The 57,028-nt window shown below is 62.6% G+C and carries 50 protein-coding genes, 1 tRNA gene and 2 pseudogenes (2 of these 53 cut by a window edge); 40 read left to right on the forward strand and 13 right to left on the reverse strand.

What is annotated here, in order from left to right; all coding sequences use genetic code 11:
- Positions 1-916 carry the 3' portion of a malonyl-CoA synthase gene (locus B0E41_RS11560; protein ID WP_077331295.1) on the forward strand. 626 nt of this gene lie to the left of the window's left edge, so the window shows 916 of its 1,542 coding nt (coding positions 627-1,542); the start codon falls outside the window, past its left edge; the stop codon is at positions 914-916.
- A gap of 152 nt (positions 917-1,068) precedes the next feature.
- Here the strand turns inward: B0E41_RS11560 and B0E41_RS11565 are convergent, their stop codons facing one another.
- Positions 1,069-1,512 (reverse strand): universal stress protein, encoded by a 444-nt coding sequence (locus tag B0E41_RS11565; protein WP_077331377.1) that lies wholly within the window; start codon positions 1,510-1,512, stop codon positions 1,069-1,071.
- Positions 1,513-1,623: 111 nt separating this feature from the next.
- On the opposite strand from B0E41_RS11565, the gene B0E41_RS11570 reads away from it, so the two are divergent.
- The 9 genes and pseudogenes from B0E41_RS11570 (at position 1,624) to B0E41_RS11610 (ending at position 9,823) form a co-directional block, all read left to right on the forward strand.
- Positions 1,624-4,035, forward strand: a complete 2,412-nt coding sequence (locus tag B0E41_RS11570) for a cation-translocating P-type ATPase (protein ID WP_253194794.1) — start codon at positions 1,624-1,626, stop codon at positions 4,033-4,035.
- 39 nt (positions 4,036-4,074) lie between these two features.
- Positions 4,075-4,212 (forward strand): cbb3-type cytochrome oxidase assembly protein CcoS, encoded by a 138-nt coding sequence (gene ccoS / locus B0E41_RS11575; protein ID WP_077331297.1) that lies wholly within the window; start codon positions 4,075-4,077, stop codon positions 4,210-4,212.
- Positions 4,213-4,279: 67 nt separating this feature from the next.
- Positions 4,280-5,725 carry a cytochrome-c oxidase, cbb3-type subunit I gene (ccoN, locus tag B0E41_RS11580; RefSeq protein WP_077331298.1) on the forward strand — a complete coding sequence of 482 codons (1,446 nt, stop codon included), beginning with the start codon at positions 4,280-4,282 and terminating at the stop codon, positions 5,723-5,725.
- A gap of 12 nt (positions 5,726-5,737) precedes the next feature.
- Positions 5,738-6,352 (forward strand): annotated as a pseudogene (gene ccoO / locus B0E41_RS11585) (cytochrome-c oxidase, cbb3-type subunit II); the annotation flags it as partial.
- A 161-nt stretch (positions 6,353-6,513) separates the two neighbouring features.
- The gene (locus B0E41_RS11590) at positions 6,514-6,651 is read left to right on the forward strand and encodes a cbb3-type cytochrome c oxidase subunit 3 (protein WP_077331300.1); all 138 of its coding nucleotides are present in this window, start codon (positions 6,514-6,516) and stop codon (positions 6,649-6,651) included.
- Between the two features lie 26 nt (positions 6,652-6,677).
- Entirely contained in the window at positions 6,678-7,586 is a 909-nt protein-coding gene (gene ccoP / locus B0E41_RS11595) for a cytochrome-c oxidase, cbb3-type subunit III (protein ID WP_077331301.1), read from the forward strand.
- A 104-nt stretch (positions 7,587-7,690) separates the two neighbouring features.
- Entirely contained in the window at positions 7,691-9,118 is a 1,428-nt protein-coding gene (gene ccoG / locus B0E41_RS11600) for a cytochrome c oxidase accessory protein CcoG (protein WP_077331302.1), read from the forward strand.
- Between the two features lie 33 nt (positions 9,119-9,151).
- Positions 9,152-9,454: a nitrogen fixation protein FixH gene (locus tag B0E41_RS11605; protein WP_143433791.1), complete on the forward strand. Its 303-nt coding sequence runs from the start codon at positions 9,152-9,154 to the stop codon at positions 9,452-9,454.
- A gap of 75 nt (positions 9,455-9,529) precedes the next feature.
- Positions 9,530-9,823 carry a hypothetical protein gene (locus tag B0E41_RS11610; protein ID WP_077331304.1) on the forward strand — a complete coding sequence of 98 codons (294 nt, stop codon included), beginning with the start codon at positions 9,530-9,532 and terminating at the stop codon, positions 9,821-9,823.
- 66 nt (positions 9,824-9,889) lie between these two features.
- Here the strand turns inward: B0E41_RS11610 and fnr are convergent, their stop codons facing one another.
- Positions 9,890-10,609, reverse strand: coding sequence for a fumarate/nitrate reduction transcriptional regulator Fnr (gene fnr, locus B0E41_RS11615; protein WP_077331305.1), 720 nt, complete (start codon positions 10,607-10,609; stop codon positions 9,890-9,892).
- A gap of 178 nt (positions 10,610-10,787) precedes the next feature.
- Here fnr and hemN point away from each other — a divergent pair, with 178 nt between their 5' ends.
- Positions 10,788-12,167, forward strand: a complete 1,380-nt coding sequence (gene hemN, locus B0E41_RS11620; protein WP_077331306.1) for an oxygen-independent coproporphyrinogen III oxidase — start codon at positions 10,788-10,790, stop codon at positions 12,165-12,167.
- A 130-nt stretch (positions 12,168-12,297) separates the two neighbouring features.
- Positions 12,298-12,957 carry a sulfite exporter TauE/SafE family protein gene (locus tag B0E41_RS11625; RefSeq protein ID WP_363351079.1) on the forward strand — a complete coding sequence of 220 codons (660 nt, stop codon included), beginning with the start codon at positions 12,298-12,300 and terminating at the stop codon, positions 12,955-12,957.
- Here B0E41_RS11625 and B0E41_RS11630 read toward each other — a convergent pair.
- A pseudogene (locus B0E41_RS11630) lies at positions 12,958-13,823 on the reverse strand (DMT family transporter).
- Between the two features lie 444 nt (positions 13,824-14,267).
- Between B0E41_RS11630 and aceA the strand changes: the two are divergent.
- From aceA to B0E41_RS11685, 11 genes are all read left to right on the forward strand, one after another.
- On the forward strand, positions 14,268-15,599 hold the full coding sequence (gene aceA, locus B0E41_RS11635) for an isocitrate lyase (protein ID WP_077331308.1): 1,332 nt from the start codon (positions 14,268-14,270) through the stop codon (positions 15,597-15,599).
- A gap of 257 nt (positions 15,600-15,856) precedes the next feature.
- On the forward strand, positions 15,857-16,252 hold the full coding sequence (locus tag B0E41_RS11640) for a DUF4189 domain-containing protein (protein ID WP_171984736.1): 396 nt from the start codon (positions 15,857-15,859) through the stop codon (positions 16,250-16,252).
- Between the two features lie 214 nt (positions 16,253-16,466).
- Positions 16,467-18,374 carry a threonine--tRNA ligase gene (thrS, locus tag B0E41_RS11645; RefSeq protein ID WP_077331310.1) on the forward strand — a complete coding sequence of 636 codons (1,908 nt, stop codon included), beginning with the start codon at positions 16,467-16,469 and terminating at the stop codon, positions 18,372-18,374.
- Positions 18,375-18,486: 112 nt separating this feature from the next.
- Entirely contained in the window at positions 18,487-19,095 is a 609-nt protein-coding gene (gene infC, locus B0E41_RS11650) for a translation initiation factor IF-3 (protein ID WP_077331378.1), read from the forward strand.
- A 182-nt stretch (positions 19,096-19,277) separates the two neighbouring features.
- Positions 19,278-19,481 carry a 50S ribosomal protein L35 gene (gene rpmI, locus B0E41_RS11655; protein ID WP_066151481.1) on the forward strand — a complete coding sequence of 68 codons (204 nt, stop codon included), beginning with the start codon at positions 19,278-19,280 and terminating at the stop codon, positions 19,479-19,481.
- A gap of 24 nt (positions 19,482-19,505) precedes the next feature.
- Positions 19,506-19,865, forward strand: coding sequence for a 50S ribosomal protein L20 (gene rplT / locus B0E41_RS11660; RefSeq protein WP_066151478.1), 360 nt, complete (start codon positions 19,506-19,508; stop codon positions 19,863-19,865).
- A gap of 126 nt (positions 19,866-19,991) precedes the next feature.
- Positions 19,992-21,044, forward strand: a complete 1,053-nt coding sequence (gene pheS, locus B0E41_RS11665) for a phenylalanine--tRNA ligase subunit alpha (RefSeq protein WP_077331311.1) — start codon at positions 19,992-19,994, stop codon at positions 21,042-21,044.
- Between the two features lie 18 nt (positions 21,045-21,062).
- Entirely contained in the window at positions 21,063-23,489 is a 2,427-nt protein-coding gene (gene pheT, locus B0E41_RS11670; RefSeq protein ID WP_077331312.1) for a phenylalanine--tRNA ligase subunit beta, read from the forward strand.
- Positions 23,490-23,527: 38 nt separating this feature from the next.
- A complete protein-coding gene (locus tag B0E41_RS11675) occupies positions 23,528-23,854 on the forward strand; it encodes an integration host factor subunit alpha (RefSeq protein WP_077331313.1) in 327 nt (108 codons plus the stop codon).
- Between the two features lie 201 nt (positions 23,855-24,055).
- Positions 24,056-24,508 (forward strand): MerR family transcriptional regulator, encoded by a 453-nt coding sequence (locus B0E41_RS11680; protein WP_077331379.1) that lies wholly within the window; start codon positions 24,056-24,058, stop codon positions 24,506-24,508.
- A gap of 35 nt (positions 24,509-24,543) precedes the next feature.
- Positions 24,544-24,620 (forward strand) — tRNA-Pro (locus B0E41_RS11685).
- Positions 24,621-24,717: 97 nt separating this feature from the next.
- Here B0E41_RS11685 and B0E41_RS11690 read toward each other — a convergent pair.
- The 6 genes from B0E41_RS11690 to B0E41_RS11715 all read right to left on the reverse strand — a co-directional run bounded on the left by B0E41_RS11690 (position 24,718) and on the right by B0E41_RS11715 (position 30,587).
- Complete coding sequence (locus B0E41_RS11690; RefSeq protein ID WP_077331314.1) at positions 24,718-25,272, reverse strand: NUDIX hydrolase; 555 nt, start codon at positions 25,270-25,272, stop codon at positions 24,718-24,720.
- An 81-nt stretch (positions 25,273-25,353) separates the two neighbouring features.
- Positions 25,354-26,448, reverse strand: a complete 1,095-nt coding sequence (locus B0E41_RS11695; protein WP_077331315.1) for a TRAP transporter substrate-binding protein — start codon at positions 26,446-26,448, stop codon at positions 25,354-25,356.
- Between the two features lie 201 nt (positions 26,449-26,649).
- On the reverse strand, positions 26,650-27,345 hold the full coding sequence (locus B0E41_RS11700) for a fumarylacetoacetate hydrolase family protein (protein ID WP_077331316.1): 696 nt from the start codon (positions 27,343-27,345) through the stop codon (positions 26,650-26,652).
- A 37-nt stretch (positions 27,346-27,382) separates the two neighbouring features.
- The gene (locus B0E41_RS11705) at positions 27,383-27,706 is read right to left on the reverse strand and encodes a 2Fe-2S iron-sulfur cluster-binding protein (protein ID WP_077331317.1); all 324 of its coding nucleotides are present in this window, start codon (positions 27,704-27,706) and stop codon (positions 27,383-27,385) included.
- 20 nt (positions 27,707-27,726) lie between these two features.
- Complete coding sequence (locus tag B0E41_RS11710) at positions 27,727-29,205, reverse strand: glutamine synthetase family protein (protein ID WP_077331318.1); 1,479 nt, start codon at positions 29,203-29,205, stop codon at positions 27,727-27,729.
- Complete coding sequence (locus B0E41_RS11715) at positions 29,202-30,587, reverse strand: aromatic ring-hydroxylating dioxygenase subunit alpha (protein WP_077331319.1); 1,386 nt, start codon at positions 30,585-30,587, stop codon at positions 29,202-29,204. Before B0E41_RS11715 ends, B0E41_RS11710 begins: the two co-directional genes overlap by 4 nt.
- A gap of 123 nt (positions 30,588-30,710) precedes the next feature.
- Between B0E41_RS11715 and B0E41_RS11720 the strand changes: the two genes are divergently transcribed.
- The 5 genes from B0E41_RS11720 to pgeF all read left to right on the forward strand — a co-directional run bounded on the left by B0E41_RS11720 (position 30,711) and on the right by pgeF (position 35,395).
- On the forward strand, positions 30,711-32,285 hold the full coding sequence (locus B0E41_RS11720) for a thymidine phosphorylase family protein (protein ID WP_077331320.1): 1,575 nt from the start codon (positions 30,711-30,713) through the stop codon (positions 32,283-32,285).
- Positions 32,285-33,208 (forward strand): ribose-phosphate diphosphokinase, encoded by a 924-nt coding sequence (locus tag B0E41_RS11725; protein ID WP_077331321.1) that lies wholly within the window; start codon positions 32,285-32,287, stop codon positions 33,206-33,208. Before B0E41_RS11720 ends, B0E41_RS11725 begins: the two co-directional genes overlap by 1 nt.
- Positions 33,209-33,483: 275 nt before the next feature.
- Positions 33,484-33,837, forward strand: coding sequence for a hypothetical protein (locus B0E41_RS11730; RefSeq protein WP_077331322.1), 354 nt, complete (start codon positions 33,484-33,486; stop codon positions 33,835-33,837).
- 89 nt (positions 33,838-33,926) lie between these two features.
- The gene (gene maiA / locus B0E41_RS11735; RefSeq protein WP_077331323.1) at positions 33,927-34,568 is read left to right on the forward strand and encodes a maleylacetoacetate isomerase; all 642 of its coding nucleotides are present in this window, start codon (positions 33,927-33,929) and stop codon (positions 34,566-34,568) included.
- A 5-nt stretch (positions 34,569-34,573) separates the two neighbouring features.
- Positions 34,574-35,395, forward strand: a complete 822-nt coding sequence (gene pgeF, locus B0E41_RS11740) for a peptidoglycan editing factor PgeF (protein ID WP_077331380.1) — start codon at positions 34,574-34,576, stop codon at positions 35,393-35,395.
- Here pgeF and B0E41_RS27570 read toward each other — a convergent pair.
- Positions 35,315-35,638: a hypothetical protein gene (locus B0E41_RS27570; protein ID WP_077331324.1), complete on the reverse strand. Its 324-nt coding sequence runs from the start codon at positions 35,636-35,638 to the stop codon at positions 35,315-35,317. The two genes, pgeF and B0E41_RS27570, sit on opposite strands and share 81 nt — an antisense overlap.
- Positions 35,639-35,991: 353 nt before the next feature.
- Here B0E41_RS27570 and phaC point away from each other — a divergent pair, with 353 nt between their 5' ends.
- The 8 genes from phaC (at position 35,992) to B0E41_RS11785 (ending at position 47,352) form a co-directional block, all read left to right on the forward strand.
- Entirely contained in the window at positions 35,992-37,611 is a 1,620-nt protein-coding gene (gene phaC / locus B0E41_RS11750; RefSeq protein WP_253194804.1) for a class I poly(R)-hydroxyalkanoic acid synthase, read from the forward strand.
- Positions 37,612-37,652: 41 nt separating this feature from the next.
- Positions 37,653-38,831, forward strand: coding sequence for an acetyl-CoA C-acetyltransferase (locus tag B0E41_RS11755; protein WP_077331325.1), 1,179 nt, complete (start codon positions 37,653-37,655; stop codon positions 38,829-38,831).
- Between the two features lie 150 nt (positions 38,832-38,981).
- Positions 38,982-39,719 carry an acetoacetyl-CoA reductase gene (phbB, locus tag B0E41_RS11760; protein WP_077331326.1) on the forward strand — a complete coding sequence of 246 codons (738 nt, stop codon included), beginning with the start codon at positions 38,982-38,984 and terminating at the stop codon, positions 39,717-39,719.
- A 321-nt stretch (positions 39,720-40,040) separates the two neighbouring features.
- A complete protein-coding gene (locus tag B0E41_RS27115) occupies positions 40,041-41,105 on the forward strand; it encodes an outer membrane beta-barrel protein (RefSeq protein ID WP_171984737.1) in 1,065 nt (354 codons plus the stop codon).
- Between the two features lie 171 nt (positions 41,106-41,276).
- Positions 41,277-42,323 carry a tRNA dihydrouridine(20/20a) synthase DusA gene (gene dusA / locus B0E41_RS11770; RefSeq protein WP_077331327.1) on the forward strand — a complete coding sequence of 349 codons (1,047 nt, stop codon included), beginning with the start codon at positions 41,277-41,279 and terminating at the stop codon, positions 42,321-42,323.
- A 193-nt stretch (positions 42,324-42,516) separates the two neighbouring features.
- A complete protein-coding gene (locus tag B0E41_RS11775; RefSeq protein ID WP_077331328.1) occupies positions 42,517-44,439 on the forward strand; it encodes a PrkA family serine protein kinase in 1,923 nt (640 codons plus the stop codon).
- Between the two features lie 43 nt (positions 44,440-44,482).
- On the forward strand, positions 44,483-45,757 hold the full coding sequence (locus B0E41_RS11780) for a YeaH/YhbH family protein (RefSeq protein WP_077331329.1): 1,275 nt from the start codon (positions 44,483-44,485) through the stop codon (positions 45,755-45,757).
- On the forward strand, positions 45,754-47,352 hold the full coding sequence (locus tag B0E41_RS11785; RefSeq protein WP_077331330.1) for a SpoVR family protein: 1,599 nt from the start codon (positions 45,754-45,756) through the stop codon (positions 47,350-47,352). Before B0E41_RS11780 ends, B0E41_RS11785 begins: the two co-directional genes overlap by 4 nt.
- Here the strand turns inward: B0E41_RS11785 and B0E41_RS11790 are convergent.
- The 3 genes from B0E41_RS11790 to B0E41_RS11800 form a co-directional block, all read right to left on the reverse strand.
- Positions 47,339-48,628, reverse strand: coding sequence for an FAD/NAD(P)-binding oxidoreductase (locus B0E41_RS11790; RefSeq protein WP_077331331.1), 1,290 nt, complete (start codon positions 48,626-48,628; stop codon positions 47,339-47,341). The two genes, B0E41_RS11785 and B0E41_RS11790, sit on opposite strands and share 14 nt — an antisense overlap.
- 109 nt (positions 48,629-48,737) lie before the next feature.
- Positions 48,738-49,628, reverse strand: coding sequence for a Dyp-type peroxidase (locus B0E41_RS11795; protein ID WP_077331332.1), 891 nt, complete (start codon positions 49,626-49,628; stop codon positions 48,738-48,740).
- 105 nt (positions 49,629-49,733) lie between these two features.
- Positions 49,734-50,369, reverse strand: a complete 636-nt coding sequence (locus B0E41_RS11800) for a GntR family transcriptional regulator (RefSeq protein ID WP_077331333.1) — start codon at positions 50,367-50,369, stop codon at positions 49,734-49,736.
- Positions 50,370-50,509: 140 nt separating this feature from the next.
- Here B0E41_RS11800 and scpA point away from each other — a divergent pair, with 140 nt between their 5' ends.
- From scpA to B0E41_RS11820, 4 genes are all read left to right on the forward strand, one after another.
- Complete coding sequence (gene scpA / locus B0E41_RS11805) at positions 50,510-52,666, forward strand: methylmalonyl-CoA mutase (protein WP_077331334.1); 2,157 nt, start codon at positions 50,510-50,512, stop codon at positions 52,664-52,666.
- Positions 52,663-53,667, forward strand: coding sequence for a methylmalonyl Co-A mutase-associated GTPase MeaB (meaB, locus tag B0E41_RS11810; RefSeq protein ID WP_077331335.1), 1,005 nt, complete (start codon positions 52,663-52,665; stop codon positions 53,665-53,667). The genes scpA and meaB overlap by 4 nt, the downstream gene beginning before the upstream one ends.
- 29 nt (positions 53,668-53,696) lie before the next feature.
- Positions 53,697-55,229 carry an acyl-CoA carboxylase subunit beta gene (locus tag B0E41_RS11815; protein WP_077331336.1) on the forward strand — a complete coding sequence of 511 codons (1,533 nt, stop codon included), beginning with the start codon at positions 53,697-53,699 and terminating at the stop codon, positions 55,227-55,229.
- Positions 55,230-55,548: 319 nt separating this feature from the next.
- On the forward strand, positions 55,549-57,028 hold the 5' portion of the coding sequence (locus B0E41_RS11820) for an acetyl/propionyl/methylcrotonyl-CoA carboxylase subunit alpha (RefSeq protein ID WP_077331337.1). It continues 569 nt past the right edge of the window; the window shows 1,480 of its 2,049 coding nt (coding positions 1-1,480); its start codon is at positions 55,549-55,551; its stop codon lies beyond the right edge, outside the window.

Genomic DNA, 57,028 nt, shown 5'->3' on the forward strand with positions numbered 1-57,028 from the left:
TCACGTGCACGGCCTGTTCGTCGCCATCCATGGGGCGCTGATCAACGGCAGCAAGATGATCTGGTTCTCGAAGTTCGACCCGAAGCGGGTGATCGCCAGGTTCGCCGAGGCCACGGTGTTCATGGGCGTGCCCACGCTGTATGTGCGCATGCTGGCCGAGCCCACGCTCACGCCGGCGCAGGCCAGCCACATGCGTCTCTTCATTGCGGGCTCGGCGCCGCTGCTGATCGAGACCTTCACCGAGTGGCAGGGCCGCACCGGGCACACCATCCTGGAGCGTTACGGCATGAGCGAAACGGTCATGCTCACCTCCAACCCCTGCGGCGAAGACCCGCGTTACCCGGGGCAGACCGAGCGGCGTGGTGGCACCGTGGGTTTCCCGCTGCCGGGGGTGGAGCTGAGGGTGATGGGGGATGGCGATCAGCCGGTGCCACAGGGCGAGATCGGGGGCATCCAGGTGCGTGGGCCCAACGTGTTCAAGGGCTACTGGCGCATGCCGGAGAAAACGGCCGAAGAGTTCACCGCCGACGGCTTCTTCAAGACCGGCGATGTAGGCCGCGTGGACGAACGGGGCTACGTCACCATCGTTGGCCGCAGCAAAGACCTGATCATCTCCGGCGGCTACAACGTCTACCCGGCCGAGATCGAGGGCTACATCAACGACATGCCTGGCGTGGCCGAGAGCGCGCTGGTGGGAGTGCCGCACCCGGACTTCGGCGAGGTTGGCATCGCGGTGATCATCGCCAAACCCGGCGCCGCCGTGGACCCGGACCAAGTGATCGCCGCACTCAAGTCCCAACTCGCCAACTTCAAGATCCCCAAGCGCTGCTTCGTGGTGAGCGCGTTGCCGCGCAACACCATGGGCAAGGTCCAAAAGAACCTGCTGCGCGAGCAGTACAAGACGTCTTTCGCATGAAAGAAAAAAAACGCGCTGCGGAGTGACATCCGGAGCGCGTGCACAAAACCCAGAACGTGGCGGAACCGGCTTCGCCGGGCCGCTCGCGTTGCCCCTTGGGGGGTGACGCCGAAGGCGGCGCGGGGGGAGCCCAGTACCTGCGGCGCAGGGGGTTACCTGAGTACGAGCACCGGAATGTGCGAGTGCGTGAGAACCTGTTGCGTCTCACTGCCCAGCAGCAGGCGCTTGATGCCTTTGCGACCGTGCGAGGCCATCACGATCAGGTCCACCTTGTTGCGCTTGGCCGCCGCGATGATGGCCTCTGCGATCAGGTCGGACTTCACCGTCACCGGCTTGACCTTCACCTCCAGCTTCTGGCCTGCGGCCTTCACCGCATTGACGGCTTCCATGGCATCGTCGTTCCATTGCTTCTCGATGCGGGCCACTTCAGCTGCCGCCAAAGCCACGCCACCTTCAAAGTAAGTCTGTGGGTAGCGGGGCACCACTTTCAGAGCGATCACTTCGGCACCAGTGATGTCGGCCAGGGCAATGGCGTGTTCGACCGCCATGCTAGAGAGTTTGGAGCCGTCAGTGGCCACCAGAATGCGCTTGTACATGGTTTTCTCCTGTTGGTTGTTGCTGAACAAGTATTAGGCTACGCAATGACCGCCTTTGGGTGATTGACTTAAATCAACCGCATGGACTCCGACCTGAATTACCCTCGCGACATGAATGAGGCTGTCATCGCGCCCCCTGTGGGAACAATGCTGGGGCGCTCCCTGCCTGAGCCTGTTGCGGTCGGCGGGGCGGGTGCCGTGGCCGATCTGTTCGGCGCCCATCGGGGCCCGCTGACGGTGACCGACGATTTCCTGGTGCTGGACGATCCTTTGGAGCAGCAGGAGTTCACCGAATTTTCAGAAAATGAAGGTCGGAGGGTCGCGGAATCGGTGCTCATGGTGCAGGGCATGTACTGCGCCGCCTGCGCCGACACGGTGGAATGCGCCTTGCAGAACCTGCCAGGCGTGCAGTTCGCCCAGGTGCATGCCGCCACCCGCCGCCTCACCCTGCGCTGGGACCCTTCGCAGACCCGCATCTCCAGCCTGGCGCAGGTTGTGGGGCAAACCGGATACCGGTTGCTGCCCTTGCAGCAGGCCCTTTCGATCAGTGAGCGGTTGAAGGAAACCCGGCAGGCACTGTGGCGCTTGTTTGTGGCGGGCTTCTGCGCGATGCAGGTGATGATGTATGCGTTTCCGGCCTACGTGACCGTGCCGGGCGAGATCCCCGCCGATATCCATCAACTGCTCCGCTGGGCGAGCTGGATTCTGAGCGTGCCGGTGGTCTTCTTCGCCAGCGGGCCATTCTTCCGGGGCGCCTGGCGCGATCTTCGGCTGGGCCGCGTGGGCATGGACACGCCGGTGTCCATCGGCATCCTTGTGGCTTTTCTGGCGAGTTCCGCGGCCACGTTCGATCCGACCGGTCCCTGGGGGGAAGAGGTCTGGTTTGACTCGCTCACGATGTTCGTGTTTTTCCTGCTGGGTGGCCGCTACCTGGAGCTCAAGGCGCGCGACCGCACCGCCGGGGCGCTGGACGCGCTGATGAACCGCCTGCCTGAGGTGTGTGATCGGCAGAAGAGCGCGGACGCCTTCGAGACCGTGTCGGTGCGACGGCTGGTCGTGGGCGACGTGGTCCGCGTGCAGGCCGGTCAGGCTTTCCCCGGCGATGGTGATTTGTTGAGCGCGTCGGCCACGGTCGATGAAGCCCTGCTCACGGGCGAATCCCGTCCCGTGACCCGCCACGCGGGTGACCCGGTGGTGGCCGGCAGCTTCAACCTGGCCGGACCGGTCTTGCTGAAAGTGAACCGGCTGGGCCGCGACACGCGGTTTGCGCAGATCGTGGCGCTCATGGAGAAGGCATCAACCGAAAGGCCCCGGCTGGCCGTGTTGGCCGACCGCATCGCTGCGCCGTTCCTCGCGCTGGTGCTGGCGGCGGCAGCCCTGGCGTTCTGGTACTGGTGGCAGATCGATCACACCAAGGCCTTGGCGGTCGCGGTGGCGGTGTTGATCGTGACCTGCCCGTGCGCCTTGTCGCTGGCCACGCCCGCGGCCATGCTGAGCGCCGCCGGCGCGCTGGCGCGGCGCGGCATCCTGGTGCGACGCCTGCAGGCGTTCGAGAACCTGGCGGGCATCAATGCCGTGGTGTTTGACAAGACCGGCACGCTGACCCACGACCGCCTCGAGCTGCGCGGCATGACCCTACTTGATGGCAGCGACCGCGATCAGGCCTTGGCACTGGCGGCGGCGCTGGCGGCGGGTTCATTGCACCCGGTGTCGCGCGCCATCGCCGAAGCGGCGCGCAATGCCGGGCTCCAGCTGCCTGCGACGGCCGATGTGATCGAAGTGGCCGGGCAGGGCATGCGTGGCAGGGTGGGCGGTGGCGATGCGCGGCTGGGGTCTGCTGTGTTTTGCGGTCTGGATGCCGGCCATGGGTCGCAGGCCACCACGGGCGGTTCGAGGGTTCACCTGACCGATGCCCATGGCTGGCTGGCGAGCTTCGATTTGCAAGAGGGCTTGAGGGACGACGCACAGGCCGCCGTGGCCGCGTTGCGCAGCATGGGCCTGGCCACTTGGCTGTTGTCCGGCGACCGCGAGAGCGCGGCATGGGAGGTGGCACGGGCGGTGGGCGTGGAGCATGTGATCGCTGGCGCTTCGCCCGAGCAGAAGCTGGCCGAGGTGGTGGCCTTGCAGGCGCGCGGCGTTCGCCTGGCGATGGTGGGAGACGGTCTGAACGATGGCCCGGTGCTGGCCCGGGCCGACACCTCGTTCGCGTTGGGACATGCCGCACCGCTGGCCCAGGCGCAGTCGGACTATGTCATTCAAGGAGGCAAGGTCATGGACGTGGTGTTGACGCTCAGGCAAGCGCGCTCCACGATGCGCATCGTGCGGCAGAACCTCGCCTGGGCCGCCATTTACAACCTGATCAGTGTGCCGATGGCGCTGGTCGGCTGGATGCCTCCCTGGCTGGCGGGCCTGGGCATGGCAGGAAGCTCGCTGCTGGTGATTGCCAATGCCCTTCGACTGACCCGCGACGCGGGGTCGGTGCCCGAAGCCCTTTCACGCGATGAGGTGGCTGCAACCACCTGATCGGATCAGGCCGCCGATTGTTTTTCTGAGGTATTTCCCATGGACGTTCTGTATTTGCTGATACCCGTGTCGGTGGTGCTGGTTTTCATCATCATCGGCATCTTCTGGTGGGCACTCAACGCAGGCCAGTTTGACAACATCGAGCGAGAGGGCGAGCGTGTTCTGAGAGGTGATTGACTTAAGTCAAGGCGCCCGCCGGGTTGCATGAAGACACTTGACCAGTGGCATTAATGAGGAGTTCTGTATGTCCGTGACATCAAAGACCAGCCAGCCGGCGGTCTACAACGACAGTGTGATTCGATGGTTTTCTGTCGCGTCCGTAATTTACGGCGTGGTGGGCATGTTGGTGGGCGTGATCATCGCGGCCCAACTGACGTGGCCCGAGCTCAATATGGGTATTGAGTTTCTGACCTACGGGCGCTTGCGTCCGCTGCACACCAACGCGGTGATCTTTGCGTTTGGTGGGTCGGTCCTTTTCGCCACCAGCTATTACGTGGTGCAAAGAACCTGTCACACGCCCTTGTTCTCGAACAAGCTGGCCTGGTTCACGTTCATTGGTTACAACTTGGTCCTGGTGCTGGCCGTGATCACCTTGCCGCTGGGCTTGACCAGTGGCAAGGAGTACGCCGAGCTGGAGTGGCCGATCGATCTGTTGCTGACCGTGGTGTGGGTGGCCTATGCCATCAACTTCTTCGGCACCGTCGGCATCCGCAAGGTCAAGCACATCTATGTCGCCAACTGGTTCTTCGGCGCCTACATCATCGCCGTGGCCCTGCTGCACATCGTCAACAGCGCTGCGATTCCGGTGAGCCTGACCAAGTCGTACTCGGCGTACGCGGGTGTTCAGGACGCCATGGTGCAGTGGTGGTACGGCCACAACGCCGTGGGCTTCTTCCTGACGGCCGCCTTCCTGGGCATGATGTATTACTTCATCCCCAAGCAGGCCGAGCGTCCGGTTTACTCCTACCGCCTGTCCATCGTCCATTTCTGGGCGCTGATCTTCACCTACATGTGGGCGGGTCCTCACCACCTGCACTACACCGCGCTGCCTGACTGGACCCAGTCCGTTGGCATGGTGTTCTCGCTGATCCTTCTGGCGCCCAGCTGGGGCGGCATGATCAACGGCATCATGACCCTCTCGGGTGCCTGGCACAAACTGCGTGACGACCCCATCCTGCGCTTCCTGATCGTGTCCCTGTCGTTCTACGGCATGTCCACGTTCGAAGGTCCGATGATGTCCATCAAGACCGTCAATGCCCTGTCTCACTACACCGACTGGACCGTGGGCCACGTGCACTCGGGTGCCCTGGGCTGGGTGGGTCTGGTGTCCATGGGTTCGCTGTACTACCTGATTCCTCGCCTGTTCGGCCAGAAGAAGATGTACTCGGTGCCCGCCATTGAGATGCACTTCTGGTTGGCCACCATCGGCATCGTGTTGTACATCGCCGCGATGTGGATTGCCGGTGTGATGCAGGGTCTGATGTGGCGTTCGGTCAACCCCGACGGCAGCCTGACCTACACCTTCGTCGAGTCCGTCAAGGCGACCTTCCCCTTCTACGTGATCCGCTTGTTGGGTGGCTTGCTGTACCTCAGTGGCATGTTGATCATGCTTTGGAACACCATCAAGACAGCGCTGCAAGGTCGCATCGTGAATGTGCCTGTGCTCGCGGTCAACCCAGCCCACGCCTGAGGAACCACAAAAATGTCAACCGAACACAAACTCGAAGGCCACGCCCGGATCGAGACCAACAACTTTCTCATGATCGTGTTGATCACGCTCGTGCTGACGGTGGGCGGCTTGGTGGAAATCGTTCCCTTGTTTTTCCAGAAGTCCACAACCCAGCCGATTGAAGGTCTGAAGCCCTATACACCGCTTCAAATTGCCGGGCGTGACGTCTACGTGAAAGAAGGTTGCTACAACTGCCACTCGCAGATGATCCGCCCCTTCCAGGCGGAAACCCTGCGCTACGGTCCTTACTCGGTGGCCGGTGAATACGTGTACGACCATCCCTTCCAGTGGGGTTCCAAGCGCACGGGTCCTGACCTTCATCGCGTCGGCGGCCGCTACAGCGACGAATGGCACCGCATCCACCTGAACAACCCGCGTGATCTGGTGCCCGAGTCCAACATGCCGGCCTACCCGTGGTTGTCGCAGAAAGCCGTGGACGAGAACGGTCTGCCCAAGCGCATGGAAGTGCTTCGCACTCTGGGCGCTCCTTACTCGGACGCAGAGATCGCCAAATCGGTCGAAGACGTCAAGGGCAAGACCGAGTTGGATGCGCTGGTGGCTTACCTGCAGGTTCTGGGGACCGCACGCGCTGCGGCCAAGCCAGCTGCGGCTCCTGCCGCGTCCGCTGCAGCAGCACCGGTGGCTGCCGTGGAAGCTGCTCCTGCGGCTCCCGTCGCTGTGGCTCCCGCCGCAGATGCCAAGACCGCAGCCCCTGCGACCGACGGCAAGACCCAATAAAGGAGGCGTCCATGGACATCAACGACATGCGCAGCATCGTCACCGTGGTCAGCTTCCTGGCCTTCGTGGGGATCGTGGTCTGGGCCTGGTCCAAACGGAATCAAGCCAGTTTTGACGAAGCGGCCCGGCTGCCTCTCCAAGACGACTGATTCGCAGAACCAACAAGAGAAACATCATGAGCGACTTTACAAGCGATTTCTGGCATCTTTGGGTGGGTGGGCTGACGTTGGTCAGCATCATTGCCTGCCTGATCCTGCTCTGGATCAGCGGCACCACCAAAGCCGCGACCCATGGCGACAACACCACCGGCCATGTGTGGGACGGTGACCTCAGAGAGATGAACAACCCATTGCCGAAATGGTGGGTGTACCTGTTCATCATCACGGTGATCTTCGCGTTGGCGTATGGCGCCCTGTACCCCATGTTTGGCAAGTTCCAAGGCGTGCTCGGGTGGTCTTCACAAGGGCAGCATCAAACCGAAGTCGACAAGGTTGAAGCGGCGATTGCGCCAATCTACGCCAAGTTCAACGGCATGAAGCCTGAGGATCTCGCGGGCGATGCCGCTGCGATGGCCATTGGCGAGCGCTTGTTCATGAACAACTGCGCCCAGTGCCATGGGTCTGACGCACGCGGCGCGAAGGGTTTCCCCAACCTGACCGACGGCGACTGGCTGCACGGCGGCGCTCCAGACGTCATCAAGACCACGCTCACCGACGGCCGCATCGGCGTGATGCCCCCCATGGCCGCGGCAGTCGGCACGCCCGAAGAAGTGCGCGACGTGGCTCATTACGTGCTCAGCCTCTCTGGCAGCCCGAACGATGCGGTGCGCGCTTCTCAAGGCAAGGCCAAGTTCGCTGCCTGTGCGGCCTGTCACGGACAAGACGGCAAAGGTACCCAGGCGCTGGGTGCGCCCAACCTGACCGATGGCATCTGGCTGCACGGCTGGGGCGAAGAGGCCATCGTGCGCGCCGTGAACAATGGCTTTACCAACCAGATGCCTGCTCAGGCCGGCAAGCTGAACGAGAGTCAGATCACGGTGCTGGCCTCGTACGTCTGGGGCATGTCCAACAAGCCAGCGAAGTGATTCGCGCTTGATCGAGAAGGGGGCGCCGAAAGGCGGCCCCTTCTGGCGTTTCTTACCTATATAGGCATCTCGTGAGCTCCGCTTCTACCGACGCCAACAAACCCATGGTCCCAGTGTCTGCTGCCAGCCCCCAAGGAGGTGTAGCAGAAGACGAGGAGATGGTGTCCCTTTATGCCTCGCGGCAGAAGATCTATCCCCGATCGGTTTCGGGGCTGTTCTCCAAGTGGCGCTGGCTCACCGTCTGGATCACCCAGATCGTGTTTTACGGTCTTCCGTGGCTGGAGTGGAACGCACGACAGGCGGTGCTCTTCGATCTCGAAGCGCGCCGTTTTTACATATTTGGACTGGTGCTCTACCCGCAGGACTTCATCTACCTGACGGGTTTGCTGGTCATCTCGGCGCTGGCCCTGTTCCTGTTCACGGCCGTGGCTGGCCGCCTGTGGTGCGGCTATGCGTGCCCCCAGACGGTGTACACCGAGGTGTTCCTCTGGATAGAAAAAAGGGTTGAGGGCGACCGGTCCGCACGCATGCGACTGGACCAGGCCGATCTGTCCGCGCAGAAGTTCGGCAAAAAATGGCTCAAACACGCGCTCTGGATTCTGTTTGCCCTCTGGACGGGTTTTACGTTCGTCGGGTACTTCACGCCCATTCGTGAGCTGGCAGCCGTTTCCCTGGCTGCATCCCTCGGGCCGTGGCAGACCTTCTGGATCTTCTTCTACGGCTTCGCGACCTATGGCAATGCGGGCTTCATGCGCGAGCAGGTGTGCAAGTACATGTGTCCCTACGCGCGCTTCCAGAGCGCGATGTTCGACAAGGACACGATGATCGTCACCTACGACGAAAAGCGGGGCGAACCGAGGGGTCCACGTTCCAGGAAAGCCGACCCCAAGGCGCTGGGCCTGGGCGCCTGTGTGGATTGCACGCTGTGCGTTCAGGTCTGCCCGACCGGCATCGACATTCGCAAGGGCCTTCAATACGAGTGCATCGGGTGCGGTGCCTGTATTGATGTGTGTGATGAGGTGATGGACAAGGTGGGCTATCCGCGTGGGCTGGTGAAGTACGCGACACAGAATGGCATGGCCAACGGCTGGACGACGGCAGAAATGGTCAAGCGGGGACTGCGCCCGCGCGTGCTCATTTACACCGGCATCCTGATGGCGATCACGACCGCCGTCATGGTGAGTCTGTACTTGCGCACCCCGCTCAAGGTGGACGTGATCCGGGACCGGGGCGCGCTGGCCCGCATGGTGGAGCAAGGGCGCATCGAGAACGTGTTCAGGCTGCAGGTGATGAACGCGACCGAGTCCAAACAGCGCTACGTGATCAGTGTCTCTGGTCTACCGGGCATCACCATCGCCTCTGAGACCGAGGTGGAGGTGTTGCCCACCGAGGTGAGGTCTGCCGTGATTCGGGTGCAGGTGCCCCCAGACGCTGCGTCCTCTGGTTCGCACCCCATTCAATTTGACATTCGGTCAACAGGGGAAGATGTGTCGCAGGTGGAAGAAAAAGCCGCGTTCCTCATTCCTCGATAAAGTGAACCCCTCCATTCGAAACCGACCATCAACATGAACACCAGCACCGCCCACCCTTCGCAGCCGTCTCAGCCCGTCCCCTGGTGGAAAGTGCCTCACATGTGGATGGTGGTGGGCGGCCCTCTTGTGGTGGTCGTGGCGGCCATCGTTACAGCAGTGATCGCGATCAAAGGCGCTGATCCCGTGCTCAACAAGGCCGATTTCGAACGTGATCTGAAGGCGGCGCATGCCCTGGAAGGACAGGCCAAAGCCAAGGTGCTGGAAACCTTGCAGCCTGCTCAGCAGGCGCGCAATCATGTGGCCTCACCTCTGGTGGCGGAGCCCCCGGTCAAATAACGGAATCAGGTCGGGGCGTTGTTTGCTCCGACACCCTTGACCTGACTGTCACACAACCCACGAGGAGACAAGAACATGTGGTCACAACGCTGGATGTGGATTGCCTGGCCAGCTTTTCTGTTGGCTGGCATTTTGGAAATGATCGTTTTCGCGATGGTGGATCCGGGTGACCTGCACTGGTTTGGCAACCCATTGGGCCTTTCCCGTCAAGCCATTTACACCCTGGCGTTCTTTGTGTTCTGGGGCGTCACCATGGCGTCCAGTGCGCTGACTACGCTGTTGGCGATGTCCCCCTTCGAGGTCAACCGATGCCCCGTTCCTGAGGCAGAGCGACCCAAGGACTGCGCACAAAACGGCGCCTGTCGCTGACATCGAAAAGCTCAAAAGAAAACCCCGCCGGACAACTCCGGCGGGGTTTTCTTTTGAACGGCGGAATCAGCGGCAGGTTTGCGGGTTCACGATCAACTTGAGCGCTTCGGTGTCTTTGATGTGCACGTAGCGCTGTTTGACTTCAATGATGCCTTCCTCGACGAACTTGGAGAAAGTGCGGCTCACGGTTTCCAGCTTCATGCCGAGGTAGCTGCCAATCTCTTCGCGCGTCATGCGCAGGACCAACTCGGATTGAGAGAATCCACGGGCATGCAGACGCTGCACCAGATTGAGCAGGAACGCAGCCAGGCGTTCTTCTGCGCGCATGCTGCCCAGCAACAGCATCACGCTGTGATCGCGAACGATTTCGCGGCTCATGATCTTGTGCACATGGTGCTGCAGGGTCGTGAACTCCCGGGAGAGCTCCTCAACCTGATCAAACGGCATGATGCAGACTTCGGCATCTTCCAGCGCGACGGCGTCACAGGAGTGGCGGTCACTCACGATGCCGTCAAGGCCGATGATTTCGCCCGTCATCTGGAAGCCGGTGACCTGGTCCCGGCCATCGGCGGTGGTCACGCAGGTTTTGAAGAAACCCGATCGGACGGCGTAGAGGGAGGTGAATTTGTCCCCGGTGTTGAACAAGGCGGAGCCCCGTTTGACACGCCGGCGGGCCGAAATGACGTTGTCAAGCTTGTCCATCTCGTCGGGGTTCAAGCCCATGGGTAGGCACAACTCCCGCAAATTGCAGCTGGAACAGGCGACTTTGATGCTTTGAATGTCCATAAATATCCCGCAATTGGGGCGAAGCTTAACGCATGGGTGGCGCCGGTGTCGATGTAAACCATTCGTGTCGCTGGTTGTCAGTCAGCAGAAACCCTAGGCTGTCATGCCCCCTTGATCTTGATCAAGGGCTCGGGACAGCGCTTGGGGCACATTCCCCATCTGCATTGGAGAATTGCCTGTGAGTCACGCCATTTCCGACGAATTGCTCAAGCGGTTCGATATCCCTGGACCGCGCTATACCTCGTACCCGACGGCTGATCGGTTTGTTGAGGCATTCACCGAGTCCGACTACGTGCAGGCCCTGGAGCAGCGTCGAGCGGGTTCGATGGCTTTGCCGCTGTCGCTTTATGTGCATGTGCCGTTTTGCGAGTCGGTGTGTTACTACTGCGCCTGCAACAAGGTGATCACCAAGCACCACGAGAAGGCGGCTGAGTACCTGCGTTACCTGTCCCGTGAAGTGGAGCTGCAGGTGGCCCATTTTGGCAAGGGGCACAGCGTGTCGCAACTGCACCTGGGTGGCGGCACGCCCACATTCCTGTCGGATGGCGAGCTCGAAGACCTGATGGCGATGATTCGCCGCAACTTCACGCTGGTGCCCGGCGGAGAGTATTCGATTGAAGTGGACCCCCGCACAGTGACAGGCCAGCGCTTGCAGACCTTGGCGCGCCTGGGTTTCAATCGTTTGAGCTTTGGCGTGCAGGACTTCGATCCCGCGGTGCAGAAGGCCGTGCACCGTGTCCAGCCAGCCGAACAGGTGTTTGAACTGGTGGAGACCGCCCGCAAAATCGGCTTCGAGTCGGTGAATGTGGACCTGATCTACGGCCTGCCGCTGCAAACCCCTGAGTCGTTTGCTCGCACGCTGGCGCAGGTCAACCAACTGCGCCCGGACCGCATTGCACTGTACGCCTATGCCCATCTTCCTTCGCGCTTCAAACCGCAGCGCCGAATCGTCGCGGCGGAATTGCCCAGCCCCGGGGACAAGCTGTCCATGCTCTCAGCTTCGCTGGATGCGTTGAGCGAAGCAGGCTATGTGTATGTCGGAATGGACCACTTTGCGCTTCCGACCGATGCGCTGGCGGTGGCCAAGCGGCAGGGGCGCCTGCACCGCAACTTCCAGGGCTACAGCACGCAGCCCGACTGCGACCTCATTGCTTTGGGTGTGTCGGCCATCGGACGCATTGGCGCCACCTACAGCCAGAACGCCAAGACACTCGAAGAGTATTACGACGCCCTGGACCAGGGTCGTTTGCCGATCATTCGTGGCCTCGCTCTCACGCGTGACGACCTGTTGCGCAGGTCCGTCATCATGTCCTTGATGTGTCAGGGGCAGTTGCAGTATGAGTCGATCAACCTGGGTCATCTCATCGACTGCAGGACGTACTTTGTGCGAGAACTTGAGTTGTTGGCCAGCTTCGCCGAGCAAGGGCTGGTGAGCATTGATGAATCGGGTGTGCAGGTGACGGCCACGGGCTGGTACCTGGTGCGCGCCATTGCGATGGTGTTTGATAAAAACCTGCAAGTGGATCAGGACCGGGCTCGGTTCTCCAAGATCATCTGAGGTGAAATGGTCGTCTGGTGCAGACGTTCATGCAGGCAAGAACTGCCAGGCGCAGGGCATGGGTGAGGCTTGTGGGGGCATCCGATGTCTCGTTCCACCTGCCTGCTAGAGTTCTCTAATGCAGACTTCCATGGCGATCACTGCCCTGTTCATGGGGCTGGCCGGTGGCCCGCACTGTGTGGCCATGTGCGGGGCTGCGTGCGCGGGTATCAGCCGCGCCGCTGGCGAGCACAGCACGCAGGCGCTTTGGTCGTTTCAGGTCAGTCGCATGCTGGGCTACGCGCTCTTTGGTGCGTTCGCCGCTGGGTCGGTGCAAGGGCTGGCTTGGTTGGGCACCAACACCGCCGTCATTCGTCCGGTCTGGACGATGTTCCATGTGGCGGCGCTGTTCCTGGGTGCCGTGCTGATCTGGCAAGCAAGGCAACCCGCTTGGCTGGAAGGTCTGGGGCAAAGCGTCTGGCGCAAAGCGCGCCCCGTGCTCGGCCAACTGGGCAACAAGGCCCCGGTGGTGCTGGGTGTGGCTTGGGCCTTGATGCCTTGCGGCTTGCTGTACTCGGCGTTGCTGGTTGCCTCGCTCTCGGCCAACGCGATGGAAGGCGCGCTCATCATGGCGCTGTTTTCGGCGGGCACTTCAATCTCCTTGACCGCCGGGCCCTGGCTCTTGCTGCGTTTGCGCGGCGGCCGTTCTGGCGCCTGGGGCATTCGCCTGGCGGGAATGGCGCTGGCGGCCACTTCGGGCTGGGCGCTCTGGATGGGCATCACCAACCCCACCGGGCTGTGGTGTGCCTGATCAGGGTTTTCGGCTGGGAAGGGTGGCAAGCACCAGGCCCAGAAGGGCGATGCCAAACGCCAAAAGCTGTATGGGCGCGAGCTGTTCGCCCATGAACAACACGCCGATGGTTGCGGCGCTGACGGGCAGCATGATGGAGAACACCCCGGCCCTCGATGCGGGGACGCTCTTCAGCCCGGTCATCCACAGCCACACCGTCCAGACGCTGGCGGCCAGAGCGTAAAACACCAGCAATCCCCCACGGCGCCGAAATCGAAGCGCCACGCGGCCCAGATGCCCAGCGGCGTGACGAGCACAAAGCCCCACAGATTGATGATGGCCGAGATGCGTTTCGGGCCGAGGCCTTCTGTGAGTCGTTTGCCGATCACCACATAGGCCGCTTCGCACACGACGGCGGCAAACACCAACAGGTTGCCCCACACCTGCAGATCCAGACCCAGCGGTCCCGGTGACCCTGCGGCATGGATGTGGGCGTCTTTTTGCAATGAGAACAGCCCAATACCGATGGCTGCACAGGCGATGCCACCCCAGGTGCGTTTACCGATGCGCTCATTGAGGAACACCCGGCTCAACACCGCGACCACAGCAGGTATGGACGACATCACCACACCTGCCGCCACCGCAGTCGTCAGACTGACGCCGAACAACATGCAAATGGAAAAGAGGAAGTTACCCAGGAAGGATTCGAGAAAGAGCAGGCGCCGGGTGTGCGGGCTCCAGGTGGGTTCGTTGGACGGCTTGCGCAGCCAGCTGACCATGGCCAAGCCACCAATCCCAAAACGAAGCCAGGCCAGTAAAAACACAGGTAGGACCGCGACCAGCGGTTTTGACAGTGCAATGTAGCTGCCGACCAGTGACATGCTCATGGCCAAACTTACATAGGCCAGCCACCGCGAGCCAAGCAGGGGCGCGTTGTTCGAATCAATTATGGGTGGGCATCATGCCTGACGAGATTGAACTGAATCCTGGCACCGTGTAGGTGAGTCTTCGGGTGGTTTCGAACGCTGGAAGGTCGTGTCACAAGGACTGGCCAATCTCGCTGAATGCATTCTTTCGTTATGAGAGAGCAAGTTTTCATAATATAAAAATGCATAATGTTGCATCGCAAGATATTTTCTCAATATAAGAATTTAAATTTCATGTGGAGAAATTAATTGAAAATAACATTGATATTAAACAGTTTATTTTTTGTCTTGTATAAGACATAAGAGATTTTAAAAGTCTTCTATAAGACTTAAAGTAGACACATCAGCATCCCGTTCGCATGCGGGCGCTGCCGACCCCTTCCTTCAACCTCATGGAGAGTTCAAATGCCCCAGTCCCTCACCGAACAACTCAGCCGCCAACAACAGATCGACGCCCTGGAAAAAGACTGGGCCACCAACCCACGCTGGAAAGGTGTGAAGCGCGGCTACTCCGCCGCCGACGTCGTGCGCCTGCGTGGCAGCATGCAGATCGAGCACACGCTGGCCAAGCGCGGTGCCGAAAAGCTGTGGGACAAGGTCAACGGCGGCGCCAAAAAGGGTTATGTCAACGCTTTCGGCGCCATCACTGCTGGCCAAGCCATGCAGCAGGCCAAGGCCGGTCTGGAGGCGGTGTATCTGTCGGGCTGGCAAGTCGCCGCCGACGGCAACACCAGCGAGACCATGTACCCCGACCAGTCGCTGTACGCATATGACTCGGTGCCCACCATGGTGCGCCGCATCAACAACACGTTCAAGCGCGCTGACGAGATCCAGTGGGGCCGTGGCATCGAGCCAGGTTCCAAGGACTTTGTGGACTACTTCCTGCCCATCGTGGCCGATGCTGAAGCCGGTTTCGGTGGCGTTCTGAACGCCTTCGAGCTGATGAAAAACATGATCGCCTCCGGTGCGGCGGGCGTTCACTTCGAAGACCAACTGGCCGCTGTGAAGAAATGTGGGCACATGGGTGGCAAGGTGCTCGTGCCTACCCAGGAAGCCTGCGAGAAGTTGATCGCGGCTCGCTTTGCCGCTGACGTGATGGGCGTTTCAACCATTGTGCTGGCCCGCACCGATGCCGAAGCCGCCAATCTGATCACCAGCGATCACGATGCCAACGACAAACCTTTCCTGACCGGCGAGCGCACGCAGGAAGGCTTCTACCGCGTCAAGAACGGTTTGGAACAAGCCATCAGCCGCGGTGTTGCCTACGCGCCCTACGCCGACCTGGTGTGGTGCGAGACCGGTGTGCCCGACATCGGCTTCGCCCGTGAATTCGCGCAAGCCGTGCAAGCAGCCTGCCCGGGCAAGCTGCTGTCCTACAACTGCTCGCCTTCCTTCAACTGGAAGAAAAACCTGGACGACAAGCAGATCGCTTCCTTCCAGGAAGACCTGGCCGCGCTGGGCTACCGCTACCAGTTCATCACGCTGGCTGGCATCCACATCAACTGGTTCAATACCTTCCAGTTTGCCCACGCTTACGCCCGTGGCGAAGGCATGAAGCACTACACGGAAATGGTCCAAGAGCAGGAATTTGCCGCTCGCGATAAGGGCTACACCTTCGTGTCGCACCAGCAGGAGGTGGGCGCCGGTTACTTCGACGACGTGACCACCGTGATCCAGGGCGGTTCTTCCAGCGTGAAGGCGCTGACCGGCTCAACCGAAGAAGAGCAGTTCCACTGAGACAGTGAGGCTTTGCTGCATGGGTTGCGCTGATCGTCTGGCGCGCCTCGATGCAGCAGCTCGCGATAAAGCCCCTGAGCGCTTCGACGCTTCAGGGGCTTTCCAGTTTTGTGGACTCCGGATAGCGCGTTGGGTGCCACGCACTTGTCGCCAATTTCATACAGGCACCGATGTTGGCCGGCGATAGACTAGATGCCGTTGGCGTATTTGCCGATCCGGGCTGGCGTGCCTGCCCATCACAAACAGGAGAGATTCACGTGTTGATCAATTGGAAATGGGTGTCTGCGCTGTCCGTCGCTTCGGCTTTGGCGGCTTGTGGTGGCGGTGGTGACACGACTGCGAGGGGCGCCATTGCCGTCAACATGTCGAACGGCTATGGGGCTATCGTGGTCAACTACACATCCCAGCCCGAAGCCAACAGCGATGTCGTCGACAAATGTGCGGACGACAGTGGTGCCGGCTGTGCGGTGATCCTGGAGTTTTCCGGCAATGGAACCTGTGGTTCGGCGGCTTGGGCTGCTGGTAACGGCGTTTGGGGTGTGGGCAGCGCTGGCTCGAAAGAGGTCGCAGATTCCCGCGCCCTGTCTCAGTGTATTGCCAAGGGTGGTGTCTCGTGTGAAATCCCGGGATGGCTGGAAACGCAGTGCAATTGAGCCTGCGTCGCAAGAAGTTGCCTGACAGAAATTGTGGGAAAATCCGAGTGATTTTAATCTTTTGAAGAGCAGGAAAGGCAGTTTGGTTATGACACCGCGAACTACGGAGATGTTCTCTCTGGCCTTGTGAGGTCTGCAGTTCGCGCCTGCCCGATTCCTTCTCATTCACATCCAGCGCGGCCTTTGCCGCGCTTTTTTTGTTTCTGGACTTCCCATGCTTCACATCACGCTCCCCGACGGTTCACAACGCGAATTTCCCGGCCCGGTCACGGTGGCCGAGGTGGCCGCCTCCATCGGCACTGGGCTGGCCAAGGCCGCTCTGGCCGGCAAGATCAATGGAAGGGTGGTGGACACCAGTTTCCAGATCGTCACCGACAGCCCGCTCGCCATCGTCACCGCCAAGGATGCCGATGGACTGGAGGTCATTCGCCACTCCACCGCCCACTTGCTTGCATATGCAGTGAAAGAACTGTTCCCGGACGCACAGGTGACCATTGGCCCTGTGATCGAGCACGGTTTCTTCTATGACTTCTCATACAAACGGCCATTCACACCGGACGACCTGGTGGCCATCGAGAAGAAGATGATCGAGCTGTCCAACAAGGACGAACCAGTCGTACGTCGCGTGCTGCCGCGCGACGAGGCCGTGGCCTACTTCAAAGGTCTGGGGGAACACTACAAAGCGGAAATTATCGCCAGCATCCCGAGCAACGAGGATGTGTCGCTGTACCGCGAAGGCCAGTTCGAAGATCTGTGCCGCGGCCCGCACGTGCCCAGCACGGGCAAGCTCAAGCATTTCAAGCTCATGAAGGTGGCGGGCGCCTACTGGCGCGGCGATCACCGCAACGAGATGCTGCAGCGCATTTACGGTACGGCCTGGGCAACCAAGGACGAATTGCAGCAGTACCTGACAATGCTGGAAGAGGCGGAGAAGCGCGACCACCGCAAGCTGGGGCGTGAACTCGATCTGTTTCACATCGACGAGCATTCTCCTGGCACCGTGTTCTGGCACCCCAAGGGCTGGACGGTGTGGCAGGAGGTGGAGCAGTACATGCGCCGCGTGTACCGCGACAACGACTACCAGGAAGTCAAAGGCCCACAGATCCTGGACAAAGGCTTGTGGGAAAAAACGGGCCACTGGGACAAGTATCGCGACAACATGTTCACCACCGAGAGTGAAAAACGCGACTACGCCTTGAAGCCGATGAATTGCCCGGGCCACATCCTGATCTTCAAGCAGGGCATCAAGAGCTACCGCGACCTGCCGCTGCGCTACGGCGAATTTGGCCAATGCCACCGCAACGAGCCCACCGGCGGTCTGCACGGCATCATGCGGGTGCGCGCTTTCACGCAGGACGATGGCCACATTTTCTGCACCGAGGACATGATCCTGTCCGAGTGCGTGGCCTACACAGCCCTACTGCAAAAAGTCTACAAAGATTTTGGCTTCAGCAACATCATTTACAAGGTGGCGACGCGACCCGAAGCCCGTATCGGCAGCGACGAAAGCTGGAACAAAGCCGAGCACGCTTTGATCGAGAGCCTGCGTGCTTCAGGTTGTGACTTTGAGCTTTCGCCCGGCGAGGGCGCTTTCTACGGCCCGAAGATCGAATACACGCTCAAGGATGCGATCGGTCGCCAGTGGCAGTGCGGCACCATGCAGGTGGACTTCTTCATGACCGAGCGCCTCGATGCTGAGTACGTGGGGGAAGACGGTGCCCGCCATCGCCCTGTGATGTTGCACAGAGCCATCGTCGGCAGCTTGGAGCGTTTCATCGGTATTCTGATTGAGCAACACGCCGGCGCCTTGCCCGTGTGGCTCGCACCCGTACAGGTTGCGGTGCTCAATATCACCGACTCGCAGGCCGAGTACTGTCGCGAAATCGTCAAATCTCTGCAAAATCAAGGGCTTAGGGTCATGGCGGACCTGCGCAACGAGAAAATCACGTATAAAATACGGGAGCACGCGTTGCAAAAGCTGCCTTACATCCTTGTCGTGGGCGACAAAGAGAAAGAAGCTGGTGCGGTGGCTGTGCGGGCGCGAGGTAACAAAGACCTCGGTGTTATGCCGCTGGAAGACTTTTCCAGACTGATTGCGGCAGACGTTTCATCCAAGGTTTGAATTCAAACATTCGGTTGGTGATCCCCGTGCGGCTGTTGCACACATCGCAGATGCGAAGTGGCGGCCAAGGGGTCGCCCGCCTGTCATTTCTGCCCACACAAAGGAACTCACCATAGCTACCAACTTTCGCGACCGCCGCCAACGCGAAGAGCGCGCACACCGACTGAACCGTGAAATCATGGCCCCCGAGGTTCGTCTGAATGGACCTGAAAATGAGCCGCTTGGCATCGTCAGTCTGATGGACGCGTTGCGCATGGCCGGTGAGTTGGATGTGGATCTGGTTGAAATTGCCGCCACCGCTGTGCCACCCGTGTGTCGCCTGATGGACTACGGCAAGTTCAAATACCAGGAGCAGAAAAAGGCAGCGGAAGCCAAGGCCAAGCAGACGGTCATCGAGATCAAGGAAATCAAGTTCCGCCCGGGCACCGATGACGGTGACTACAACATCAAGATGCGCAATATCCGGCGCTTTCTGGATGACGGCGACAAATGCAAGATCACGCTGCGCTTTCGTGGCCGCGAGATCACGCACCAGGAACTGGGTTTGGCCTTGCTCAATCGCATCCGCGATGAGTTGGCCGATTCGATCGTGATAGAGCAGTTTCCCAAGCTAGAAGGGCGCCAGATGATCATGATGATCGCGCCCGGACGCAAAAAAGCTGGTGGCGGCGCACCCAAGGCAGAGCCTGCGGTGCAAAGCACTGAGCAGTCGGCGTCTTGAGCGCAGTCTGAATCAACAAGATTGAACGGGCAGGGTAGTCTCCTGCCGGTTCGAGGTCGGTGGTGAAGTCCGCTGTGCCGAATTGAAAGGCTGAAAAGCCTTTCACCAAAAGTGGCTCGGGGCCAACAAGTCCGCGGAAGGTTCGCGGCGCCTCACGAGCACAAATGAAAAGGAGCATTCACATGCCCAAAATGAAGACCAAGAGCAGCGCGAAGAAGCGATTCCGCGTGCGTCCCGGTGGCACCGTCAAACGCGGCCAAGCCTTCAAACGTCACATCCTGACCAAGAAGACCACCAAGAACAAGCGCCATCTGCGTGGTGCGGTGACTGTGCATGAGACCAATATGGGTCACATGGCACAGATGCTGCCCGGCATGGGCATTTGATCAACGACGAACAAGGAGTCACACATGCCTCGCGTCAAACGTGGTGTAACGGCACGCGCCCGTCACAAAAAAGTTCTCGCCCTTGCCAAAGGTTTCCGCGGTCGCCGCGGCAATGTCTTCCGCATCGCCAAACAGGCGGTGATGAAGGCCGGTCAGTATGCTTACCGTGACCGCCGCACCAAGAAGCGCGTTTTCCGTCAGCTGTGGATCGCGCGTATCAACGCCGGTGCACGTGCTTGCGGCCTGACGTACAGCCAGTTCGCCAACGGCCTGAAGAAGGCCCAGATCGAAATCGACCGCAAGGTCCTGGCCGATCTGGCCGTGAACGACGTTGCTGCTTTCAACAGCATCGTGGAGCAAGTCAAAGCCAAGCTGGCCGCTTGATTCACGGCGGAGAACGTCATTGCCCGCAAGGGTGATGGCGGTTTCCCGTCGCTCAAAGGGGTTGAGGCTTGAGGGGTTCCCTCGCTGCTCTCAGCCCCTTTTTTCATTTCTCTGCACAAAACACACATGAACGAGTTGGACGCACTGGTTGACAGCGCCCGCGCTGGCTTCGCGCAAGCTGCTACCCCGGCCGATCTTGAAAACGCCAAAGCCCAGTACTTAGGCAAATCGGGTCGCATCACCGAGCTGATGAAGGGCATGGCGGCGCTCCCGGTCGAGGAGAAAAAGACCCGTGGAGCCGCGATCAATGTGGCCAAGCAGGCCATCGAAGCCACCCTCAATGCGAGGCGTCAGGCTCTGGCCGATGCGGAGCTCGAAACCCAACTCAAAGCCGAGGCGCTCGACGTGAGTCTGCCAGGCCGTCAGCGCGGCCAGGGTGGTTTGCATCCTGTGAGCCTGACATTGGAACGCATCGAAGCGATCTTCAGCTCGCAAGGCTTTGAAGTTGCCGAAGGCCCCGAGATCGAGTCTGACTGGTTCAACTTCACCGCGCTGAACACCCCCGAAGACCACCCTGCGCGTTCCATGCACGACACCTTCTATGTGGAAGGTGGCAGCGCCAAAGCACCGAACCTGCTGCGCACACACACCAGCCCAATGCAGATCCGCCATGCGGTGCAGCACGTCAAGCGCCACCGCGCTGCGCTCGACGCCGGTCTGCCGATGCCCGAGATACGCGTGATCGCGCCGGGGCGCACGTACCGCGTGGACAGCGACGCCACCCATTCGCCCATGTTTCACCAGTGCGAAGGCCTGTGGATTGGCGAGAACGTGAGCTTCAAGGACCTCAAGGTCGTGTTCACCGATTTCTGCCGCACCTTCTTCGAATCCGATGATCTGGTGCTGCGTTTCCGTCCCAGCTTTTTCCCTTTTACGGAGCCGAGCGCCGAGATCGACATCCAGTTCCAAAGCGGCCCGCTGGCCGGCCGCTGGCTGGAGGTGGCGGGTTCCGGTGAGGTGCACCCGAACGTGGTGCGCAACATGGGCCTGGACCCCGAGCGCTACATCGGATTTGCCTTCGGCATGGGGCCTGACCGCTTGACCATGCTGCGTTACGGCTTGAACGACCTGCGCCTGTTCTTCGATGGCGACATTCGTTTTCTTTCGCAGTTTCGCTGATCCATTCGGTACGACACGATGCAATTCCCTGAGTCCTGGCTGCGTGCCTTTTGCAATCCATCCCTGACCAGCCAGCAACTGGCCGACACCCTGACCATGGCTGGTCTGGAGGTCGAAGAACTGCGCCCGTTTGCTCCTGCCTTCTCCGGCGTGGTGGTGGGCCAGATCCTGAGCGCCGAGCAACATCCCAACGCCGATCGCCTGCGCGTGTGCCAAGTGGATGTGGGGCAGGGCGTTCCGTTGAACATCGTTTGTGGCGCGCCCAACGCGCGTGTCGGCATCAAGATCCCTTGTGCCACCGTGGGTGCTTTTCTACCGCCGGGTGAGGATGGCAAGCCCTTTGCCATCAAGCTCGGCAAGCTGCGTGGCGTCGAGAGCCAAGGCATGCTGTGCTCGGCCAAGGAGCTGCATATTTCCGAAGAGGGCAATGGCCTGCTGGAGCTCGGTGATGATGCCGTCATTGGCCGCAACATCCGCGAGCAGCTGAGCTTGGATGACATGCTGTTCACGCTCAAACTCACGCCCAATCTGGCGCACTGCCTGAGCGTGTACGGCATTGCGCGCGAGGTGTCGGCGCTTACCGGAGCACCGTTGCTGCAACCTGAGTTCCCCGTGGTCGCGGTGCAGATACAAGACCGCCTGCCGGTAAGCATTCAGGCGTCAGATTTGTGTGGCCGCTTCAGCGGTCGCATCGTGCTCGGTGTGAACACGCGTGCAGCCACACCTGCCTGGATGGTCGAGCGCCTGGCGCGCTGCGGTCAGCGCAGCATTTCCCCGCTGGTGGATATTTCCAACTACGTGATGTACGAGTTGGGTCGACCCTCGCACATCTTCGATCTCGACAAAATCCACGGCGGTTTGCAAGTGCGCTGGGGCCGCGAGGGCGAACAGCTCAAGCTGCTCAACGGAAATACCATCTTGGTGGACGACGAGGTTGGTGTGATCGCCGACGCCCAGCAGGTCGAGTCGTTGGCGGGCATCATGGGCGGCGACGCCACCGCCGTGTCCGAAAACACGCAAAACATCTTCATCGAGGCCGCCTTCTGGTGGCCCAAAGCGATTGCTGGCCGCTCGCGTCGCTACAACTTCAGTACCGACGCAGGTCACCGCTTTGAGCGCGGCGTGGACCCGTCCACGACTGTTGAGCACGTCGAGCGCATCACGCAACTGGTCCAGGAGATCTGCGGTGGCCAGGCCGGTCCGCTGGATGACCAGACACTGGTGCTGCCCGAAGGCAAGCCGGTCACGCTCCGCGTGGCACGCGCTGCCAAGGTGATTGGCATGCCGGTCACACAAGAACAATGCGTGGGCGCGCTGCGTCGCCTGGGTTTGCAAGTCACGGAAAGTGAGGGCGCGGTGACGGTTGCACCGCCGGCCTTCCGTTTTGACCTGCAGATCGAGGAAGATCTGATCGAAGAGGTGGTGCGGATCATCGGCTACGAACAGTTGCCGACCCATCCACCGCTCGCACCAATTACCGCCAAGTTGCGCGCTGAATCCAAGCGCGGTCCGTTCGCAGTGCGCCGCCTGTTGGCTCAGCTGGGCTACCAGGAAACCATTAACTTCAGCTTCGTGGAGGAACGCTGGGAGCGTGAGCTGGCCGGCAATGCCGACCCAATCAAGTTGCTGAACCCGATCGCCAGCCAGATGAGCGTGATGCGGTCGTCGCTGTTGGGCAGCCTGATCGCGGTGCTGAAGTTCAACCTGGATCGCAAGGCGCAACGCGTGCGCCTGTTCGAGGTGGGCCGCGTGTTCCGCAAGGACGCTTCCGTGAAGGACAGTGACGCCAGCGTGGCTGGCTTCGATCAGCCCATGCATGTGGCTGGCTTGGCATACGGAAATGTCGACAGCCTTCAGTGGGGTAGCTCCGAGCGTAGCGCCGATTTTTTCGACGTGAAAGGGGATGTGCAAGCATTGCTGGCGCCGCTGCAACCCTTGTTCCAACCCGCAGAGCACCCAGCCATGCACCCCGGTCGCTGCGCTAGCGTGTGGCTGGATGCTCGCTGCATCGGCCATGTGGGCGAGCTGCACCCAAAGTGGCGCCAGGCCTACGATCTGCCGCAAGCGCCGGTGATGTTTGAACTGGCGCTCGACGCGGTGCTCGCGCGAGATGTGCCGATGTTCCAGGCCGTGAGCCGCCATCAGCCGGTGGAGCGCGACCTGGCCATCGTGGTCAAGGAGTCGGTGACGCACGCCACCGTGGTGGACGCGATCCGCTCGGGCGGCGGCAGCTTGCTGCGCAACGCGGTGCTGTTCGACGTATACCGCCCCAAGCGGTTGGCCGATGGCGCCGTATCTGGTGGTCTTGCTGCGGACGAGAAGAGTCTGGCGGTTCGACTGACGCTCAACCGTGACGACGCTACACTGACTGAAGAAGAAATCGATACGGTGGTCAAAAACGCACTCGTTGCGTTGTCCAAAGGGGTTGGTGCTCGGCTGCGTTGAATCCGTATCGAAACTTAAAACAACTGAGGAGAATTTTCATGGAACTCGCCGTCGAAAGCCTGGAAACCCCGGCCCTGACCAAGGCGCAGCTGGCGGAGTTGCTGTTCGACCAGATCGGTTTGAACAAACGCGAATCGAAGGACATGATCGACGCGTTTTTTGATCTCGTCACTGACAGCCTGGTGGAGGGCGCAGACGTGAAAATTTCAGGTTTCGGCAATTTCCAGATTCGCACGAAGGCACCCCGTCCGGGCCGAAACCCCCGTACGGGCGAGCCTGTGGCCATTGAGGCCCGTCGCGTGGTCACGTTCCACGCCAGCCCCAAGCTCAAGGAGCAGGTGCAGATGGCAGTGATTGGAGGCTGAAGGCAATCCCCTTCAAGCGTGGATACTAAAAAACGGTGACTTTTGTCACCGTTTTTTCTTTGGCTGTTCAAGTTGGCGGCGAGGTGTTTGTTTACTTCTCGACACAATCACAACAGTGCTTACAGAAATTTCTGCTGCGCTGCGCGGACCAGCCATTGTTAGAGTAGATTTCAAGGTTCGGTTTGTACCGCTTTGATTTTCATGGAAAAAACCCTTCCTCCCATACCAGCCAAGCGCTACTTCACCATCGGCGAAGTGGGCGAACTGTGTGGTGTCAAGCCCCATGTGCTGCGGTATTGGGAGCAGGAATTTACCCAGTTGCGGCCCATGAAGCGCCGGGGCAACCGCCGCTACTACCAGCACCATGAAGTACTCATGATTCGGCGCATCCGTGAACTTCTGTACGACCAGGGTTTCACCATCAGCGGTGCCCGCAACAAACTGCAGGAAATGGTGCAGTCAGAACGCGAGAGACGCCGCAACGACGACGGTGACGCAGTCGATTTGGTTGACTTCAGTGAAGCTGCGGGCGTGGACGATGTGGTTGCTGACGGGTCTCCTGCTGAGATTCCTTTTTCCATTCCCGCGTCTTCGTTGATCGGTATGCGACGCGAGCTCTTGGAAATTCGCGAGCTTCTGAGCCTGCAGGTCTGAAACCTGCCAATTGCTGGCTATAATGAGAGGCTTGTCGGCGTGTAGCGCAGCCTGGTAGCGCACTTGCATGGGGTGCAAGGGGTCGCGAGTTCGAATCCCGCCACGCCGACCATTATTGAAAAGCCCGCAATCGAAAGGTTGCGGGCTTTTTCGTTCGGCTGGGGCTGGAATCCCGTGCTGCCAGGTCGGCCGAGGCGCGCTCGGCGGTTTCACGCAATGTCGATTGCGTGAAATCTGAAACGTCCGAGGCGACGGTCGGCGAAATAGCACTCCAGCGTTTCGCGAACCGTGCGGAACGCGATCTCGTCCCAAGGAATCTGGTCTTCGGTGAAGAGCCTGGCTTCGATGGTTTCAAAACCGGGATCAAACTGGTCGCTGAGCAAACGCGCCCGGTAGTACATGTGCAACTGGCCGACGCGTGCCACGTTCATCAGGGTGAACAGCTCGCCGAGTTCGATCTGCGCCCCCGCTTCTTCGATGGTCTCGCGGTGAGCGCCCTCGGCGGTGGTTTCGCCCAGCTCCATGAAGCCGGCCGGCAAGGTCCATTTGCCCTTGCGCGGCTCGATGTTGCGCAGGCAGAGCAGCACCTGTTCGCCGGTCTCGCCCCACACCGGCACCGTGCCCACCACATTGAGCGGGTTCTCGTAGTGCACGGTGTGGCACACGGTGCAGATCGCGCGGGGTTTGGTGTCGCCGTCGTCGGGAAGCCGGTAGGTGACGCTCGCGCCGCATTGGCGGCAGTGCTGAATGGGGCTGCGTTGCATGCGGCAAAGTGTAGGGGGAAATGACCAAGGGCTCCGTGAGGAGCCCTTGGTCTGTGGGGGTGGAGACAGGGTCTCCGGTGATCAGCCCTTCTTGGCCGGCGCCGCCGCTTTGGCGGGCGCCGCAGGCGCTGCGGCCACCTTGCCGTGCTTCTCGATCAGGCCCTTGGCGGTCTCCAGCAGCTGCTTGCCGTTGAAGCCGCGCTTGTCCATGTCCTGCATCCACTCCACCTCCACCAGGCGGGCCTTGCGCTTGAATTCCTGCGCTTCGGCGGCGGGGATGGTGTAGATCGAGTTGCCCTGTTTGACGGCCGATTCGCGACCGGCGATGTCGCCGGTCTGCTGCACCTTGCCCAGCCAGGCCGAGGTCTCCAGGCCGGAGTTCTTGTCGATGATGGCCTTCAGGTCGGGCGGCAGCGAAGCGTATTTGGCCTTGTTCATCGCCATCACGAACGTGGTCGTGTAGAGCGCGCCGCCGGCGGGGTCGAACTCGCTGTGGAACTTGGTCAGCTCGTGCACCTTGACCGAGGGCACCACTTCCCAGGGGATCACGCAGCCGTCGATCACGCCTTTGGAGAGCGCGTCGGGAATCTGCGGCAGGGGCATGCCCACTGGCGACGCGCCCAGGTAGCTCAGCATCTTCGTGATCTGGCGCGTGGGGCCACGCACCTTGGAACCGGCGAGGTCAGCGGCGGTTTTGACCTGCTTGTTGCGCATGTGGAACATGCCCGGGCCATGCACCTGGAGCGCCAGCACCTGCACGTCCTTGAACTCGTCCTTGGCGGCGCTCTGGGTGTATTCCCAGAAGGCTTTTGAGGTGGCTTCGGCGTTGTTCATCATGAACGGCAGCTCGAACACCTCGATGCGCGGGAAGCGGCCGGGCGTGTTGCCGGGCAGGGTCCAGACGATGTCCACCACGCCGTCGCGGGCCTGGTCAAACAGCTGCACGGGCGTGCCGCCCAGCTGCATGGCGGGGTAGGCCTCGAACTTGATGCGGCCGTCCGAGTCCTTGGTGACCTTGTCCATCCAGGCCTTGTGCATGTTCAGCCACACGTTGGACTGCGGCGCCATGAAGGTATGGAACTTGAGCGTGACGCTTTGCTGCGCCAAGCCCACCAGGGCGGGCGCACCGAAGGCCACGGCGGCGCCGGACTGTAGCAAGGTTCTGCGTTGGATCATGGGAAGGGTCTCCTGGGTTCAGTCAATCAAAAGAGGAAAGCGAGGGAGTCAGCCCGACGAAGTTAAGGCCTGAAGCGGTGGGGCGCTTCAGGTCAAACCCGCGAGGGGCAAATGGGAATGTCCATTTCGTGATTTATTTTTATGAAATGCATTCACCTATGCGAAATTATAAGTGGGCACTGATGGTGGTCAGGCCCGGGTTCATGCCACCTTGACCGTGATGCCGCTCAACCCGTCGACGCCACCGGTCATGGTGTCGCCCTTGACCACCGCCGCCACGCCTTCGGGCGTGCCGGTGTAGATCAGGTCGCCGGGCCGCAGTTCCCAGGCGTTGGACAGGTGTTCGATGGTTTCGGCGATGTTCCAGATCAGCTTGGCGACGGTGCTGCGCTGGCGGTCGCTGCCGTTGACCTGCACCCAGATCGCCGCGTTGGCGATGTCGCCGACCTCGGCCTCTGGCGTGATCGGGCCGATGGGGGCCGATTGGTCGTAGGCTTTGCCGATGCACCAGGGGCGACCCTGCTTCTTCATCTCGCTCTGCAGGTCGCGGCGCGTCATGTCCAGGCCCACGGCGTACCCAAAGATGTGGCTGGCGGCGTCTTCGGCCTTGATGCCACGACCGCCTTTGCCAATCGCCACGACCAGCTCGATCTCGTGGTGCAGGTTGGAGGTGAGGCTGGGGTAGGGGATGACGGCGGTCTTGCCGGCGTCGGCGACCACGATGGCGTCGGCCGGCTTGAGAAAGAAAAACGGTGGCTCGCGGCCGGTGAAACCCATCTCCTTGGCGTGCTCCTCGTAGTTGCGGCCGACACAATAGATGCGGTGCACGGGAAAACGTTCAGCGCGTCCGACCACGGGCACGGAGACGACGGGCGGTGGGGTGAAAACGAAGCTCATAAGGTCCTTTCTGGCGCGGGATGAAGGGGCAAGGCAGTCAGTACTGGCTGGCGGGCAGCCGCACCACCAGCCCGTCGAGCGCGGGCGTGAGCTGAACCTGGCAGCTCAGGCGGCTGCCGGGCTCCACCGGGCTGGTGGCGAAGTCCAGCATGTCGCGCTCATCAGGAATGGGCGCCGACAAGAGCCGGGCCCAGGGCGGGTCGATCATCACGTGGCAGGTCGCGCAGGTGAGCGTGCCGCCGCAATCGGCGTCGATGCCCTTGACATCGGCGTCCACGGCCGCTTTCATGAGGCTTTGACCCGGTGGGGCCTGGATGGTTTGTTCCGTGCCGTCGGCGCGGATGAATCGGATCTGGATCATGGTCTCGTGGGAGTGGGTAATCAGGTGCGGCTGAAGTACTCGCGGCGCTCGAAATCGGTGGTGTCTTTGGCGTCGGCGTGGCGGTGAATTTCAGACTGTTTGACGCGGAAAAAATGGCGCACCACGTCTTCGCCCAAGCCCTCGTTGAGCGCCGCATCGGCGCGAAGCGCGGCCAGCGCTTCGCCCAGCGTGGTGGGTATTCTGGGGTGTTCGCTGGCATAGGGCGTGTCCGACGCGGCGGGGGGCTCCAGTCCGCGCAGAAGGCCGTCGAGCCCCGCGTGGATCTGCGAGGCGATGTACAGGTAGGGGTTGGCGGCGGGTTCGCCGATGCGGTTTTCGATGCGCGTGGCGCCATCGCCCGGCCCGCCGACCACACGCAGCATGGCGCCCCGGTTGTCCTGGCCCCAGATCACGCTCTGGGGCGCGAGGGCGTTCGGGCGGAAGCGGCCGTAGCCATTGACCGTGGGCGTGCACAGCGCGGTCATGCCCCCGGCGTGTGCCAGCAGCCCGGCCAGCCAGTGGGCACCGGCGTCTGACAGCAGGTGGCGCGCGTCCGCCCGCGTGCTGCCGGGATCGGCGCTGGCGCGCGCGAACGCATTGAACCCCGTGTCTCGCTCCACCAACGACTGGTGCAAGTGCCAGCCGCTGGACATGATGTTCGGAAACGGCGGGCGGCACATGAACGTGGCGTGGTAACCCGCGCGGCGCAGCGCCTGGCGCACGCCGTTGCGGAACAGCACCATCTGGTCGGCGGCGGTCATCGCGTCGGTGGCGTCGAACACCGCCTCCACCTGGCTGGGGCCCAGTTCGATTTCGATCGACTGCAGGGGCAGGCCGAGCGCCTGCGCGGTGCGCATCACGATGCGCATCGGCTCGTCGGCCAGGTCCATCATGGCCTCTGACTGCAGGTTGTAGCCCGGGTGAATCATCTCCACACTCGGCGGCAGGCCAGGCCAGCCGGCGAGCTCGGGGTCGAGCTGCGGCGTGGTGTCGGTGATGCGGTAGATGTGGAATTCGACCTCCAGGCCGGTCTTGAGACCGAAGCCGGTCTTGCCCAGTTTGGCCAGCGCCTGCTGCAACACACGGCGGCTGTCGATGGACACGGGCGTGGCGTCCTGGAACCAGGGCTGGCAGCGCAGCCAGGCCGTGCCGGCGCTCCAGGGCAGCAGCGTGAGGCTGGCCGGGTCGGGCAGCAGCATCAGGTTGGCGGCGCCTTCAAATCCGGGCAGATCGGCCGCGCCCCCGGACTCGAACACCTTCCAGGCTGTGCGGTCGGCGCTGTCCTTGAGCATCATCGTGCCCACCATGCCCACGCCGTTGCGCAGCGCGTGGATCGCCGCCGGCGCCATGAGCGTCTTGCCGCGCAGCATGCCGTGCACGTCGCACCAGCCCATGCGCACGCGCTGGATGTCGCTGGCTTCGATCAGCCGGGCCGCTCGTTGGCAGGCCGCTTCGCGTGTGATGTCGTGCAGGCCGCAGCGTTCGGCGAAGTGGGTCATTTGGCGCTGGCCGTTTCGGTCGCGGCTTGCGCGGCGGCGTTCTGCCAGGGCGCGCCTGCGCGTTTGGCGCGCACCGCGTCTTGCCACCAAGTCTGCCAGCCATCGGCGGGGGCGATGCCGTCCACGGTGTCGGGGCCGGTGATCAACGGCGCCTGTGCGGGGTCGGCGATGCCGGGTGCTGTGCCGCCTTGCTCCACGGTGTCCATGGCCTGCAACAACATGCGCCGGTTCGCCATGATCACCTTGTCTGTGGTGCCCAGGTGTTCGCGCGTGCGGTCCTGGATGGCGCCCATGCTCTCGCAGGCCCACTGGTCGTGCACGTTGATGTCGTCCTCGCCCATGCCGAGGTAGGTGCGGTTCTGCTGCTCTTCGGAGCTGAAGCCCCACTGGTTGTGGCGGCCGGACTTTGGGATGTAGTCGGGCAGGGTGACGGCTTGCAGGCGCTGGTTGCGCATGGTGTCCTTGTCCACGGGATCAGCGAAGCTGGTGAAGAAGGCAAACCAGTGGTTGTGCGTGTCGTCCACCGGCACGTGCATCTGCGTGATGGTCATGGTTTCGGACAGCGGGATCACGAAGGTCTGCGGGAACACCGCGTTGGTGATGCGCACGTGGGTGAGCGCGTCGGTCATCTTGCGCAGTGCGGTCAGCTGCAGGCCATACGGCTGTTGAGTGAAGCTGATCTCCGGCTGGGCGAACTCGCGCATCACCTTGGTCATGGGCCAGCGCTCGCCGCCCACCTCGCCCACGCTCGCGCCGCGGAACTGTTTGCCGTAGCTGCCTTCGAGCGAAGCGTCGTTGAAGAAGCGGTGCAGGTACGAAGCGTGGGCCGGGTCGATGCCGACCTCAAACGCCTGCAGCCAGTTGCAGTGCCACAGGCCCTTGAACACGAAGCTGTGCGTGGCCGGCGCTTCAAAACAATCGAGCGCGGGGAAGGGCGGCGGCGTGCTGCCTTCGGGGCCGAACCAGCCGAACAGCGCGCCCGCCTTTTCCACCAGCGGGTAGCTGCGCTGTCGGATGCGGGTGCACAAAGTGCTGCCGGCGGGCTCGGCCGGGGTTTCGGTGCATTGGCCGCTCACGTCGAACTTCCAGCCGTGGAAGGGGCAGCGCAGGCCGTCGCCTTCGTTGCGGCCAAAGGCCAGGTCGGCGCCGCGGTGCGGGCAGTCGCGGTCGAGCAGGCCGAAGGCGCCTTGGGCGTTCCGGAACAGCACGAAGTCCTGCCCCAGCAACCGCACCGCCTTGACCGGGCGCACGGTCATGGCCGGGTCCAGCGCAGGGTTGAACTCGTCGAGCAGCGCCACCGGTTGCCAGTAGCGACGCAGCAACTCGCCGCCCGGTGTGCCTGGCCCGATCTGGGTGATGCGCTGGTTCAGTTCGGCTTTCATGCGGGTCTCCTGCAGAACATGGCTGAAACGGTGCCGCGGGGCGGCCGCAGCCCGACAGTTTGCACCAGCTGGCGGCCAGGCTCTGTCTCGCGTGTGGGAGCCGGGCCGGTGTATCGTCGAATCATGGAGACACCCATCGACAACGCCCCGACCACCGACCGCAGCGGCCTGACGCTCAAGCGTGTGGCCATCGACACCTACCACGAGAACGTGGCCTATCTGCACCGCGACTGCGCGGTCTACCGCGCCGAAGGCTTTCAGGCCCTGTCCAAGGTGGAGGTCCGTGCCAACGGCAAGCGCATCCTGGCCACGCTCAACGTGGTGGACGATGCGTCCATCGTGGGCGGCAACCAGCTCGGCGTGTCGGAAGACGCTTTTGCCCAGTTGGCCGTGCCGGACGGCCACCCGGCGTCGGTGTCCCAGGCCGAGCCGGCCGAATCCATCCCGGCGCTGTTCCGCAAGATCAACGGCGAGCGCCTCACGCGCGACGACTTCCACGCCATCGTCCACGACATCGCCGAGCACCGCTATTCCAAGATCGAGTTGACCGCTTTTGTGGTCGCCAGCAACCGCAGCGAGCTCGACCGCGAAGAGGTGTTTTTCCTCACCGAAGCCATGGTCGCCAGCGGCCGCAAGCTGGACTGGCACGAGCCGCTGGTCGTGGACAAACACTGCATCGGCGGCATTCCCGGCAACCGCACTTCCATGCTGGTGGTGCCCATCGTCGCCGCCTATGGCCTGGTGTTTCCCAAAACCTCGTCGCGCGCGATCACCTCGCCCGCGGGCACGGCCGACACCATGGAGGTGCTGGCCAATGTGGAGCTGCCGTTCGAGCAACTCACCGGCATCGTGCACTCGCTCAAAGGCTGCCTGGCCTGGGGCGGCACGGCCAACCTGTCGCCGGCCGACGACGTGCTGATCTCGGTCGAGCGGCCGCTGAACATCGACTCGCCCGGGCAGATGGTGGCGTCCATCCTGTCGAAGAAGATCGCCGCCGGCGCCACCCACCTGGTGCTCGACATTCCCATCGGTCCCACGGCCAAGGTGCGGTCCATGCCCGAGGCTCAGCGCCTGCGCCGGCTGTTCGAGTACGTGGCGCAGCGCCTGCACCTGTCGCTGGACGTGGTCATCACCGACGGCCGCCAGCCCATTGGCCGAGGCGTCGGCCCGGTGCTGGAGGCTCGCGACGTGATGCGGGTGCTGGAGAACCATCCGGACGCGCCCGACGATCTGCGCCAGAAGTCGCTGCGGCTGGCGGGCCGCCTGATTGAATGCAGCCCCGACGTGCGCGGTGGCGACGGGTTCGGCATCGCCCGCGACATCCTCGATTCGGGTCGTGCACTGGCGCAGATGCAGGCCATCATTGCGGCGCAAGGGGCGCGCGAGTTTGACCACCACCACCCGGCGCTGGGCGCGCTCACGCTTGAAGTGATTGCGGCGCAGGCGGGCACGGTCACCGGTATCGACAACCTGCAGATCGCGCAGATCGCTCGGCTGGCAGGGGCGCCCAAGGTGAAGGTGGCGGGCGTGGACTTGCGCGCCAAGCTGGGTGACAGCGTGCAAGCCGGTGAGCTGCTGTACCGGGTGCACGCCAGCTACCCGGCCGATCTGGAGTTCGCCCGCCAGGCAGTGGCCCGCGCCAGTGGCTATAGCATCGGCGAAGCGGGGCAACTGCCCCATGTTTTTGTGGAGTCCTGATGAGTGCCAGCCCCGAATCCGCCAGCGGCATGCTGCTGTGTTTTGACGATGAACAGACCATCGCCCAGGCAGCGGCCGCTGCAGCGGGCCTTGCGTTCGGCGTGATTCAGCGCCACCGTTTTCCCGACGGCGAGTTGCGCCTGCGCCTGCCCGAGTCACTGCCGCCGCGCGTGGTGATCTGGCGTGGGCTGCACCAGCCCAACGAAAAGCTCGTGGAGCTGCTGCTCGTGGCGCCCGCTGCGCGGCAGCTCGGCGCGGAGCACCTCACACTGGTGGCGCCGTACCTGGCCTACATGCGGCAGGACATTGCCTTCAACCCCGGCGAGGTGGTGAGTCAGCGCGTGCTGGGCGCCTGGCTGGCCACGTTGTTTGACGCCGTGATCACCGTGGACCCGCACCTGCACCGTGTGGCGACACTGGAAGAAGCGGTGCCGGTGAAAGACGCCATCGTGCTCAGTGGTGCGCCGCTGCTGGCGGATTTCATCGCCAGCCAGCGTCAGGATGTGCTGCTGATCGGCCCAGACGAAGAGTCTCAGCAGTGGGTGGCGCGGGCCGCACAGCGCCACGGCTGGCAGAGTGGCGTGTGCCGCAAGCTGCGCCACGGCGACCGCCATGTGGACATCGACCTGCCCGATCTGTCCGTGGCTGGCCGCGCGGTGGTGCTGCTGGACGACGTGGCCAGCTCGGGTCACACGGTGGCCCAGGCTGCGCGTTTGCTGAAGGCGGCGGGCGCGGCTTCGGTGGATGCGGCGGTGACGCACGCGCTGTTCGCCGCCGGGGCGGTGCAACTGGTCCATGAAGCCGGTGTTGGCCAGATCTGGAGCACCGACTGCATTCCGCATGCGAGCAACGCCGTGAGCATCGTGCCCGCGGTGGCGGCGGCGCTTCGTGAGCTCGTCGCGACCGGCCGATTCACTGCCTGAACGCCTCGCGCCGTGGCGTCCGCCTGGCGCGGTATTGCAGCGCCCAGGCCACCGTGCGACCTTTCGTTGCGGGCTATGCGCGTCAGCGCACCGACCACAGGGCGTTGCCTGCCTAAGCTGGTTGAAGACGGACGCGCAGCTCACACGCTGCACCACCGCCCAAACCATGCGCTGGCCTGATCTGCCGACGCCCAAAGCCCGTGCCAGAAGCTGATCAACTCTGCAGGGCCTCTCTTTTCGTGGGGGCGGTCCTTGTAAGCGACCAAGGAACCATCATGAACTCCATCAAACTCATCGCCATTGCCGCCGCCACCCTGGCGTTGACCGCCTGCTTCTCTCTGCCAGCGGGCCCAGCCGGGGCCACCGGTGCGACCGGTGCGACCGGTGCCACAGGCGACACGGGTGGAACGGGCGCCACCGGTGCCAAGGGAACCACCGGCTACACCGGAGCCACAGGCGGCGCTGGCGCCACCGGTGCCACAGGCGACACGGGTGCTACCGGCTACACCGGCGCCACGGGTGACACAGGGGCGACCGGGTACACCGGTGCCACGGGCGCCACAGGCAGCACCGGTGCTCGCGGCGCTACCACAAAGGGCGATACGCTGGTCATTGTTCCGGCGCGCTGAAGCCCTCACGGCCGGGCACGTCAGCTGCCCTGAAAGGGGTGGCTGACGTGCCAGGACAGGGTGCGCCAACCGGTTTATCCTCGGCGTCCATGAAGCTTTACAACTACTTCCGCTCCTCGGCCTCGTTCCGCGTGCGCATTGCGCTGGCACTCAAAGGCCTGCCCTACGAATACCTGCCGGTGCACCTGGCCAAGGGCGAACACAAACAGGCGGCTTATGGCGACATCGCGGCCGACCAGCTGGTGCCGGTACTGGAACTGGACGATGGCACGCGGCTGTCGCAATCCATGGCCATCATCGAGTACCTGGACGAAATCCTTCCTGAACCCGCCCTGGTGCCGCGCGACGTGCTGGCCCGTGCCCGTGTGCGGGCGCTGGCCCAGTCGATCGCCTGCGAGATCCACCCGATCAACAACCTGCGCGTGCTGAAGTACCTGTCCAAGGAACTGAAGGTGGACGAAGACGCCAAGAACACCTGGTACCGCCACTGGGTGCGCACCGGGCTGGAGTCTTTTGAGCGTCAACTGGCCCAACAACCGGTTTCACGCTTCTGCTACGGCGACATGCCCACGCTGGCCGATTGTTGTCTTGTTCCCCAGATATTCAACGGCCAGCGCTTCAACACGCCGCTGGACGGGTTGCCGCGCACCATGGCCGCGTTCGACGCCTGCATGGCGTTGCCGGCCTTTCAGCAGGCCCAACCCTCCGCCAGCCCGGACTTCGAAGCCTGATGCCCATGCCGCAAGACTGGCTGGTGCCCGACTGGCCGTCGCCGGTCCGGGTGCGGGCCGTGTTCACCACCCGCTCGGGCGGTGTCTCGGCCGTGCCGTTCAACAGTTTCAACCTGGGTGACCATGTGCGCGACAACCCGGCGGCGGTCGCTACCAACCGGGTGCGTCTGGCCGATGCCATGGGTGCGCGGCCGGTGTTCCTGAAGCAGGTGCACGGCACGGCGGTGGCGACGCTGGCTGCTGACACGCCCGATGAAATCGAAGCCGATGCCTGCATCAGCACGCAACCCGGCGTGGCCTGCACCATCATGGTGGCGGATTGTCTGCCGGTGCTGTTCACAAACATGCTGGGCACGGTGGTGGCCGCTGCCCATGCCGGCTGGCGCGGTCTCGCAGGCGAGGGCGCCGAGCTCGCCGGGCAGGGCGTGCTGGAGGCAACGTTCAAAGCGTTCGTGAAGGCCGTGCAAGGCGAGGACCCGACGGCGAGTCGAGGCAGCGTGGCCGCCCATACCCTGGTCTGGCTCGGGCCCTGCATTGGTCCGGAAGCGTTTGAAGTGGGGCCGGAAGTGCTCCAGGCGTTCGTTGCGCAGCGCGCCAGCGCCGCCGCCTGTTTTTCGCCGTCATCTGCGCCAGGCAAATACCGCGCGAACCTTCAGGCTTTGGCCCGCCAACGCTTGCTGGCATTGGGCATCACCAAGGTGTCTGGCAACGATGGCACACCCGCGTGGTGCACCGTGTCGCAGGACTCAAGGTTCTTTTCTCACCGTCGCGACGCTGTCCAGCTGGGCAGCACAGGCCGCATGGCCGCCTGCATCTGGCTGAACTGAATGGGGTGGCACTGCCGTTTCGCTTGCGGCGGCACGGCGAGCCTGGTCTTCAGCCGCTTCACGCGCTTTGATTTCTTTGCGGCGTTGTGGCGTGCGCATCAGGTAAACCACCAATGCGACCGGAAGCAAACCGTACAAAAAGAAGGTCACAATGGCCCCGAGAACGGTCCCCGTCGTGTTCGACGCTTCGGCCACCGCCATCATCAGCACCACGTACAGCCAACCGATTACGACCAGATACACAGCGTTCCTTGCACAGCGGGAAAGAAGTTGTCAGCTTGCTGGAAGCAGCCAGACAGACACTAGGGAAAACCCGGAATCTCTCCCCAGAGAACCCGATAATAAGCCGCTGGTCAAAACCATTGGAGACATGCATGACATCTGGGAAAAACGCCCCTCAGCCTTGGCTGGAGGCTGCGCAGCAGTTTCAGCAAAACCTCATCAATCAGTGGACGCAGGCCGCCCAGGCCTTTCCGGGTGCTGCGGCGCAAGCGCCACAAGGCACCGTCGATCCGTTCGCCGCGTTCAAGTCCTTCATGCCGCAAGCCGGTGCGGGCAACCCGTTTGGCATGGCCATGCCCCAGGTGGGTGGGCCGATGGGCATGCCGGGCATGAGCGAGCTGTTCAACACCGCAGCGGGCCAGAAGGTCAGCTTTGATCCGGCCAAGCTGCTCGACATCCAAAACACCTACCTTCAGGACGTGGCGGGTCTCTGGAACCACGGTCTGGACGCCAAGGCACAGGGCGACCGCCGTTTCGCAGGAGAAGCGTGGTCGAGCAATCCGGTGGCCGCTTTTTCGGCCGCGGCCTACCTGCTCAACGCTCGCACCCTGATGGCTCTGGCCGATGCGGTAGAGGGCGATGCCAAGACCAAGACGCGCGTGCGTTTTGCCGTGCAGCAGTGGATCGATGCCAGCGCGCCGAGCAACTTTCTGGCCTTCAACGCAGAAGCTCAGAAAAAAGCCATCGAAACCCAGGGCGAGAGCATCGCCAAGGGCGTGGCCAACCTGCTGCACGACATGAAGCAGGGCCACGTGTCCATGACGGACGAGAGCGTGTTCGAGGTCGGCAAGAACGTCGCCACCACCGAAGGTGCCGTGGTGTTTGAAAACGAGCTGTTCCAGCTCATCGAATACAAGCCGCTCACCGCCAAGGTGTACGAGCGTCCGTTCCTGCTGGTACCACCCTGCATCAACAAGTTTTACATCCTCGATCTGCAGCCTGCCAACTCGCTGATCCGCTATTGCGTCGAGCAGGGCCACCGCACCTTTGTTGTGAGCTGGCGCAACCCGGACGAGTCGATGTCCGGCAAGAGCTGGGACAACTACATCGAAGACGCGGTGATCAAGGCCATTGGCGTCACTCAAGACATCACCGGTGCCGAAACCATCAACGCGCTGGGTTTCTGTGTCGGCGGGACCATGCTCAGCAACGCCCTGGCCGTGTTGGCCGCACGCGGCGAAGAGCCAGTGAACAGCGCGACCTTCCTCACCACGCTGATCGACTTCACCGACACCGGCATCCTCGACGTGTTCATCGACGAGCCCTTCGTGAAGATGCGCGAGATGCAGTTCGCCCAGGGCGGCCTCATGCCCGGGCGTGATCTGGCCACGACCTTCAGCTTCCTGCGCCCGAACGACCTGGTGTGGAACTACGTGGTTGGCAATTACCTGAAAGGTGAGTCGCCGCCGCCGTTCGACCTGCTGTACTGGAACTCGGACGCGACCAACCTGCCCGGCCCTTACTATGCTTGGTACCTGCGCCAGACCTACCTGGAAAACAACCTCGTCAAGCCCTGCAAGACCACCGTCTGCGGGGAGAAGATCGATTTCCGTCAGGTCAAGCTGCCGGTCTATATCTACGGCTCGCGCGAAGACCACATCGTGCCCATCGGCGGTGCTTACGCCAGCACTCAGGTGTTCCCGGGCAAGAAGCGTTTCGTCATGGGCGCTTCCGGCCACATCGCCGGTGTGATCAACCCGCCTGCAGCCGGCAAGCGCAGCCACTGGGTGAGCAGCGCCGCCAAATTCCCGGCCGACGTGAACGAGTGGATTGCGGGCGCCACTGAACACAAAGGCAGCTGGTGGACCGACTGGGCCGCTTGGCTCAAGCCATTGGCTGGCAAGCAAATTGCTGCCCCCAAAACCTATGGCAAAGGCAAGGCCTATGCCGCCATCGAACCCGCACCCGGCCGCTACGTCAAGGCCAGGGCATGAATTTTTCACAACCGATTTTTTGACCTCTGAGGAGACAACCCATGGAAGACATCGTCATCGTTTCAGCCGCCCGCACCGGCGTGGGCAAGTTCGGCGGCTCGCTCGCCAAGACCCCGGCCACCGAGCTGGGCAGCATCGTGATCAAGGCGCTGCTGGAACGCACTGGCCTGCCGGTCGATGCCATTGGTGAGGTGATCATGGGCCAGGTTTTGGCCGCAGGCGCGGGCCAGAACCCGGCCCGCCAGGCCATGATGAAGGCCGGTGTGGCCAAGGAAACGCCGGCACTGACGATCAATGCCGTTTGCGGCTCGGGCCTGAAGGCCGTGATGTTGGCCGCGCAGGCCGTGGCCTGGGGCGACAGCGAGATCGTGATCGCCGGCGGCCAGGAAAACATGAGCGCCAGTCCGCACGTCTTGAACGGCAGCCGCGACGGCCAGCGCATGGGTGACTGGAAGATGACTGACACCATGATCGTGGACGGCCTGTGGGACGTCTACAACCAGTACCACATGGGCATCACCGCCGAGAACGTGGCCAAGGCCCATGGCATCACTCGCGAAATGCAGGACGCCCTGGCCGCCGGCAGCCAATCGAAGGCCGCCGCCGCACAGGCCGCCGGCAAGTTCAAGGACGAGATCGTTGGCGTGAGCATTCCGCAGCGCAAGGGCGACCCGGTGGTGTTCAACAGCGACGAGTTCATCAACGCCAAGACCACCGCCGAGGTGTTGGCCGGTCTGCGTCCTGCCTTCGACAAGGCCGGTTCGGTGACTGCTGGCAACGCATCGGGTATCAACGACGGTGCCGCCGCTGTGATGGTGATGACGGCCAAGAAGGCCGCTGCCCTGGGCCTCACGCCGCTGGCCCGCATCGCCGCCTTCGGCACCAGTGGTCTGGACCCGGCCACCATGGGCATGGGCCCGGTGCCAGCCTCGCAGAAAGCCCTGGCCCGCGCGGGCTGGAAGGCGTCTGACGTCGACGTATTCGAACTCAACGAAGCTTTTGCTGCGCAGGCTTGTGCGGTCAACATGGCGCTGGATATCGACCCGGCCAAGGTGAACGTCAACGGCGGCGCCATCGCCATCGGTCACCCGATCGGCGCGTCCGGTTGCCGCATCCTGGTGACGCTGTTGCACGAAATGCAGCGCAGCGGCGCCAAGAAGGGTTTGGCGGCGTTGTGCATCGGCGGCGGCATGGGCGTTTCTTTGGCGGTGGAGAGATGATCCACCCCCGCGCCGCCTGCGGCGTCACCCCCTCAGGGGGGCGCCAGCAGCGGCCTGGCAAACCCGGTTTCGCGCTGGCCTGAGCTGGCGCGTTCCCGATCCACATTGTTTTTTAAATGCCACACGGCACCACCTAGAGGAGCACACAACATGAATCAAAAAGTAGCGTACGTCACCGGCGGCATGGGCGGCATCGGTACCGCTATCTGCCAGCGCCTGCACGCAGAGGGCTTCAAGGTCATCGCCGGCTGCGGCCCGACGCGTGACCACCAGAAATGGATTGACGAGCAGAAAGCCCTGGGCTACACCTTCTATGCGTCGGTGGGCAACGTGGGTGACTGGGACTCCACCGTGGAGGCCTTCACCAAGACCAAGGCCGAGCACGGCAGCATCGACGTGCTGGTCAACAACGCTGGCATCACCAAGGACCGCATGTTCCTGAAGATGTCTCGCGAAGACTGGTCCGCAGTGATCGAGACCAACCTGAACTCCATGTTCAACGTGACCAAACAGGTGGTGCCTGACATGGTGGAAAAAGGTTGGGGTCGCATCGTCAATATCTCGTCGGTGAACGGCGAGAAGGGCCAAGCAGGTCAAACCAACTACTCGGCCGCCAAGGCTGGCATGCACGGCTTCTCGATGGCGCTGGCTCAGGAACTGGCCACCAAGGGCGTGACGGTCAACACCGTGAGCCCGGGCTACATCGGCACCGACATGGTCAATGCCATCCGTCCGGACGTGCTGGAGAAGATCGTCGCCACGGTGCCGGTCAAGCGCCTGGGCAAGCCCAGCGAAATCGCGTCCATCATTGCCTGGCTGGCGAGCGAAGAGGGCGGCTATGCCACCGGTGCCGATTTCTCTGTCAACGGCGGTCTGCACATGGGCTAGGACGCATGGCCTCACAAAAGCCCCGCCCAGGCGGGGCTTTTTACTTTTTGATTCCTGTTGATGTTGCAAATCGGTGGTTGTAGGTGAATATCCTGATTTGACAGCGGGGTTGGTGTGTAATACGTGATCGTGCAAAAGGACTCGTGTCACACCGATGTGTGATTTGTCCCTGAACGTAGGGTGAAGAAAAGGTTTTTTCATTTCTTCACACGGGTCGGACGAGTGGGTCCGCAATACTTGACCAAGAGCCATTCACTGGTTCTGTTGAGTGTTCATGCACTTGTCCGATGGCCATTTTTTGTTTTTTTGGAGTTTTTTTACATGACTTTCAACCTTCGAAGCGTCGCATTCGCCACGATGTGGGCCGCTGTTGCAACCACCGCCGCAGCACAAACCAACGCCATCAAGGATGCCGACGGCAATGTGGGCTACGCCACGGCTGAAGCCTGTGACGCGGCCGTGCTCGACGGTTCCGCCAAGTTTTACACCCCATCCACCCGCATGGCGCCCAAGCGCCGCGCTGGCGAAGCCACGGTGACCGGCATGACCCTCAAGGATCTGGGCGCCGAATACAACCTGGGTGCCTGCGACAAGGGTGCTCCGCACGCCTTTGGCCGTGGTGGCGTGAGCAAGGCGTTGCAGGGTCGTTGGATCCCGTACAGCGCCTCCATGCCCATCAACGCCTACAAGGACAAGAGCGGCAAAATCGTGCGCGTGACCATGCGCGATTGCGACAACAACTTCTCTGGCATGTTCCCGCGTGGCGTGCCGGCTCCGGCACCCAAGGCCGCAGCGCCCGTGGCACCGGTCGCCGTTGCACCGGCACCTGTCGTGGTCGCTCCAGCTCCGATGGCAGCGCCTGCGCCAGCGCCCGTGGCACTCAAGCCTGCCGTTGTCGCGTTCCCGTACGTGTTCGGTACCCTGGGTGCCCAGCGCGATCTGGTCGGCAACGACGCCATCAATGGCATTGCTCAGCACAATGACCACGACTCGAAGTTGGCCTTGCAGGCCGGCGCTGGCTACCAGTTCAACAAGCTGTGGGGTGCAGAAGCCTTTGTGCAAGCCGGTAAGCGCCTGAACTACGAAAACGGTTTCGAGTCCCAGGCCCGCACACTGGGTCTTCGCGCCACCGTGGGCCAGGACATCGGCGAGGCGACGCGTGTATTTGCCAAGCTGGGTGTCGCGCGCGTGGATCACCCGCAAGACACGGCCGGCGCGGCTCAGACCCGTCCGACCGTGGGTCTGGGTGTGACGTACAACCTGAACAACAACCTGGCGCTGCGCGGTGACTTCGACCACTACGTCAAGAAGAACACCAGCTCCGGTCAGGACTGGAAAGCACTGAACTACGTGGGCATCGGCCTGCAGTATTCGTTCAAGCCTTGAGCATTGACTGACGGTCTTCCCTGACCGAGCCGCCGAGCATGCCGCACACTGCGGGGTGCTCGGCGGTTTTTTTTTGCCAACACGGCCAGGGTCCCACCGTCGGCCTATGGTCAGCGGATTCCCGTTGAAGGCATCACACTCGTTGAAAGCCGGTGCTGGGATAATCCCGGCATGTTGTTTTCTGGTTCTCTGGTGTCCGATGCTCCGTCGGCACCTGCTTCCCCTTTCTGGCGCTTGTCGGTCGCTCCCATGATGGGCTGGACCGACCGCCATTGCCGCTATTTCCACCGCCTGCTGACCCGCCACACCTTGCTCTACACCGAGATGGTGACCACGGGTGCGCTGATCCATGGCAACGCTGCCCAACACCTGCATTTCAATGGCGAGGAACACCCGGTGGCTTTGCAGCTGGGTGGCAGCGAGCCCGCCGATCTGGCGCAGTGCGCGAAGCTGGGCCAGGACCGCGGTTACGACGAAATCAACCTCAACTGCGGCTGCCCGAGCGAGCGTGTGTTGCGTGGGGCCTTCGGCGCCTGCCTGATGGGGGAAGCCGAACTGGTGCGCGATGGTGTGAAGGCCATGGTTGACGTGGTGGGCATTCCGGTCACGGTCAAGCACCGCATCGGCATCGACAAGGTCGAAAGCTACGACTTTGTGCGCGACTTTGTGGGCACGGTGGCCGAGGGTGGCTGCACGACCTTCCTGGTGCATGCGCGCAACGCCTGGCTGCAGGGCCTCTCGCCGAAAGAGAACCGCGAAATACCGCCGCTCCGCTACGAACTGGCCTACCACCTCAAACGCGACTTCCCTCACCTCACCATCGCGGTCAATGGCGGCATCACCACCAACGCGCAGATCGCCGAGCACCTGGCGCAGGTGGACGGCGCCATGATCGGCCGAGAGGCGTACCACAACCCCTGGCTCATGGTCGATTGGGACGCCCGCTTTTACGGTGACGCAACCCGCGAAGCGCCCACGCGCGACGCGGTGGAGCTGGCCATGGTGGGCTACATGGAGCGTGCCCACGCCGAAGACGGCGTGAACTGGTATTCCATCGCCAGCCACATGCTGGGCTTGCGCCACGGTCTGCACGGCGCGCGCAAGTGGCGCCAGGTCTGGAGCGACCACCGTCTGAAACCGCTGCCACCGCGAGAGGTGTGGGCGATGGCCCAGGTCCACGTCAGCTCGCAGGCCGATGCGGTGATGGCCGAGGCCTGATTTCCGACCGTGGACTGAACTTTTCGGAGACAATTTCCTCACACGCACAGAGCTTGCCGAGACAAATGACATCAGATGCGGCAAGCCCTTGATCGGGCGGTGGTTGCGTGACGCCCGACACCGACGTCGGCGGGGAGCGGGCCTGGACGTTGGTGACCTTTCCGATTGGCGACCGCTCCGTCTTGGAGGTCGTATGGACGTTGTCCGTCATTTCCTGAACCGCTACGAACAGGCACGCGAGGAAGAGCTGTCGATCGAAGACTACCTCGACGCCTGCAAGCGGGATCCACTGGTCTACGCCACCGCGGCGGAGCGAATGCTGGTTGCGATCGGCGAGCCGGAGTTGTTCGACACCCGGCACGACCAGCGGCTGTCGCGCATTTTTGGCAACAAGGTCATCAAGATTTACCCGGCGTTCCGGGATTTCTATGGCCTGGAGGAGCCGATCGAACAGGTGGTTTCCTACTTCCGTCACGGCGCGCAGGGGCTGGAAGAACGCAAGCAGATCCTGTACCTGCTGGGCCCCGTGGGCGGTGGCAAATCCTCGATCGCCGAGCGCCTGAAACAGCTCATGGAACAGGTGCCGTTCTATGCGCTCAAGGACTCACCGGTCAACGAATCGCCGCTCGGTCTGTTCAACGCGGCCGAAGATGGTTCGTTGCTCGAATCGCAGTATGGGATTGCGCCGCGGTATCTGGGGCGGGTGATGTCGCCCTGGGCGGTCAAGCGGCTGGAAGAGTTCGGCGGTGATATCCGGCGCTTCCGTGTCGTCAAGCGTTTCCCGTCGGTGTTGCGCCAGATCGCGATCGCCAAGACCGAGCCGGGCGACGAAAACAACCAGGACATTTCTTCGCTGGTGGGCAAGATCGACATCCGCAAGCTGGAGACCTTTGCCCAGGACGACCCGGACGCCTACAGCTATTCGGGTGGCCTGTGCCTGGCCAACCAGGGGCTGCTGGAGTTCGTCGAAATGTTCAAGGCGCCGATCAAGGTGCTGCACCCCCTGCTGACCGCCACCCAGGAAGGCAACTTCAAGGGCACCGAAGGCTTTGGCGCGATACCGTTTGACGGCATCGTGATGGCGCACTCCAACGAAAGCGAGTGGAAGGCGTTTCGGAACAACAAGAACAACGAGGCCTTTCTGGACCGGATCTACATCGTCAAGGTGCCGTACTGTCTGAGGGTGTCGGAAGAGATCAAGATCTACGAGAAGCTGATCCGAAATTCATCGTTGGCACAGGCCATCTGCTCCCCCGGAACGCTGAAGATGCTGGCGCAATTCGCGGTGTACACCCGCCTGAAGGAGCCGGAAAACTCCAGCATTTTCAGCAAGCTGCTGGTGTACGACGGCGAGAACCTGAAAGACACCGACCCCAAGGCCAAGAGCTTCCAGGAGTACCGCGATTACGCCGGGGTGGACGAGGGCATGACCGGCATTTCCACCCGCTTCGCGTTCAAGATCCTGTCCAAGGTGTTCAACTTCGACAGCACCGAGGTGGCGGCCAACCCGGTGCACCTGATGTATGTGCTGGAGCAGCAGATTGAGCGCGAACAGTTCGCCGCCGAGACCGAGCAGAAGTACCTGGGCTTCATCAAGGAGACGCTGGCGGTGCGCTACGCCGAGTTCATCGGCAAGGAAATCCAGACCGCTTACCTGGAGTCGTACTCCGAATACGGCCAGAACATCTTCGACCGCTATGTGACCTACGCCGACTTCTGGATCCAGGACCAGGAATTCCGCGACACCGACACCGGTGAAATCTTCGACCGATCCTCGCTCAACGCCGAGTTGGAGAAGATCGAAAAGCCCGCCGGCATCAGCAACCCGAAGGACTTCCGCAACGAGATCGTCAATTTCGTGCTGCGTGCGCGGGCCAACAACGCAGGCAAGAACCCGCTGTGGACCAGCTACGAAAAGCTGCGCGCGGTGATCGAGAAAAAGATGTTCTCCAACACCGAAGACCTGCTGCCGGTGATTTCGTTCAATGCCAAGGCCAGCGCCGACGAGCAGAAGAAACACCAAGACTTTGTCAACCGCATGGTCGACAAGGGCTACACCACGCGGCAGGTCCGGCTGCTGTGTGACTGGTACCTGCGCGTGCGCAAGAGTTCTTGAGCCGCCGGTTCCTGATGTCCTGAAACACGGAAGGCAGGTCAGCATGCTCCAACAGATCGTCGACCGCCGACTCTCGGGCAAGAACAAGTCCATCGGCAACCGCGAGCGTTTTCTGCGTCGCTACCGCGAGCAGATCGGCGACGCGGTGCGCAAGGCCGTGTCGGGCCGCAGCATCCGGGACATCGAGCAGGGCGAAGACATCACCCTGCCGCGGCGCGACGTGTCCGAGCCTGTGTTTGGCCACGGGCGGGGCGGGATGCGCGAGTCGGTGCACCCGGGCAACCGCGAATACGTGCGGGGTGACCGCATCGACCGGCCGGCCCAGGGCGCCGGGGCTGGCGGCGCGGGCGGGCAAGGCGGCCAGGACGGCCTGGGCGAAGACGATTTTGTCTTTCGCATCACGCGCGATGAGTTCATGCAGGTGTTCTTCGACGACCTGGCGCTGCCGCATCTGGTGCGCACGCAACTGCTGCCCGATGCGCCCGAATGGAAGTCGCATCGCGCGGGCTTCATCTCGGAGGGCAATCCCGCCAGTCTGCACGTGGTGCGTTCCCTGCGCACAGCGCTGGGCCGCCGCATCGCGATGGGAGGCGATGTGCGGCGCCTGCTGAACGAGCTGCAGGTCGAATTGGCCGAAGCCGAGCGCAACAAAGCCACGCCGACCGCAGGGATCCGCTTGCTCAAGGAGCGCATAGAGGCCCTGCAGCGCCGGTTGCGGCAGATCCCGTTTCTGGACACGCTGGACCTGCGCTTTCGCAACCGGGTGCGGATTCCACTGCCTTCGGCCAAGGCGGTGATGTTCTGCCTGATGGACGTGTCGGGCTCGATGGATGAAGCCCGCAAGGACATTGCCAAGCGGTTCTTCATCTTGCTGTACCTGTTCCTGCAGCGGCACTACGAACGCACCGATGTGGTGTTCATCCGCCACCACACGCAGGCCGCCGAGGTGAACGAACCGGAGTTTTTCCAGGCCACCGAGAGCGGGGGCACCGTGGTGTCGAGCGCGCTCACGCTCATGCACGACATCATCCAGGCGCGTTACCCGCCGGGCGACTGGAACATCTACGGCGCCCAGGCTTCGGACGGCGAGAACTGGTACAACGATTCGGCCCGCTGCAGCGAGCTGCTGCAGCGCAAGCTGCTGCCTTTGGTGCGCTATTTCGCCTACGTGCAGGTGGCCGGTGACGAGCAGAACCTCTGGCAGGAATACACCCGGGTGCACGAGAAGGACCCCCGGTTGGCCATGCGCAAGATCACCGAGGCCGCCGACATCTACCCGGTCTTCCGGGAACTGTTCAGAAAGGCAGGCGCGGCATGAACGCCCGCTCCGAATCTGCGCCCGTTCCGCCAGCTTCGCCGGATGCCCCGGACGGCGCGTTGTCGGCCGCTCCGCGCCCGTCGCTGCCCTGTCCGTCGGACTGGACCTTCGAGCTGATCGAGACCTACCACGCCGAGATCGCGCGGGTGGCCCGGGAGCAAGGGCTGGACACCTACCCGGTGCAGTTGGAGGTGATCACGGCGGAGCAGATGATCGACGCCTACGCCTCGGTGGGCATGCCGGTGAACTACCGGCACTGGTCGTTCGGCAAGCAGTTCATCGCCACCGAGAAGAACTACCGGCGCGGCCACATGGGGCTGGCCTACGAGATCGTGATCAATTCCGATCCCTGCATTGCCTACCTCATGGAAGAAAACACCATGACCATGCAGGCGCTGGTGATCGCGCACGCCTGCTACGGCCACAACTCGTTCTTCAAGGGCAACTACCTGTTCCGCATGTGGACCGACGCGTCGTCGATCATCGATTACCTGGTCTACGCCCGGGGCTATGTGGCCGAATGCGAGGAGTTGCACGGCGTGGAGGCGGTCGAGCAATTGCTCGACGCCTGTCACGCCCTGATGAGCCACGGCGTGGACCGGTACCGTCGCTCCCAGAAGCCGTCACTGGCCGAAGAGGAGGCCCGACGCAAGGACCGCGAAGCCTATCTGCAGCAACAGGTCAACGACCTCTGGCGCACCCTGCCCAAGTCCTCGGTCAAACAGGTGGACAAGTCCAGCCGCCGGTTCCCGGTGGAGCCGGAGGAAAACCTGCTGTACTTCATTGAAAAGAACGCCCCACTGCTCGAACCCTGGCAGCGCGAGGTGGTGCGCATCGTGCGCAAGGTGGCGCAGTATTTCTACCCGCAGCGCCAGACCCAGGTCATGAACGAAGGTTGGGCCACGTTCTGGCACTACACCCTGCTCAACACCCTGTACGACGAAGGGCGCCTCACCGACGGTTTCATGATCGAGTTCCTGCGCTCCCACACCAATGTGGTGAACCAGCTGCCGGTCAAGCACCCGGGGTACAGCGGCATCAACCCCTACGCGCTGGGGTTTGCCATGTTCAGCGATCTCAAACGCATCTGCCAAGCGCCCACCGAGGAGGACCGGCGCTGGTTTCCCGACATCGCCGGTTCGGACTGGCACGCGACCCTGGACCACGCCATGCGGCACTACCGGGACGAGAGCTTCGTCGGCCAGTTCCTGTCGCCGCGGCTGATGCGCGAGATGCGCCTGTTCGCGGTCGTTGACGACGAGCACAGCCTCGACCTGGAGGTGTCTGCCATCCACGACGACGCCGGCTACCAGCGCGTGCGCGAAGCACTGGCGCGCCAGCACGATCTGAACGAACAGGAACCCAACATCCAAGTCTGGAACGTCGCTGTGCGGGGCGACCGCTCATTGACGCTGCGCCACATCCGCCAGCACGACCGCCCGCTCCCTGAGAGTTCCCGGGAGGTGCTCAAACACGTGGCGCGGCTCTGGGGCTTCGGGGTGCGGCTGGAGAGCGTTGACCATCACGGCAAGATGGTGCAGCACTGGGATGTGAACCCGCCGGTCACCGAGTTCCAGGCCACTACCGGCCCGTGATCTTGGCTTTGAGTTTGGTGATGCCGATGAAGTCCATGATGATCTTCTCGTAGATCGGCTCGGACGTGCCTTTCTCCATCTTGCGCATGAAGTACTTCTCGAAAGCCACCTTGGCCAGGTGCACCCACTTGCCTTCGGCGAACCAGCTCACGTTGCGCGGCGGGATCTGCGGCAGCGCCACGAAGGCCGCGCCGGTGTCGCCGAAGTCGGCCAGACACACCGTGTTCCAGGTGGCCTTCTGTGTGGGTTCCTGACCGTCCAGCAGTTCACGGATGTTGTGGGCCGTGGCCGTGACCATGGACTCGATCATGTAGCCGGTCTTGGGTGTGCCGCAGGGAATGGGCGTGACTTCCACGGGCGGAATCGCCACACAAACCCCGATGCTGAAGATGTTCTTGAACTTGGCGTTGCGCTGGTGTGCGTCGATGGTGATGAAGCCGCGCGGGTTGGTCAGGCCCTCGATGCCGAACACCGCGTCCACACCCTTGAAGGCTGGCAGCATCATGCTGTGCTTGAAGGGCAGCACGTGTTCCTTGATCGGCTGGCCCTGGTCGTTGTGCTCGGTCACGTACATGTTGCCGGCCTCGACCCTGGTGGTCTTGGCGTTGCAGATCCACTTGATGTGGCGCTGGCGCATGGCTGATTCGAGCATGCCCTTGGAGTCGCCCACGCCGCCCAGACCGAGGTGGCCGATATAGGGCTCGGGTGTCACATAGGTCATGGGCACTTGGTCGCGGATCTTGCGACGGCGCAGGTCGGTGTCCATGATCATGGCGAACTCGTAGGCCGGGCCGAAGCACGACGCACCTTGCACTGCTCCCACCACGATGGGGCCGGGTGCTTTCACAAACCCGTCCCAAGCGAGCTTGGTGGTTTCGGCGTGACTCACATGGCAGACCGATTGCGTGTGGCCGCCGTGCGGGCCCAGGCCTTCGACTTCGTCAAACGCGAGCTTGGGGCCGGTGGCGATGACCAGGTAGTCGTAGTCCACCCGGCTGCCGTCTTCCAGCTCGATCTGGTTGGCGTCAGGGTGCACGCGCTTGGCGCGCTGGATGATGGATTCGATGCCTTTGCGCTTGAGCGCCGGGGCAATGTCCACCTCAATGTCCTTGCGTTTGCGCCAGTCCACCGCCACCCAGGGGTTGGACGGGACAAAGTGGAACTTCGGCGCTTCACTGATCACGGTGACCGTGTCGCCTGCGCGGGCGAGCGCCTTCATTTCGTAGGCCATGGGCATGCCGCCGAGGCCGGCGCCCAAAATGACGATGTGAGCCATGGGTTTGTCTCCAAATGATCTGTGTTTCAGTCCTTTGGATGATGTATGCCCCTGGGGGTATATGGATTGATATTTGTCAACCCCGTGACCCGGACAAACCCTTGGCTGGTCAGAGCCCAATGGCGCGCAGATCGATCCCGCCGCTGGCCACTGGCGGGCACCAGAAATAAGCGCCCGTTTCGGGCTCGGTGAAACCAAACAGCGCGTCGACGATGCCGTCTTCGGCGCCGGACATGCGGCGCAACTGGGCCTCAAAAGCATCAAACGAGCAGCCAAAAGCGGCAAACACCAAGCCCCCTTCGTTGCCGTCTGCCCAGGGCATCGAGCGCCGCAGGACAAAGGCCTCTGGGTCGAAGTTCTCTTGTGCGGTGCGCTTCACATGGGACGATTCGGGCGCGTCGTCCAGTTCCTCGTTGCTGTCGCGTTCTCTGCCGATGGCGTGGTCCTGTTGCTGCCTGGACATGGCCTCGAAGCGACTCATGTGGTGGCGCCAGCGCTGCACCGCGACAAAGCTGCTGCCGGCCAGCAGCCCGGCGCTGCCTGGCAACACCGCGGCGGCCTCGGCGTTGGCGCCTTCGGGGTTTTCGGTGCCGTCCTGGTAGCCGGTCAGGTCTCTGCCATGGTTGTGGTTGAAGGCGTCGGTGATGTCCTGCACGTCGAACGCCGGTGCAATCAAGGCCTCCAGGTGGCGGCTGCGGATCAGCAGCTCTCCGCGGTCGGTACCGCGCAGCCAGATGAGCAGGTCGGCGGGCGTGGCCGGGAGTTTGACGCGCGCACCGTCAACACCCCGAAAGCTCCTGAGGCCCGGGACCGTCGCATCCAGCTCGCGCACCAGCGATGCGCCCAGCCCCACGAGGGTGTGTTGGCCGTCGGACTGACCGGCCAGTCGGTGAAGCACGGCGCGCGGGTCTGCGCCGACGCGCAACTGGCAGGTGAGGTAGCGGCCCTGGGCAGGAACGGGTTCGAAGATGCCCGGTTGGGCGGTGGGCTCGGTGCTCATGCAGGTTCCTGATGGGTTCGGTGAACGGCCTGGCCCGGTGTGGTCAAGCCTGCTTCACGCCGAATCTATCAGTCCGTGACCACCTGCCGTGGCCCTCGCCGATCATCAGGCCGCGGCTTCGAGCCCGTTCTGGAAATGCTCGTGCATGCGCTGCTGCGTGAGCGCGGCGTTGCGCGCAAGCAGGGCGGTCATGATGGCGCGGTGCTCGGCCAACGATTCTTCGATGCGACCTGTCTTGAACAGCGAGTTGTGGCGGTTGAGCTTCATGACCTTGCGCAGGTCGGCCACCATCTGTTCTCGCCAGCGGTTGTCGGCGATTTCGAGCACGCGCATGTGGAAGCGCTCGTTGATCGCGAAAAAGCGGTCGCGGTCGGGGAGGGCGGCTTCCAGTTCGGCGTGCAAGGCCTTGAGTTCAGCCAGTTCAGCGTCGCTGGCTCGCTGGGCCACCACGCCGGCGGCATCCGATTCGAGCAGAGCGAGCAGGTGGTAGACATCGGCCAGGTCCTTGTCGGACACTTCGGTCACGTAGGCGCCGCGGCGCACTTTCATGGTCACCAGGCCTTCGGCGGCCAGCACCTTGAGGGCTTCACGCAGGGGCGTGCGGCTGATGCCGTATTCCTCGGCAAGCTTGAGTTCGTCGATCCAGCTGCCGGGCTCCAACTCGCGCTTGAAGATGCGCTGGCGCAACAGTTCTGCGACTTCTTCGTACAGGGCGCGGGGGGCGAGCGACAAGGCAGACATGGGTTTACAGCGGACTCGATGGGCGTGTGACGGAGTGTGATTGTAAGCGGGTTGGAATATTTTGCATCAATAATTATGAATGATATAAAATCGCCAACGCGAATTTGTTGTCCATTTGTAGCCCCACGCACCCGCCCGCCATGAGCCAGAACACGCCTGAATTCACCTCCGCCACCCTCGAAGCCTGGACCAAGGCGGCCCAGAAGTCCGCCCCCGGCGGCGACGTGCAGGCGCTGAACTGGCTTACGCCCGATGGCATCAGCGTCAAGCCGCTGTACACCGCCGCCGACACGGCGAACCTGCCGTACACCGATACGCTGCCCGGGTTTGAGCCCTTCATCCGTGGCCCGCAGGCCACGATGTACGCCGTGCGCCCCTGGACGATCCGGCAGTACGCCGGTTTTTCCACCGCCGAAGAATCCAACGCCTTTTACCGCAAGGCGCTGGCCGCCGGCGGGCAAGGTGTTTCGGTGGCGTTTGATCTGGCCACGCACCGCGGCTATGACTCCGACCATCCGCGTGTGACCGGCGACGTGGGCAAGGCCGGCGTGGCGATTGACTCGGTGGAGGACATGAAGGTCCTGTTTGACCAGATCCCGCTCGACAAGGTGTCGGTCTCGATGACCATGAACGGCGCCGTGCTGCCGGTTCTGGCGGGTTACGTGGTGGCGGCGGAAGAGCAGGGCGTCTCGCAAGACCAGCTGAGCGGAACGATTCAGAACGACATTCTGAAAGAGTTCATGGTGCGCAACACCTACATCTACCCGCCTGAGCCGTCGATGAAGATCATCGGCGACATCATCGAGTACACGGCCCAGCACATGCCGAAGTTCAACTCGATCTCGATCTCGGGTTATCACATGCAGGAAGCCGGCGCCAACCAGGCGCTGGAGCTGGCCTTCACCCTGGCCGACGGCAAGGAGTACGTGAAGACCGCGATTGCCAAGGGCATGGACGTGGACGGGTTCGCCGGGCGCCTCTCGTTCTTCTGGGCGATCGGCATGAACTTCTACCTGGAGATCGCCAAGATGCGCGCGGCGCGGCTGCTGTGGACGCGCATCATGAAAGGCTTTGACGCCAAGAACCCCAAGAGTCTGATGCTGCGTACGCACTGCCAGACCTCGGGCTGGTCGCTCACCGAGCAAGACCCGTACAACAACGTCGTGCGCACCACCATCGAGGCCATGGCGGCCGTGTTCGGCGGCACCCAGAGCCTGCACACCAACGCCTTCGATGAAGCCATTGCGCTGCCCACCGACACCAGTTCGCGCATCGCCCGCAACACGCAGTTGGTGATCCAGGAAGAGACCCACATCACCAGCGTGGTCGATCCTTGGGCTGGCAGCTACATGATGGAAAGCCTGACGCAGGAAATGGCCGACAAGGCCTGGGCCATCATCGAAGAGGTCGAGGCCATGGGCGGCATGACCAAGGCCGTGGACAGCGGCTGGGCCAAGCTGAAGATTGAAGCGGCGGCGGCCGAGAAGCAGGCGCGCATCGACAGCGGCAAGGACGTGATCGTCGGCGTCAACAAATACAAGCTCAAGACCGAAGACGCCATCGAGGCGCGCGACATCGACAACGTGGCGGTGCGCGATGGGCAGATCGCTCGACTGAAGCAGATCAAGGCCAGCCGTGACGCCGCCAAAGTGGAAGCCGCGTTGAACGCGCTGACAGCGTCCGCCGAATCCGGCCAGGGCAACCTGCTGGACCTGTGCATCCAGGCCATGCGCCTGCGCGCCACCGTGGGCGAGGTGAGCGATGCGCTGGAAAAAGTTTTTGGGCGCCACCGCGCCGATACACAAAAGGTGACCGGTGTGTACGCTGCCGCATACGACTCCGCCGAAGGCTGGGACGCCCTGAAGGGTGAGATCAACGATTTCGCCGCCGCGCAGGGCCGACGCCCGCGCGTCATGGTCAGCAAGCTCGGGCAGGACGGCCACGACCGTGGCGCCAAGGTGGTGGCCACGGCCTTTGCCGACCTGGGCTTCGACGTGGACATGGGCCCCCTGTTCCAGACGCCCGAAGAATGCGCCCGCCAGGCGATTGAAAACGACGTGCACGCGGTCGGCGTGAGCACGCTCGCCGCAGGCCACAAGACCCTGGTGCCGGCCATCATTGCCGAGCTGAAGAAGCAGGGCGCCGACGACATCATCGTGTTCGTGGGTGGCGTCATTCCTCGCCAGGACTACGAGATGCTGTACGAGGCGGGTGTCAAGGGCATCTACGGCCCGGGTACCCCGATCCCGGCCAGCGCCAAGGACGTGCTGGAACAGATCAAGAAGGCGTTGGCGTGACGCCTGCCGAGTTGCAGGCCGGTGTGCTGACCGGCGCAGGTGCCGTGCAGCGCCGCGCCATGGCCAAGGCCATCACGCTGCTCGAATCGACCCGCGCCGACCACCGCGCGCAGGGCGACGAACTGCTGACCGCGCTGCTGCCGCATACCGGCCGCAGTTTCCGGCTCGGCATCAGCGGCGTGCCGGGTGTGGGCAAGAGCACCTTCATCGAAGCGCTGGGCCTGTACCTGATCGGACAAGGCCACCGCGTGGCGGTGCTCACCATCGACCCCTCGTCCACTGTGTCGGGCGGTTCCATCCTCGGTGACAAGACCCGCATGGAGCACCTGAGCGTTCACGAGAAGGCTTACATCCGCCCCAGCCCGAGCAGCGGCACGCTGGGTGGTGTGGCCGAGAAGACACGCGAAGCCATGCTGGTCTGCGAGGCTGCGGGCTATGACATCGTGATGGTGGAAACCGTGGGCGTGGGCCAGAGCGAAACCGCCGTGGCCAACATGACCGACATGTTCTGCCTGCTTCAACTGCCCAACGCGGGCGACGACCTGCAGGCGATCAAGAAGGGCGTGATGGAACTGGCCGATCTGGTGGTCATCAACAAAGCCGACATCGACCCCGACGCTGCCACGCGCGCCCGTGCGCAGATCACCTCTTCACTGCGCCTGCTTGGCTTGCACGGACATCCCGAGCATGCCCACCACGATCACAAGATCTGGCACCCGCAGGTGATCCAGATCAGCGCGCTGCACAACCAGGGCGTGGACAGCTTCTGGGCCGAGGTGTCGACCTTCCGCAATGTGCAGACCGCCAACGGCCGGCTCACGGCGCGCCGCCAGCACCAGGCCGGCGCCTGGATGTGGGAGCGCATCGACGCTGGCTTGAAACAACGCTTCCGTGATCACCCGCAGATTCGCGCGCGGCTCGATGACACCACCCGCCGGGTGCTGGCCGGCGAACTGCCGGCATCCACCGCAGCGCGCCAACTGCTCGAATTGTTTGACTGAAGACGTACCGATTTTTCTGGAGAAAACGCATGCAAGACATCCTGGAACAACTCGAAGAAAAGCGCGCCGCGGCGCGCCTGGGCGGCGGGCAAAAGCGCATCGACGCGCAGCACGCCAAGGGCAAGCTCACGGCGCGTGAGCGGCTGGAGGTGCTGCTCGACGAAGGCACATTTGAAGAGTGGGACATGTTTGTCGAGCACCGCTGCGTGGACTTCGGCATGCAGGACCAGAAAATTCCCGGCGATGGCGTGGTCACCGGCTACGGCATGATCAATGGCCGCCTGGTGTTCGTGTTCAGCCAGGACTTCACCGTGTTCGGCGGCGCGCTTTCCGAGGCGCATGCCGAGAAGATCTGCAAGATCATGGACCAGGCCATGAAGGTCGGCGCGCCGGTGATCGGCCTGAACGACTCGGGTGGCGCCCGCATCCAGGAAGGTGTGGCCTCGCTGGGTGGTTATGCCGACGTGTTTCAGCGCAACGTCATGGCCAGCGGCGTGGTGCCGCAGATCAGCATGATCATGGGCCCCTCGGCCGGTGGCGCGGTGTACTCACCCGCCATGACCGACTTCATCTTCATGGTCAAGGATTCGAGCTACATGTTCGTCACCGGCCCTGAGGTGGTGAAGACGGTGACGCACGAAGAAGTGACCGCCGAAGAACTGGGCGGCGCGATCACGCACACCACCAAGAGCGGCGTGGCCGACTTGGCGTTCGAGAACGACGTGGAGGCGCTGCTGATGCTGCGCCGGCTCTACAACTACCTGCCGCTGAACAACCGCGAAAAGGCGCCGGTTCGCCCCAGCGGCGACCCGATCGACCGCATGGACCTGAGCCTGGACACGCTGGTGCCCGAGAACCCGAACAAGCCCTACGACATGAAGGAACTGATCGTCAAGACGGTGGACGACGGCGACTTCTTCGAGCTGCAGCCCGAGTACGCGAAGAACATCCTGATCGGCTTCGCGCGCATGGACGGCCAGACGGTCGGCATCGTGGCCAACCAGCCGTTGGTGCTGGCCGGTTGCCTGGACATCAAGAGCTCCATCAAGGCCGCGCGCTTCGTGCGTTTCTGCGATGCCTTCAACATCCCGGTGATCACCTTCGTGGACGTGCCAGGCTTCATGCCCGGCACGAGCCAGGAGTACGGCGGGATCATCAAACACGGCGCCAAGCTGCTCTACGCCTACGCCGAGTGCACCGTGCCAAAGATCACCGTGATCACGCGCAAGGCCTACGGCGGCGCGTATGACGTGATGGCCTCCAAGCACCTGCGCGGCGACGTCAATTTCGCCTGGCCCAACGCCGAGATCGCGGTGATGGGCGCCAAGGGCGCGGTGGAGATCATCTTCCGCGAAGAGAAGAAAGACCCGGCCAAACTGGCGGGGCGCGAGGCCGAATACAAGGCCCGCTTCGCCAACCCCTTCGTGGCCGGCGCGCGCGGCTTCATCGACGACGTGATCCTGCCGCACGAGACGCGCAAGCGCATCTGCCGTTCGCTGGTGATGCTCAAGGACAAGAAACTGGAAAACCCTTGGCGCAAGCACGGGAACATTCCGCTGTGATGTTTCATTCGGCTGCCGTTGTTTGTCGCCGGGCCGGCTCGTGTTGCTCGGGCGTTTTGCTCCGTGTCCCCCGCGCTTCGCGCTCCTCCTTTACCTGCGCAAAACGCCCGAGCAACCCGATCCTCACGGACCTGTTTTCCCCAGCCCCTCATACCACCGACTTCGCAGCAAGGAGTGCGGCGTGTGTGTCGCAGCGAAGTAAAGGAGGAGCCGGCCGCAGGCCGGCGGGGGACATGAGCGGAGGCACACACGCCGCGCTCCTTGCGGGCACAGAAACAACAGCCAGCCACAACCACTGACTTTTGCACCGGAGAATTCCATGTTCACCAAAATCCTAATTGCCAACCGCGGCGAGATCGCCTGCCGCGTGATCGCTACCGCCAAAAAAATGGGCATCGCCACCGTGGCGGTGTATTCCGAGGCCGATAAGGAAGCGCGCCACGTGCAACTGGCCGACGAGGCCGTGCTGCTGGGCCCGGCGCCTTCGCGCGAGTCCTACCTGGTGGCGGACAAGATCATCGAGGCCGCCAAGAAAACAGGCGCACAAGCCATCCACCCCGGCTACGGCTTTCTGTCGGAAAACGAAGCCTTCGCCAAACGCTGTGAAGACGAAGGCATTGCCTTCATCGGCCCGCGCCATTTCTCCATCGCGGCCATGGGCGACAAGATCGCTTCCAAAAAGCTGGCCAACGAGGCCAAGGTCAACACCATCCCGGGCTGGAACGACGCCATCGAAACGGCCGAACGCGCCGTCGAGATCGCCAAGGACATCGGCTACCCCGTGATGATCAAGGCCTCGGCCGGCGGCGGCAAGGGCCTGCGCGTGGCTTTCAACGACAAGGAAGCCTTTGAAGGTTTCACGTCTTGCCGCAACGAAGCGCGCAACAGCTTCGGCGACGACCGCGTGTTCATCGAAAAGTACGTGCTGGAGCCGCGCCACATCGAGATCCAGGTGCTGGGTGATTCGCACGGCAACGTGATCTATTTGAACGAGCGCGAGTGCTCGATCCAGCGCCGCCATCAGAAGGTGATCGAAGAGGCGCCGTCGCCCTTCATCTCCGACGCCACCCGCAAGGCCATGGGCGAGCAGGCCGTGGCGCTGGCCAAGGCGGTGAAGTACCAGAGCGCCGGCACGGTGGAGTTCGTGGTCGGCAAGGACCAGGACTTCTACTTCCTGGAAATGAACACCCGCCTGCAGGTGGAGCACCCGGTGACGGAATGCATCACGGGCGTCGATCTGGTGGAGCTGATGATCCGCGTGGCGGCCGGCGAGCAGCTGCCGATCACGCAGGACCAGGTGCAGCGCAATGGCTGGGCCATGGAGTGCCGCATCAACGCCGAAGACCCTTTCCGCAACTTCCTGCCCAGCACCGGCCGCTTGGTGCGCTTCCAGCCGCCGGCGCAGAGCATGCACCAGTCCAACACCGCCGATCTGTTTGGCGTGCGCGTGGACACGGGCGTGGTCGATGGTGGCGAGATCCCGATGTACTACGACTCGATGATCGCCAAGCTCATCGTGCACGGCAAGGATCGCGATGAAGCCATTGCCAAGATGCGTGAGGCGCTCAATGGTTTCGTCATTCGCGGCATCAGCAGCAATATCCCTTTCCAGGCCGCGCTGCTGGCGCACCCGAAGTTCGTCAGTGGCGACTTCAACACCGGTTTCATCGCCGAACACTACGCCCACGGTTTCCGAGCGGAGGATGTGCCGCACGACGATGCCGACTTTCTGGTGGCGCTGGCCGCTTTTGTGCGCCGCAAGTCGCGCGAGCGGGCGGCCGGCCTCACCGGCCAGTTGC

Origin of the sequence: Hydrogenophaga sp. A37 (assembly GCF_002001205.1) — a bacterium.
GTDB lineage: Bacteria > Pseudomonadota > Gammaproteobacteria > Burkholderiales > Burkholderiaceae_C > Hydrogenophaga.

Bases quoted from the DNA above. Each gene is read 5' to 3' on its own strand.
- B0E41_RS11775 (WP_077331328.1), top strand. From the start codon at position 42,517: ATGGACGTTGTCCGTCATTTCCTGAACCGCTACGAACAGGCACGCGAG.
- B0E41_RS11605 (WP_143433791.1), top strand. From the start codon at position 9,152: ATGAACACCAGCACCGCCCACCCTTCGCAGCCGTCTCAGCCCGTCCCC.
- B0E41_RS11610 (WP_077331304.1), top strand. From the start codon at position 9,530: ATGTGGTCACAACGCTGGATGTGGATTGCCTGGCCAGCTTTTCTGTTG.
- rpmI (WP_066151481.1), top strand. From the start codon at position 19,278: ATGCCCAAAATGAAGACCAAGAGCAGCGCGAAGAAGCGATTCCGCGTG.
- B0E41_RS11785 (WP_077331330.1), top strand. From the start codon at position 45,754: ATGAACGCCCGCTCCGAATCTGCGCCCGTTCCGCCAGCTTCGCCGGAT.
- maiA (WP_077331323.1), top strand. From the start codon at position 33,927: ATGAAGCTTTACAACTACTTCCGCTCCTCGGCCTCGTTCCGCGTGCGC.
- ccoP (WP_077331301.1), top strand. From the start codon at position 6,678: ATGAGCGACTTTACAAGCGATTTCTGGCATCTTTGGGTGGGTGGGCTG.
- B0E41_RS11780 (WP_077331329.1), top strand. From the start codon at position 44,483: ATGCTCCAACAGATCGTCGACCGCCGACTCTCGGGCAAGAACAAGTCC.
- B0E41_RS11710 (WP_077331318.1), bottom strand. From the start codon at position 29,205: ATGACCCACTTCGCCGAACGCTGCGGCCTGCACGACATCACACGCGAA.
- B0E41_RS11700 (WP_077331316.1), bottom strand. From the start codon at position 27,345: ATGAGCTTCGTTTTCACCCCACCGCCCGTCGTCTCCGTGCCCGTGGTC.
- dusA (WP_077331327.1), top strand. From the start codon at position 41,277: ATGTTGTTTTCTGGTTCTCTGGTGTCCGATGCTCCGTCGGCACCTGCT.
- scpA (WP_077331334.1), top strand. From the start codon at position 50,510: ATGAGCCAGAACACGCCTGAATTCACCTCCGCCACCCTCGAAGCCTGG.
- rplT (WP_066151478.1), top strand. From the start codon at position 19,506: ATGCCTCGCGTCAAACGTGGTGTAACGGCACGCGCCCGTCACAAAAAA.
- phaC (WP_253194804.1), top strand. From the start codon at position 35,992: ATGGGCATGCCGGGCATGAGCGAGCTGTTCAACACCGCAGCGGGCCAG.
- B0E41_RS11705 (WP_077331317.1), bottom strand. From the start codon at position 27,706: ATGATCCAGATCCGATTCATCCGCGCCGACGGCACGGAACAAACCATC.
- B0E41_RS11680 (WP_077331379.1), top strand. From the start codon at position 24,056: ATGGAAAAAACCCTTCCTCCCATACCAGCCAAGCGCTACTTCACCATC.
- aceA (WP_077331308.1), top strand. From the start codon at position 14,268: ATGCCCCAGTCCCTCACCGAACAACTCAGCCGCCAACAACAGATCGAC.
- B0E41_RS11565 (WP_077331377.1), bottom strand. From the start codon at position 1,512: ATGTACAAGCGCATTCTGGTGGCCACTGACGGCTCCAAACTCTCTAGC.
- phbB (WP_077331326.1), top strand. From the start codon at position 38,982: ATGAATCAAAAAGTAGCGTACGTCACCGGCGGCATGGGCGGCATCGGT.
- B0E41_RS11795 (WP_077331332.1), bottom strand. From the start codon at position 49,628: ATGAGCACCGAGCCCACCGCCCAACCGGGCATCTTCGAACCCGTTCCT.
- B0E41_RS11755 (WP_077331325.1), top strand. From the start codon at position 37,653: ATGGAAGACATCGTCATCGTTTCAGCCGCCCGCACCGGCGTGGGCAAG.
- B0E41_RS11730 (WP_077331322.1), top strand. From the start codon at position 33,484: ATGAACTCCATCAAACTCATCGCCATTGCCGCCGCCACCCTGGCGTTG.
- B0E41_RS27115 (WP_171984737.1), top strand. From the start codon at position 40,041: ATGACTTTCAACCTTCGAAGCGTCGCATTCGCCACGATGTGGGCCGCT.
- pgeF (WP_077331380.1), top strand. From the start codon at position 34,574: ATGCCGCAAGACTGGCTGGTGCCCGACTGGCCGTCGCCGGTCCGGGTG.
- B0E41_RS11675 (WP_077331313.1), top strand. From the start codon at position 23,528: ATGGAACTCGCCGTCGAAAGCCTGGAAACCCCGGCCCTGACCAAGGCG.
- B0E41_RS11590 (WP_077331300.1), top strand. From the start codon at position 6,514: ATGGACATCAACGACATGCGCAGCATCGTCACCGTGGTCAGCTTCCTG.
- pheS (WP_077331311.1), top strand. From the start codon at position 19,992: ATGAACGAGTTGGACGCACTGGTTGACAGCGCCCGCGCTGGCTTCGCG.
- ccoG (WP_077331302.1), top strand. From the start codon at position 7,691: ATGGTCCCAGTGTCTGCTGCCAGCCCCCAAGGAGGTGTAGCAGAAGAC.
- B0E41_RS11570 (WP_253194794.1), top strand. From the start codon at position 1,624: ATGAATGAGGCTGTCATCGCGCCCCCTGTGGGAACAATGCTGGGGCGC.
- B0E41_RS11715 (WP_077331319.1), bottom strand. From the start codon at position 30,587: ATGAAAGCCGAACTGAACCAGCGCATCACCCAGATCGGGCCAGGCACA.
- B0E41_RS11690 (WP_077331314.1), bottom strand. From the start codon at position 25,272: ATGCAACGCAGCCCCATTCAGCACTGCCGCCAATGCGGCGCGAGCGTC.
- ccoS (WP_077331297.1), top strand. From the start codon at position 4,075: ATGGACGTTCTGTATTTGCTGATACCCGTGTCGGTGGTGCTGGTTTTC.
- B0E41_RS11695 (WP_077331315.1), bottom strand. From the start codon at position 26,448: ATGATCCAACGCAGAACCTTGCTACAGTCCGGCGCCGCCGTGGCCTTC.
- B0E41_RS11790 (WP_077331331.1), bottom strand. From the start codon at position 48,628: ATGGCTCACATCGTCATTTTGGGCGCCGGCCTCGGCGGCATGCCCATG.
- pheT (WP_077331312.1), top strand. From the start codon at position 21,063: ATGCAATTCCCTGAGTCCTGGCTGCGTGCCTTTTGCAATCCATCCCTG.
- B0E41_RS11725 (WP_077331321.1), top strand. From the start codon at position 32,285: ATGAGTGCCAGCCCCGAATCCGCCAGCGGCATGCTGCTGTGTTTTGAC.
- thrS (WP_077331310.1), top strand. From the start codon at position 16,467: ATGCTTCACATCACGCTCCCCGACGGTTCACAACGCGAATTTCCCGGC.
- ccoN (WP_077331298.1), top strand. From the start codon at position 4,280: ATGTCCGTGACATCAAAGACCAGCCAGCCGGCGGTCTACAACGACAGT.
- B0E41_RS11800 (WP_077331333.1), bottom strand. From the start codon at position 50,369: ATGTCTGCCTTGTCGCTCGCCCCCCGCGCCCTGTACGAAGAAGTCGCA.
- B0E41_RS11720 (WP_077331320.1), top strand. From the start codon at position 30,711: ATGGAGACACCCATCGACAACGCCCCGACCACCGACCGCAGCGGCCTG.
- fnr (WP_077331305.1), bottom strand. From the start codon at position 10,609: ATGGACATTCAAAGCATCAAAGTCGCCTGTTCCAGCTGCAATTTGCGG.
- B0E41_RS11815 (WP_077331336.1), top strand. From the start codon at position 53,697: ATGCAAGACATCCTGGAACAACTCGAAGAAAAGCGCGCCGCGGCGCGC.
- B0E41_RS11625 (WP_363351079.1), top strand. From the start codon at position 12,298: ATGGCGATCACTGCCCTGTTCATGGGGCTGGCCGGTGGCCCGCACTGT.